The organism is Thalassoroseus pseudoceratinae (assembly GCF_011634775.1).
GTDB classification, from domain to species: domain Bacteria; phylum Planctomycetota; class Planctomycetia; order Planctomycetales; family Planctomycetaceae; genus Thalassoroseus; species Thalassoroseus pseudoceratinae.
The window spans coordinates 1-51,780 of the sequence record NZ_JAALXT010000012.1 but is presented as its reverse complement, the minus strand read 5'-3'; the positions used below and the strand labels follow the sequence as shown (position 1 = coordinate 51,780).

The window sequence follows — 51,780 nt, the reverse complement described above, 5'->3', positions numbered from 1 at the left end:
TTGAATGGTCACGGTGGCAGGACTTGAGTTCAACGTTCCGTCGTTGACGAGGTAGGTAAAGCTATCCGTACCGTCAAAGTCTGCGTTTGGCGTGTAGTCAAACGAACCATTCGCGTTCAGCGTGAGCGAGCCATTGGTTACATCGGAGACAAGTGATGCGACGAGCGTATCGCCATCGACATCAACGTCATTTGCGATAATACCATTAGCCGTGACTGTCAGCGTGCCGTCCTCAGCAACGCTGTAAGCATCATCGTTTGCAACCGGGGCATCATTCACCGGGTTAACGGTGATGGTTACGGTGGCCAAGTCGCTTCCACCATTTCCATCGCTCAGCAAATAGGTGAAGGAATCCGTACCGAAGAAATCATTTAACGGCGAATAAATGAATCCATTTGTCGTCACTGCTGGAACAAGAATGCCATGCGAGGGACCGTTCTGAGGATCGACCGTCAGCGAATCCCCGTCGATGTCGAAATCATTTGACGTCAGATCGCCGATTTGGATCACCAACGATTGGTCTTCGTTCGTCACGACCGCATCGTCAGCGGCAACGGGCGCGTCATTCACTGGTAAGACCGTAATCGTGACGCTGGTGCGAGACTGCGAACCACCCGGGTCTTCAATATTGTAACTGAACGTCGCGTTGCCGTTGAAGTTCGCTGCTGGCGAGAACGTGACGGTGTTGTCGGGATTGACGATGACCGTTCCGCCGACAACCGATGTGATCCGTTCGATGATCAGCGGTTCGCCGTCGGGCTCGAAATCGTTGGCCAGGATGTCGATAACAATTGGTGTATCTTCGTCGGTCTCGGCACTGTCGGGATTCGCGATTGGACCGTCGTCAACAGGTATCACGGTGATCGTGACATTAGCGGGGGCAGACTGTAGCGTGCCGTCACTGGCGCGATAAGTGAAGCTGTCTGTCCCATTGAAGTCCGCATTCGGCGTGTAGACGAACGACCCGTCCGTGTCGAGCGTGAGCGAACCATGCGACGGTCCACCGACCAGAATCGCACTCAACGCATCGCCATCTGCATCGCTGTCGTTTGCAAGCACGCCTGCGGCGGGTATGGAAAGCGAATTGTCTTCAGCCACGGAATACTGGTCGTCGTTCGCTACTGGCGTGTTATCGTTTGTGTTCGTCGCTTGAATAATGACGGTGGCCGTGTCCGAGAGGTTCGGCGTGCCGTCGTCGGTCACGGTCACGGTGAGTACGTATTGAGGATTCGTCTCGAAGTCGAGCGACATTCCATCTGCGACGGTGATCGCACCGTCCGTGCTGATTTCAAAAACCCCATCTTCATTTCCTGCGGTGATCGCGTACGTCAAATTATCGCCGTCTGGGTCGCTGGCCGGCACGCTGCCAATATTTGTGCTGTTTTCCGTCACGGTAAACGATTGGTTATCGGCAGAGGGAGCGTGATTGTCGTAAGGCAATGGATCGGTGAAGGCCACGAAAAAGCTCGAAAAACTTGTATTCCGTGGGTTCGCATCGAAGCTTGTGAATGACTGCAGGCTGTCGTCGGTCAAGAAGACGTCGCCATCCCACGAGCCGACAACGATGGCTCCGTCAGTGCGGATGTCGATATCCGTCAGGTTGCCGCCCAGCGTGAGCGACATGATTGGAGTGCCATCGGGGGCAAAGTGGTAGAGTTTCCCATCCCAGGCGGCCGTGAAGATTTCACCATCCGCGTTTGCGGTCACCGCGCGGTGACCGCCGGAAGCTGAAGGCAACACGACTTGCCGGACTTGTTCCATTGAAACCGGATTCAACACGTAAACGGCGTTGTTGTCGCCGAAGCCATAAAGATAACCGTCCAGTCCAATCGTTAAATCGTAGAAGTTGCTGAATTCCGCGAAGCGGTTTGCGGTTCCGGTTGCACTGTCAAAGCGGACGATGCCACGTGGACTTCCACCGGGATTCCCCGTGCTCGTATCGCTTGCGAAGACGAAGTCTCCGTACGCCGCGATCCCGCCGTAGCTCACGTTGTTAACCGTGCTCCAGCCGTCAAAAGCTTGATGACTGAAAACGGCGGTCGCTGGGTCAAGAGTGCTTAATCGTGGATCGAACGTGCCGTTATAGATCTGGGCGTTGCCGTTCCGGTCCACGATGACATCGCGAGGACTAGTGTCGCCCGGTGACGGGACGGTGAATTCCTGTAATCTGCTTCCCGTTGTTGTGTACTGCGTGAGTCGCGGCGCGCGGCTGGACTCGTCCGCGCTGACGAGAATGTTCCCCGCCAGAAATGGCGCTGCATCGTTGTCTACGATGTCGATCGGAGCGATGAACCCGGCGTAGCCGGAGGCATCGGCGAACACGCGGGCCGATTCTTGTGGCTCAACGACGAGATCATCGAACGCCGTGATTGAGAACGTCGTCGATGATTGGCCGGCCGGAATCGTGACCGTGGACGGCACATTGATATCCAGTGGATTGTCCAGTTCATCCAATTGGACCGTGATTGGGTCGTCTATATCCGTGTTATTGCGGGTCACTGTGGCAGTGACGGCCGGTCCACCCTCAGTGACCGTACTTGGGACGATGCTCAAACTCAGGGTTTCGAAGTCCACGACGTAGATCGTGTCACTCGTGTCTACATAGCCGTCTGCGGATGCCGTGACGGTCACTTGAAAGATACCGTCCAGCAGGGTGTCGTCAACGGCGTCCAGGGGGAATGTGATCTGCGATTGGCCAGCGGCGAATACGACCGTCGCAGGAACGGCCAATTCGCTGGCGTCGTCACTGCTGAGGTTGACAGTCAACGGGTCGGTGGTACTTCCACCGCGTACAAGCGTCGCGGTCGTTGCCCCGGCCCCATCGGCTTCCGAAATAACTGCTGCCGCAATGGTCAAAGTTAATTCTTGTGCCGGATTCGCCGGGGCGTATTGTCGAGCCATCACATCGAGATAGCCTTGACTGGTGTAGGACTCCCAAGCAAAAACCGTGTTGCCCACCGGGTCGATCGCGATCGCCGGATCGTTCTGCGTGTACTGCGTTGTTTCGTTGACTTGTCGTTCTCCGTCGATCGCCAACCCGGATGAATCGTAATACTGGAAGAAGATCTCGTAATCGCCCGTCCCACTTTGCCAAGCGACCGTGAAGTTGCCCACGTTGTCCATCTCGACAACCGGTTCCCATTGATTGCCGTAGGTCGTGGTATTGACGCGAAACTCACCGCCAACCTTCGAACCGAATGAATTAAATCGTTGTGCGTAGACACCCCAGCCACTTCCGTCACGGCCGTTGCTCTGGCCAAAGTTTCCTCCGTCTCGCCAAACGACGACAAAGTTGCCGTTTTCGTCGATGGCCACGTCCGGCGAATGTTGTTGACCCGTTGCGAAGCCATTGACCTGAATCTCACTGCCGATCTTGCTGCCGGATGCACTGAATCGCTGTGCTCGAATTCCAAAGTCATCCGCATCGGGGCTGCCGTAGGTGACCACAAAATCACCATCGGATTCCATGTCGATGGCGGCGGCGGATTGATGCCCAGACGTGGCCGTGTTGACTCGGAACTCTCCGCTCAGAGGTGTGGCGGCCGCATCATATCGCCGGGCATAAACATCGTACGCGGTACTGCCGCTGTAGCTGGTCCAGGTCACGACGAAGTTGCCCCCGTCGTCCATGCCGACCTGCCCATCGAATTGATCGTCCGCAGTCGTTTGATTCACTCGAAATTCGTTGCTGATCCGACTGCCATCGGCGGCAAAGAGTTGGCCATAAACCGCGCTCCCGCTGCCGTCTCGGCCGTTTTCTTGGTAAACGTCGCTACGTCCGTCATCCCATAACACGACGAAATTACCATTGGGGGCCATCGCGACAGACGGCCGCCATTGATTTCCAATGGTGTAGTTGTTGACTTGGAACTCTGAGCCTAGCGGTGTGCCATCTGCAGCGAAGCGCTGGGCATACACATCAAGGCCGGAACCCGTTTGATGCCAGTCCTGCCACACAACGACGTAGTTGCCCTGTCCATCCATTGCCACGTCAGGAGCGTCTTGGGCTTGACTAGTGAATGTGTTGACCAGAAATTCCCCACCCACCGGGTCGATCGAGAGGAGGGTTCGGTCCTCAAGGCGTTCCGACGCTATCCATGGCCGTAAACGGTGAAGCCGGGTCTGACGACGTCGCTGCCTGTTGTGGGACGATTGCCGAAAATGCGAATTAATCCACTGGCGCAACGAGAACAGCAGCATGGCGAGGCTCCATACGTTTGGATGAAGGGGGATCGATTGGGTTGAGTATTCCGAAATCTAATTGGCCACACGAATTAATATGGCAATGGCGATCGCCGAAGAAGATTGAGTTTGAACGTATCAGAACATCAATAGGCATTCAATCAATACTTTTGACCCGTAGTCACCCCCGATACATGGTCGCCATAGTGATAGTCCATGGGGAGGGCGAGAAAACCATCGTTCATGTTGCCGACTGGCACTTCGTTTCCCGCGGTCTGTTCGCTGCCGAGTTACCCGCCGATGCAACCGAGGCGGAAATCGACGAGTTGTATCGGGAATTCCTGAAGTCGGTTGCGGCCGTCCAGATGGAGCAGTGCGTTGTGTTGCGAGAATTGGCCCCTGGACGTGTTTGACTTGAACCCCTGACCGATGTGCAGGTCGATGGCTTCCATGGGTTGTGCGGCGAGATGCGGGCCGCCAAATCGAATCCCGCAACGCATGCTTGGAACAGACACCAGCGAATTGTTGGGCAGAAGCGATAAAGGAGGTTATTCGCGGATCGTCGTGTCTGGCGCATCACAGCCAACGAGCGTCATAATCGCCTGACGAATGCTGTCCGACAGATGCGGCCAGCGGGCCGCGATGTGAGAGAGTTCAGCCGCCAGAACTTTGGAATTTGGCGTTTGTATGTAGCCTGAACAGTCACCAGGCTTGTTCGCGAAACGTAAACCAATGACTTCAATAGGGTTTACGTCGTCGCGGTCACGCATTCGTAATGCGTAGGTCGGGAGTTCGAATCTCCCCAGCGGCTTTTGGTCATTCGAGGTTATCGAGTGGCAATTAGCGTCAAACCCTGGTTTTACCGGGGTTTTTTCATGCGCGGTTTGATGGGTGGGGGAGACTGGCGGTGGCTTGACGGGGATTTGGGGTGGCAGACGGGGGTTGCGGAGTTGCGGTTGGCTGTTTTAGGGGTTCAGCCGTTGTTGTGTGCGGATAGCTAGTCTAGAGAGGCGTGGTGATGGCGATTTTGCCGCGACTTCGAGGGCGGCGAGCACGTCTTCGGTGACGATGCTGATTTGATCGAGAGCCCAGACGGTGCGTTCTTGGACGTTGGTGGCGTCAGAAGTTTTCAAAACCTGCACCAGAGTCGGCACGGCGGGGGCGGCGGTGTTTTTGAGGCGTCCGAGCAGTGTGACCGACCACCATGCGATATCGGAGTTGGCGTCCGTTGCGAGTTGTTCGAGAGATGAGATTTCGTCTGCCGGGGGCGGGCCGAGTTCTTCGAGAGCACCAACGGCCCATTCCCGTACTTGTTCGTCGTCATCCCCTGCACATCGCACCAGCGGTACGGCGGCGGCTTGGGCATCCGGCCCATTTTGGGCGAGTTGCTTGGCAGCCGAGCGGCGCGTGGTGACATCGTCACTTGATAACGCTTGAATCCACTGTGAAACGTCGGACATTGTCTCTTCCTCGATCCATTGCCATCGGTTTCGGTGGAGGGCGGTGGCACCGATCGGCGGCCGCGAGATGTCGTGCTGTTACTTCACTTCACGGAGTTCGACGATGAAGTGCAGCGTGGCGTTTGGTGGGATTCCCGGAGGAGGATCGGCTCCGTAACCAAGTTCGGAGGGGATTTCCAATTCGATCTTGCCGCCTTCACGAACGTGTTGCAGACCTTCCGTCCAACCTTTGACGACTCCGCTCAACGGGAACGCAATTGGTTCGGCGCGTCGGTAGGAACTGTCGAAGACGGTGCCATCGTCGAGCCACCCTTTGTAGTCGGCGAGGACGGTGTCTTGTGCGGTTGGTGTGCGTCCATCGCCTTTGCGGAGCACGCGGTATTTCAGCCCGGTGGGGGTCTTGGTGAACTCTTTTTGGGCATCGGGGCCGTCAGGACCTAATCGCGAGGGCGTGGTGCGGCTCGCGGGATCGGCGTTGTCTGCCGTTTGCCGAGAATCCGGCTTGGCACAACCGAGTTGAGCGAAACATCCCACCGCAACAGCAACAACCATTAACGTTCGCAAAAGCATTGTGTTTCCCTAAATTGCAATTTTGTGAGCGTCGTGATTGTAGCTGGATCGGGCGTGTGGTGGTAGACATTCATCGAAGCCTCATCAGATGAATCTCGTTTGCACTCGCGTTCGTAAAGAAGAATCTGATCGGACATCCAATGTGAAAAGAAATCGGATGGCATCGGCGAAATCGCACTCGTTCGATTCTTGGCTTGCCGCGACCGCAGCGGATTCCTCTTTCCCAGATTTCCCGAACCACGTAACATCTCGATGATTCAATGCCTCAGGATGCGAATGGAGTCGCACCGATGTCCCGAATGATTTCCTTGCTCACGCTCGTCTTGGTGGGATATTTCCTCACACTGGAAACGCAGGCGGCTCCGCCGGTGTTTGGTGCCAGTCGCGGGGCGAGTCCGTTGCAAGACGACGCCGCACTGCGGGACGTGCAATTTGTGGGCTCGAAGATCGGCTGGTGCGTCGGCGATCAGAGCACGATTTGGCAGACATCCGACGGTGGACGGTTCTGGTCATTGGTGTCGGCTCCGGTGCGGGCGAATTTTCGAAGCGTGTGTTTCCTGACCGACCGTGTCGGGTGGATCGCCGGTGGCGGATTTCGTCCGCACACTCGGCAGAGTTTCGGTGTGATTCTCGCGACGAACGACGGTGGAGCGTCTTGGCAGGTTCACGAACGGGACGGTTGGCCGAACTTTCAATACGTGCGGTTCTTCAGCTTGCAAGACGGCATCGCGGTTGGCGAAGCGACCAGCAAATGCCCGACCGGAATCCTGACCACACAGGACGGTGGAGAATCTTGGCAACCGATGTCGGGGGAATCGCGTCCTGGTTGGCGGGCGGCGGAATTCTTGCAACCCGAGATCGGCATTGTCGCCGGGATGCGTGGGCAAGTTTCGTTGGTGGGCGGGGACCGACTTCTTGCCACTCAGGTCGGGAACCTGGGCCTGCGGACGGTGCGTCAAGTTCGACTCACGCCCGAGAACACCGGCTGGTTGGTCGGCGACGGTGGATTGGTTCGGACAACCGACAATGGTGGGGTTTCTTGGGGACCGCCGACGAAGTCGTTGCCGCGTGAAGTGCGGGACTGTCTCGATTTCCATGCCGTCGCTGTTCGCGGTGCGAAGGTCTGGATTGCCGGGCGACCGGGGGGCGTGGTGTGGCATTCTCCGGACGGCGGTGCGAGTTGGCAAAAACAACCGACCGGGCAAACCGTGCCGATTCACGATCTGGAATTTGTTGACGACAACTTCGGCTGGGCGATCGGTGATCTGGGCATGATGCTCGCAACCGGGGATGGCGGCAAAAATTGGGTGCCGGTTCGTGGGGCCAATCGCCGGGCAGCGGTGCTCACGTTGGTGCCGCGACCGGAGCGGATTTCCTTTCCGTTGCTGACAACGCTCGCGGCGGAGCAGGGGTATCGAAGCGTTGTCCATCTTCCGGCCAGAGATGATGTGGGGACCGATGGAGAATCACGGATCGATTTTGATCTCCGCACAACCGATGCCGTCACGGCCGTCGGAGCAAACACGGTAGAAACCGGTTGGCGTTTTCCGCTTGCCGTTCCGGAACTGGAAGCCCAAATGACGCGACTCATCGCGGATTGGAACAATCGAGCGGAAGGAAAGTTTCCCGATGTGTTTCTCGGTTCGTTGGTGTTGAGTTTGCGAACTTGGCAACCGGATGTCGTCATCGTGGATATGTCTGGTGAGGATGACGCAGTGGGACGGTTGTTGTTCGATGCCATTCAACAAGCGATCACGCAGGCAGCCGACCCGACACGTTATCCGTCCCAACAAGATTTGGCGGGTGTATCGCAGCATCAAGTCCGGCGATTGTTCTTTCGGCAACCCAGTGGCAGCGTCGGTGATGTGGAACTCGATCCGCATGCGTACTTGCCGCAATTGGGAACGTCGGCTCATACCGCGGCGGTGGCGGCACAGGCTCGATTGATGCCAATTCAACATCACGCTGAGCAACGGGAGCCGTATCGGTTGCTACTCAATGATGGACTCAGCAACCAGGAACCCCACGGTGGCGATTTCTTTGCCGGGTTGGACATCGCTCCCGGGTCGGCGTCGCGGCGGTCGTTGAAGTTGGTCGATCCCAGTGAAGATATGCGTCGCGAAGAACTGTTCAAGAAACAACGCAACTTCCAAGCCTACGCCGCCCGCATGTTGGACGACCCCCGACACGCTGCCCAGGTGATTGCTCAACTTTCGGAAATCACAAGGGGCATGACCGATCAGGAAGCCGCCTTGCAATTGACGCGGTTGGCCGATCAATACCGTCAACAATCGCGGTGGGACTTGGTCGAGGCGACGTCGTTGGAACTCGTCGAACGATTTCCGCATCAACCGGCGGCCATCGACGCGATGCGGTGGCTCTTTCAACTCTGGAGCGGAAGCGAACCGGCTTGGCAACGGGCTCGGGAGACGCAAGTGAGTACGACCTCGATCAATACGAATGTGTACGATGTCCGCAGCCGCATCGAGCAGGCTTTGATTGCATCCGAACAGACGCCGATTGATCAAATCGGTTACACTGTCGATCGCGGTCCGGATCCGGTCAAGCTGATGACACAAGCCGGCACTCTCCGTGCTGGAAAGTCGGATAGTTGGCGAAACGGTGCGGTTAAGAATTGGCACGACCAAGCCATTCGCATGGCGGCATTGATGCGGCAACTGGCTCCCGCGTTGTATGCCGAACCGGAGGTGCAATTTCAACTTGCGGCGATGATGCGAGCACGCGGATCGTTGGCGGTGTCCGATCCGATTTACGGACGCTTCGCCGCGTTGCCCGAAGGCTCCGATTGGCAAGCGTCCGCCGCGACGGAAATTTGGCTCAATGCTCCGGGTGGTCAACCGCCGAAAGAGTTGGTTCCGGTGCAGAAAGTCCGGCAGCGACCATTGCTCGATGCGTTGCTCTCCGACGATTGTTGGCAAGCCGCGTCGATTCTCACATTGCGAGACACGACCAATCCGAACGCACAAATTCCACACGGCGGGGCGGCATTTGCGATGTTGGCCTACGATACGGAGTTCCTCTACATCGCTGCCAGCATCCCGAAAGTCACCGAGTTGGAGTACGACTCTGTGCAACTTGCCGGTCGCGAACACGATGCCGACCTGTCCGGTCACGACCGCATCCGATTGATGATCGACACCGATCGCGACTACGCAACATGGTACACTATGGAAGTCGATCAGCGTGGTTGGACCCGAGATGCGTGCTGGGACGATCAGGGATTCAATCCGAAGTGGCACGTCGCCGCTGAAGCCGACGAGAAACATTGGCGAATCGAATGTGCGATTCCACTAACCGAACTGCTTCCGAAGCCTCCGCAACCGGGGCAAACGTGGTCGGTTGGCATTGATCGCATCATTCCTGGTGTCGGTCTGCAAAGTTGGACATTACCCGCAGGTGAAACCCCCAAACCGCACGCCTTCGGCTTGGTTCAGTTTCAGTAGCCATACAAGAAAATATGTAAAACCATTGATCCGTCGCGATGCGTGACCTAAACTGATCGTTTGCACTCTGAAACCTTTTTCGGGTTGCAAACAAGTATCAGTGGAGGACATGAGCCAATGACGGTGAGACGGTGGATCTCAGGTTTCATTCTGATCGCTTCGCTGACGGGAATGACGCTTCCCGAGCAACTCAGTGCCGGTCCGTTCCAGGTTTCGCCGTCCGAAATTGAACTGCACGGCCCGGAAACGTCGCTGCAAGTCTTGGTGACAGAGACGCTCACGAACAGTCGCCACATTGACCGAACAAACGCGGCCAAATACCAAATCGACGATCCCGCAGTTGCGACCGTCGATCAACACGGACGCATCGAACCGCGTGCGGAAGGAACGACAAAGCTGACCATCCGTGTGGGTTCGCACGTCCTCACGAAGTCGGTGAGCGTGACGGGAATCGACGAACCCAGGGCTGTTTCGTTTCGGAACGAAGTGATCCCAGCGTTGACGAAGTCCGGTTGTAATTCCGGGGGGTGTCATGGGAAAGCCGAGGGGCAAAACGGGTTCCGCTTGAGCATCTTCGGCTTCGATGCCGACGCCGACTACGCCGCATTGGTGAAGGAATCTCGCGGACGGCGGGTGTTGCTGGCGGCTCCGGAGAGAAGTTTGCTGCTGCGGAAAGGTTCCGGACAGACCCCCCACGGCGGCGGACCGGCCATGCCTGCGGATTCGTTTGGCTACCGACGGGTCCGGCGGTGGATCGAAGAAGGGGCCCGACTCGATGACGGCATGGCCTCCAAAATCGTGCGGATTGAGATCGAGCCGTCGGAGCAAGTTCTGTCCCTGAGAAACGCCAACGATGATAACACAGGCACCGAGCAGCAACTCCGCGTGATTGCCTACGAAGCAAACGGGCAAACGCGAGACGTCACCGCGGAATCGGCCTTTGAAACCAACGCCCCAACGATTGCCGAGGTCGACGAACGCGGTTTCATCGAAGGCTTCGATGTGCCCGGCGAGGCCGCCATTCTTGTGCGGTACATGGGGCATGTCGGTGTGTGTCGCGTGCGGATTCCGCGTCCGAATGTGTCGTTTCCGCGTCCGCCCGAAAACAACTTTATCGACGGTTTGGTTTGGAACAAACTCACCGCGATGGGCATCGAACCCAGCGAACTTTGCACCGATGCGGAATTTCTAAGGCGAGCATCGTTGGACGTCATCGGCACACTCCCCACCGCCGAGGAATCGCGTCGCTTCCTGAACGACCCCGCTCCCGACAAACGCAGCCGACTGGTCGACGAGTTGCTCAGCCGTCCCGAGTATGCGACGTATTGGGCGCTTCGATGGTGTGATTTGTTGAAAGTCGATGCCAACGCTCTGGGTGCGACAGGGTCGGTGGGGATTCATCGTTGGTTGCGAAATCAGTTCCGCGACAATCGACCGTATGACGAGATGGTCCGCGACATTTTGACCGCACGTGGCCATCTGCAAGCAATCGGCCCGACGCCGTTTTACACCACATTGAACAAACCCAATCAACTCGCTAGCGCTACGAGTCAATTATTTCTCGGTGTGCGGATCGAGTGTGCGGAGTGTCATCATCACCCCTTTGAACGCTGGTCCCAAGCCGACTTCACCGCGTTCGCGGGATTCTTCACGGGTGTGAAAACCAAGTCACTACCGGATGGCAGCAAATCGCTGATTAGCGGACCAGGGCAAGCCCTGAAACATCCCCGCACCGGCGAAACCGTGCTACCGGCTGGATTAGGGCAAGCAGTGTCGGAATCGGATGTGTTGCCGCCCGATCGCCGACTCGCCTTGGCCAATTGGATGACCGAACCAGAGAATCCGTTTTTTGCGAAGTCGATCGCGAATCGGATCTGGGCCCATTATTTCGGTCGCGGTCTGGTTGAACCACTCGACGACATTCGCGCCACCAACCCCGCAACCAACGAACCCCTGCTGACTGCGTTGGCGGAATCACTTGTTAAGCACGACTACGATTTGAAGAAGTTCACCAAAACGATTTTAACGTCGCGCGTGTATCAACTGAGTCATCACACGACCGAAACCAACGCCAACGATCAACAAAACTTCTCGCATGCGACGTACCGCCCGCTTCCGGCGGAGGTTTTGTTAGATGCAGTCTGCCAAGCCACCGATGTCCCGGAGAAATTCAACGGTTGGCCGGTCGGGGCTCGTGCGATCGAAGTCTGGGACAACCGCATGCCGAATTATTTCTTCCGCATCTTCGGACGCCCGCAACGCACCACCGTGTGTGCCTGCGAACGCGTCGACGACCCCACAATTACGCAAGCCCTGCATGTGATGAACTCGCCTGAGATCGGTGGCAAAGTCGGACATCGACGCGGTCGCGCTCGGCGACTCGCCAACTCCGAACACACGCCGGATGAAATCATTTCAGAACTCTATCTGACCACCCTCAACCGTGAGCCAACGCCGGATGAACTCCAACTCATGCGGTCCGCGTTCTCGGATCAAAATACCGATCGCCGAACTGCCGTTGAAGATGTGTTGTGGACACTGCTGAATACCAAAGAATTCTTGTTCAATCATTAGTGCCATGTTCGAATCGAGAATCAGGAATGTGTGGCACACCAAAATGATGACATGATCGACCATCAACTCGGTTTGTGATTGCAACCGGAAAAAAGGATTGTTTTCATGCTACGAATTCCCATCGGACGCCGCTTGCGAACACATCGAAACTGTGAACGGCTGACGCGTCGTCAGGCCATTCAGGTCGGGAGTTTAGGGGCGATCGGCGGATTGAGTTTGCCAACGCTGCTTCAGCAAGAAGCGACCGCCGCCACGATCGCTCCGAAAGCAAAATCGGTCATTCTGCTGTTCTTGGAGGGCGGACCGAGCACGATTGATATGTGGGACACGAAGCCGGAAGCACCGGCGGAAATTCGCGGCCCGTTCGAGACCATCCCAACGAATGTCCCCGGGACATTCTTCGGCGAATACTGTGGTCACTGTGCGAAAGTGGCGGACAAGTTTACTGTTGTTCGCAGTCACACTCATAACGACAACGGTCATGTCACCGGTTACTACTACGTCATGACCGGCCAGAAGCCACGGTTCCGCGACGGTCAGAACAGCCGCATTCCGGCGAACACGCTGTTCCCGTCTATTGGTTCGAAGGTGGCTCGCGAACTTGGTTTGGGCGGAACGGTGCCGTCGTACATCAATTTGCCCGCACCGATGGACGCCGGTGGTCCCGGTTTTTATGGACCGGAGTATGCACCGTTCGTCATCGACAGCGATCCCGTCCAACCTGACTTTGAAGTGAAGGATTTGCGACTGGCTCCCGGTGTCACGGAATCGCGAATGGCTCGGCGTCAACGATTGCTCAAGGGTGTCGAAAGCATCACCGGTGAGACACGTGGAAAAGCCGAGGAAATGTCGACGTACTACCAGAAAGCCCACGAACTCATCATGTCACCGGCCGCCCAAAAAGCCTTCGATATCCAAAGCGAACCGGAGTCGACCCGTCGCCAATACGGTTATTCCACCATCGGGCAGTGTGCACTGCTCTCGCGACGATTAGTCGAAGCGGGATGCCGATTCATCGGCGTTGATAATCCCGGTTGGGACACACACGCCGACTGTTTTCCGACGCTCAAAGACAACCTCATCCCTCAAGCCGATCAAGCGTTCGCCGCCTTGGTGACGGACTTGGAAGATCGCGGTCTGCTTGATAGCACGCTGGTCATTATGATGGGCGAGATGGGCCGCACGCCGCGTGTCAACAATGGAGCGGGGCGTGACCATTGGAGCAAAGCTCAAAGCATTTTGATTGCCGGTGGTGGCATTCGCAGCGGGCAAGTTATCGGATCGACCGACGAACACGCTTCCGCACCGACATCCGTGCCCGTTTCCATCGACGATGTGCACCGCACGATTTATACGCTCATGGGAATCGACACCCACAAGTCGTACCTGACACCGCTCGGCCGACCGATGCCGATTCTTGATGGCGGAACCATGATTCCGGGGTTGGTCTGATGCGTGGAATTCCCGTTGCACTGACGATTCTGTTGATGTTGACGTTTGGTAACGGACCGACCGCGACCGCTCAGCAACGTCCGGAAGTTGGTTACGTCTTTCCGCCGGGAGCGGCTCCGGGAACAACAGTTGAGGTCAAACTTGGCGGCTACGATTTCACGCCGGATACGCAGTTTTTCGTGTTGGATGAGCGGATTCAACTCGAAGTTCTCGGCCCGCCCAGCGAGCAACTTCATCCCGGTCCACCACACTGGTTCGGACCCAAGGCGGTCAACTCGAACAAACCATTCCTGGTTCCTCGCGAGGTTCCCGCCCGTCTCACAATTCCCGCCAACTACCCACCGAGCGTGATTCACTGGCAAGCGGCGAACGCGAACGGAGCAAGTGAAGTCGGACAGTTCGTCGTCGGAAACGGTTTGCCGGAACGGTTAGAATCAGAGTGTAATTTCGTTTCCAATTCGCGGCCGAGATGTCGCAAAATTTCGGAACTGCCGATCGTCATCTCTGGCTGTTTGCAGAAGAAAGAGGAAATCGACTGCTACGAATGGACCGCCCCGGAAACCGGTTTGATCAGCGTGGTTCTGCCTGCGTGTCCGGTTGGGTCGCCGATTTATCCGGTCGTAGAAATTCAAGATCGCGACGGCAATCGTATCGCGGATGTCACGGCGACCACGCATCGGGAAGTTTCCCTCACGATTCCCGTCACGGCAGAACAGACCTACCGCGTTCAGTTGCATGATGCGGATTATCGGGGCGACCGTTCGATGGTCTACCGACTGCATCTCCGACACGGTCCGCACGTAACGGCAACGGTTCCAGTCGCGGGAACACGCGGGCAAACGCAAACCGTACGGTTCTACGGAACGGGTCTTCAGACCGGTGCCGACAAAATGGAATCCATCGAACGAACCGTTCGGTTTCCCGAAACATCGGAATCCGAGTTTTGGCATCCGCCAATCAAAACTGAAGTCGGTCTGACACAGCCAGTTCGTTTTGAACTCAGTGATTCTCCCGAACACACGGAGACCAAATCTTCGACCAGTCAACGACGACCGATTCCCAGTGCGATCACCGGGCAAATTCTTGAACCCTATGAGGTGGATGAATACCGATTCCAAGCCGCCCCGGAGCAACCGCTGTCGATTCTGGCCGAAGCCGAACGGTTTGGCTCGCCCTGTGATTTGTCGTTGGAAATTGTGGACGCTACCGGCAACGTGGTCGCGACGAATGATGATCTTCCAAGCCGAACCGATGCGGGGTTAGTGTTTCAACCGAAATCGGAAGACGAGTATCGAGTTCGCGTGTGGGATCTGTCCGGCACGTCGACTCAGCGGGAGCGATGCGTTTACCGATTGTCGATAACGACCGTCGAACACGACTTAACACTCCATGTGCCGATTCGGGCCGAAACGGTTCTTGGTGCTGACCCCGTGGCCACTCCGAAGCGAACCAATCCGAAAGCGCGGGAAAAAGCCGGCCTCATGGTCGTTTCCATTGAACGACTCGGCGGGTTTTCCGGTAATGTCACTTTGACGGTCAGCGACCTTCCTGACGGTGTTCAGACGGCGGAATCGACGACGATCCCGGCAAAAGAATCGGCCGTCAGTATTCCGATTTGGTGCGATGCCAACGCAACTTCGTTCGCAAAACTCGCCACCGTTCGGGCGATCGGCAATCGCGAGGACGGAACGCGTGTGGAGCGAACGGCCAAGGTGTTGGTTGCACCGGTGATGAAACCACGGGCTGTGGTGAAGCCGAAATATCCGGATGGCGGTCGGACGGTCTATCGCGGGGCCACGTATCCGGCTCCGGTCGTCTTGGAGCGGTTGGAAGACTACACCGGCGAAATCGAACTCCAAATGGCGGCCCGTCCCGACCGTGTCCGGCAAGGAATCATCGGTGGTGATCTCACGGTTCCCGCGGGCGTGAGCGCGATTGATTTCCCATTGTTCATCCCCGAGTGGGTGCAGATCGACCGTACATCGCGGATCGTCCTCAACACGGTGGTACAGGTTCCCGATCCCCAAGGCAATGTGCGGTCATTGGTCAATCGGATGGTTCGGCGGATCACAATGAACGTGGAGGGTGCGTTGCTGAAGATCGCCGTCGATGAGGAACAAGTTCATTGGAGGCGTCTCGATGACCGCGAGGACCTTCTCGAAGTTCCCATCCAAATTCGTCGCACACCCAAACTCACCGGTCCTGTGCAAATCGCACTTGCCAACGATTCCGCCGGGGAATTTCAAGCCGAGCCGGTTATCGTGACAGATGATCAAACGACGGTGATACTTCGAATCCAACACGTGGGGCAAAAAACCATGCCCCGTGATGGTGCGTTGACCATCGAAGCCGTCGGTGAGCGTGGCGGACTTCCAGTTCGCTCGCGGACGGTCTTCACACTTCCCCAACGCGATGACGATTGACGCAGGCCTGTCAATCGTTGGATTCGACTCGCAATTCCAAGCTTTGTTGGCGTTTTCTCCGCGTGAGTCTTGCCTGCACCGGGTATGGTAGACTGATTTCACCACGCCTCATGGGATCGCAGATCGCCTCCTGCAAGCGGGTGTAGTGTTGAAAACTCATCTTTTGTTGCGGCCACCCCATTTCGGTCCAAACGAGTCGTAAACACGTTCGGACCATCGCAACGGGGCAGTCGGTCAGTGGTTCGCAATCCAGGACCCAGGACGTTCCCGTGCGATCAATCGTCGCGGTTTGCAGGAGTTCGTTCGCGGCGAAATCCTCCACGATTTGTGTCTGTTCGGCTTGCTCGGCCAAACGACACAGAGCCGACTTGACTTGCGGGTTGAATTGCTCTTCGAGCAGCGGCAGAAGATCGTGACGGATGCGGTTGCGAGTGAAATCGCGGTCGGTATTTGTTGAGTCCTCGCGGAAGTCCTGGCCGATTTCCCGCAGCCATTGTCGCAGGGATTGCCGACGCAATCCGAGTAACGGACGCACCAAGTTGACTCCTGAATCGAGTCGGCGAACTTGCGGAATGCCGATCAGCCCGGTCAATCCCGTTCCACGAAGAATACGATGTAGAACCGTTTCGGCTTGGTCATCCGCCGTGTGCGCGACGGCAATCGATTGGCAATCATTCGTGGTCGCAACTCGTTCGAGGAACTGATAACGCAAGCGACGGGCGTCTCCCTCGCGACTGCCTGTTGACTGCGGAAGCGTCTCGTGATCAGCCACACCGAGATCGCACACGACACCGAGACGCTCACACAAATCAGCGACCCAACGGGCGTCTTCGTCGGATTCCGCTCCGCGAAGTCCGTGGTTGAAATGGGCGACTCGCAATTGGAGTGAGCACTCACTTTGTACTGCAAGCAATGCCCGCAACATCGCGACGCTGTCGGCTCCGCCGGAAACCGCGACAACCACCGATTGGCCGACAACGTTCAATCGGTGGAGGATGGACGGGAGATTTCCGGGCGGTTCAGTCATCACGATCAATGACGGAAATGGCGGCGACCGGTGAAGATCATCGCCATGCCGTGTTCGTTGCAGGCGGCGATGGTGTCCGCGTCGTTGCGGGACCCGCCGGGTTGGATAACCGCGGTCACACCGGCTTCGGCGGCTTGGTCGACACCGTCACGGAATGGGAAGAAGGCATCGGAGGCAAGCACGCAGCCCTTCGCCTTTTCACCGGATTTGTAAGCCGCAATGTAGGAGGAATCCAACCGGCTCATTTGCCCGGCTCCGACACCGGTGATTGCACCGTCTTTGGCGAAAACGATCGCGTTGGATTTCACATGCTTGGCGACTTTCCAGGCGAAATGCAGGTCGCGTTTCTCTTCGTCCGACGGTGCCCGATCGGTGACGGTTTGCCAATCGGCTTCGGGATCGGGTAGTTCATCGCGGTCTTGCACCAACAGCCCGCCGGTGACGCGGCGGTATTCGCGGGTTGGTTCGCTGGAGTCCGATGAGTCGAGATCAACCTGCATCAGCCGAACGTTGTTTTTCCACTTTGGACGGGTCGTGAGGATTTCCAAGGCGTCGGCGTCGTAAGCCGGTGCGATGATGGCTTCGACAAACCGACCGCCCTCACACAGGAATTCCGCGACGGCTGCATCCACGGAGCGGTTGAATCCGAGAATCGAACCGAACGCACTGATCGGGTCGCCATCCCAAGCGGCGACGATGGCCTTGCCGACGTTCTCGGCGATAGCGCAGCCACAGGGGTTGTTGTGTTTGAGCACAGCGGCGGCGGGATCGTCGAACTCCCGTGCGATTGCCCAGGCGGCGTCCAAGTCGAGCAGATTGTTGTAGGAAAGTTCTTTGCCGTTCAATTGGCGAGCCGATGCCAAAGTCCCCTCTGGCGGATGTGGCTCCACATACCAAGCGGCCGACTGATGCGGGTTCTCGCCATAACGCAGCCCGAGGCGTTTGCGGAACGTGAGGTTCAACGTCTCCGGCAAACCGTTGGTCGATTCGTCTTCGGATTCGCTGCAGATCGTCGCCATGTAATCGGCAATGGCCCGGTCGTATTGGGCGGTCATTTCAAATGCGGCGGCGGCGAGTTGTCTTCGCAGGGATTCCGAAAGCGGTCCCGCGGCCAACGCGTCGGCCACAGTTTCATACTGATCGGATCGTGTCACAACGCCGATATATGCGTGATTCTTAGCTGCCGAACGGATCATGCTCGGGCCACCGATGTCGATTTGCTCAATCGCATCGGGAATCGTAACGCCCGCTTTGGCAATGGTTTGCTGAAACGGATACAAGTTGCAAACAACCAGCGTGAACGGAGCAATTCCGTGTTCCTGAATCGCTGCGGCATCTTCGGTTTGGTCAGGGCGACCCAGAATCGCGCCGTGAACTTTGGGATGCAACGTTTTCACGCGGCCGCCCATAATCTCGGGGAAACCGGTGACGCTGGCGACGTCGGTTACGGTGATGCCGGCGTCTTCGAGGTGTCGTCGTGTTCCGCCGGTCGAAACGATTTCAAATCCCATGTCGACCAAACGCTGAACGAACGGTGTCAGATCGGTTTTGTCACTGACACTTACTAAAGCACGTTGCGGACTAGAATCTGACATGCGGCTTACTCGAATTCACGCTGAACGAAATTGGCGGGCGGTGGTTCTCACCGTTGGAACGGCCCGATCGTAGCCACCAAACCCGAAGTCGTCAAACCGCCACCGATCCCAGCCGAATCCGGCACGAGAATTCGTCTCTACATCTGACGTTCCACCAAATTGACTGTGCAAAAGTCCGGTGGTGGCGTTAGAATGGTCACAACCTCAAATTGCCGTAATGATCGCACAGGTTCTCCGTTTTCATAAAGTCTTGGGCCATGGCTAGTTGTCCGTATTGCAGTGCTGCATTGAGCGAAGATGCCACTCAGTGTCCGAAATGTCGTGCCGAGTTGTTAAACGAACAGACCTACCAACCGACGCGACGTGCACCGGAACGGTCGACCAAGAAACCGAAGGAAGATGGCGAAGATTCCGCATTGGCGTTTCGCCCGATCAATCGCCCGCCGACGTTGTTGTTATGTGCAATCGACGACGGTTCACGTGACGACGGCGAATGGTTTCGCGTCCGCAAACCAAAGTTTCAGATCGGACGGATCGAAGGCGATATTGTCATCGGGCACGATAACGGCATTTCCGGGCGGCATTTGGAGATCGTGCAGAAACACGAAGACGGACGGTTTCGCTTCCACATGCGTGACCTTGGCAGTCGAAACGGGACGTTCGTGCGAGTGTCGAAGGCCGTTCTCAAGAACAAACAGGAATTACTGATCGGTGCCAAGCGTTACTACTTCAGCGGGGCCAGTCGGGAAAAACGAAATTGGGAAAGTGGTCGCGATGCAGCATTGGCCGACGTTCCCGCCACACTCGTGGAAATGACGCCCCGCGGCGACGGCGATCGATACGTCTTGAATGATGGTGACAACTACCTCGGGACCAATCCTGACAAGTGTTCGGTGGCTATCATGGATGACCCGTTCGTGAGCACGGTCCATGCCCGCGTCTTCTGTGACGATCGTGGTCGTTGGCTGATCGAGAATCGAAACTCGCTCAACGGCGTCTGGATTCGCATCACGGATATGCCACTCGATACCGGCGGGGAATTCCAAATCGGCGAGCAACGGTTTCTCGTGCGGATTCCGTAGTCTTCGATTTTCGCGGAACTTTCCGCACGATGGTTGCATCGTGATCGGTGGGAAGTTGTGCGAAGCGAACGGAGAAGACGCATGGGACAATTGGCTCGAATGCTCATCGGCTTTGCGTTCGTGATCGCCTCACCAAAGGTGTTCGCCGAGGAACCGAGCGAAGTGCTTCGGCAAATTGGCGGAGCGAATCAACCGTCGGAATCGCGTCCGCAAAGTGTGCGTGGGCTGGCGATTTCTGAAGTGGCGGGGATCGTAGCGACCTACGGCGAGCCATCTGATCCAAACCAGCCGCGTGTGATTCAACTGTGGAATACGCAGACTGGTCGCTTGCAGGCAACGTTGCCTGGTCCCGACGAACCAATTCGTGCCATGGCGGTGACATCGGATGGAAAGACGTTGGTGACAACGAGTTTCGATGTCACGACGCAAACCGGTCTCACGCAAATATGGGACACCGACGCGGGACAGTTGCGACACCTGATTCCCGAAGGAGCCGAACGGTTACGCCTGCACGACGATGGCACGGTCACGTTAGCCGTACCAGGGCAGTTGCGGGTGTATCGATTGCAAACCGGCGAGGAGATTCGACGGTTCTTGGCACCGAATTTGGTCCGTGATATCTCCGTCGACGGAACGCAAGTTCTCACCGTGACATCGACACGTGACCCGGTGCTGCGGATTTTCAACGTCACCAATCAAACCGAAACCGCAAAACTCACCGGATGCACCCGAGGCCCACGAACGGCCCGGTTCTCGTCCGACGGTCGCACGGTGGCGGCGATCGACGGCGGTCGGCTTCTCATCTGGGAAGTGGAAACCGGGCGAATCGCTCATGAATTGATAGCGGGAAACACTCGGCTCGTTTCGATGGAGTTTTCCTCCGACGACCGTTTTCTCTTGGCTGGCGGACTCGACCGGCGATTACACGTGTGGGAGGTTGCGACGGGCGAGAAGATTTTCTCAGCGGCGGCACACACCGGTCAGCGGACCGCCGTGAGTGCGGTCGCAGTGGGTTCGCGGAACAATCGTGTGGTCACCGGCGGCACCGATCGAAAACTGATCGTTTGGGATGCCGGTCGGTTTCTGGAATCTCGGTTGGCAAGTTCGGTACTCACGGATGCGGACCTGACGGAACTTTGGCAATCGCTGGCGGGTGGTTCCGGTTCCGCGATGCAAGCGATGGGGCAGATTCGGGAAACGCCGGAGCAATGTCTGGGGTTTCTGCGAGACCGTGTGGCCGAAGTCACGTTGCCGGCGCAGAAAGCTCATATTCGAGAATTGCTGGTGCAGTTGGGGCATTCCAAATCAGCGATCCGGCATCAAGCCATGCAAGAGTTGATCCAGTTGCGAGCGGTGGCCCGACCGCTATTGTTGGAAACTTACGAAACCACCGATTCGGCGGAAGTCCGTTACCGCCTGAGTCGTGTGTTGTCGTATAGTGAAGATGCACCGCGATTCACCAACGACGACATTTTGAGAATGAAACGCCTAGTGACGGCGTTGGCACCGATTGATGCTCAGATGCGGTCGGAGATTTTGCAAGCGTTAGCCGCGGATTTCCCAGATGAGGCGGTGAAATCCGCGGCCGAAACATTGTTGAAGTGAAAGCAGACGGAACTGGCAACTCACGCACCGGGATGAACCCATTCCGTGGTGCCGTCGGCCCAATTCTCTTTTTTCCACACGGGCACGGTGACTTTCAGTGTATCGATCAACCACTTCCCGGCGGCAAACGCATCACCTCGATGCGGGCAACTGACGGCCACAATCACGCTGACATCACCCAATTCCAAGTGCCCTAAACGATGCACGATCGCCAATTGGTCGATCGGCCATTTCTCGCGGGCTTCTTGTTCGAGTTCGTTCATTTTGGCGGTGGCCATTTCCGGGTAGGCGTCGTAATCCAACGCGATGGTCTGCCGATCGCCGGTCATCTCGCGAACCGTTCCCAAAAACACCAACACCGCTCCCGATTGCGTCGATCGCACGCTTTCGGTGACTGCGGTGATGTCGATGGGATCGTGAGTGAGTTCAATCATGGTCGTTCGAAATTCTGTCTCGTGAAGGCTCGGAAACCCGAAAGCGGTTCAGCCGCCACTGACCGGCGGGAAGACGGCGATGTCGTCTGAGGCGGTCAGCGTGTGATCGTCGGTAGCGTAGTCATTGCCGATGGCGACATGCAGATTAGCCGCGAGTGGTTCCAACCCAGGATGTTGCTGGGCGAGGGCGGTTTTGAGATCGGTGACGGTACTCGAATCCGGGAGTTCGACCGAAATCGTGTCGGCACCGACGATGTCACGAGCGCGGGCGAACACGCGAACGGATAAATTCATGACAACACTAACCGATTCTTCGAGGGCGACAGTTTCTTTTCCAACTCCGGCATCAAGCCGTACGAGAGGGCCAACAACTTCAGTGGATGCAATGTGGGTTGGTCGGTTCCTTGTTCCATCTGCATTTTACAAGTGCTGCATTCGGTCGCTCCGAGCGTGAATTGCCCGGATCGCATTTCGGAAATCAATCCCCATCCGAGTCGGAGTGATGTGCGAAAGTTCTTCGCGGACACTCCCCACGCACCAGCCATTCCCGAACATCCTCGATTGATTTTAGCGACCGTCAGACCGGGGATCAAAGCGAGCAATTCCGCCATCGGCGCTCGATCCGTGAGAGCCCGTACATGGCAAGGGGTGTGATAGCCGATCGTTTGATTCAATTCAGTGAAGTCCGTGCGGAGTTGGTTGTTCTTGTGAAGTCCGAGCAGGTACGAACCGGCGTCGATGGTTTGATTGGCCACGACATGCACATCCGGATGATCGAGAACCTTCGGGTATTCGTCTCGCAAACAGAGAGCCGATGTCGGTTCCGTGCAGACGATTTGGAATCCCTCACGAGCCAACCCGCCGAGCGTTCGCACGTTTTCCGCCGCGACTTCCTTGGCGGCTTCGATATCGCCCGCTGAAATCAACGCCATGCCCGAGGAAGTTTGTGTCTTGGGGACGATGATTGGCACATTGTGGTGTCGCAGAATTGCTACGAACGACGCGGCCAACTCCGGATCGAAGTAGTTCGCGAAGTCGTCGACAAAGTAGACAATCGGCTGGGGTTGCCCCGGTTTCGGTTGCGGTTTTTCACTGTACCGACTGCCCAGACTCCGCAAGAACGACCGTCTGGCGAATAGCGGCAACTTCCGGTGTTGCGAGATCCCCGTCAACTTTTCGATCGCCCAACGTGTGGTTCCGTTCGATACCAACCAATTCGCCGCCAACGAAAGTGTGCTTCCCAACGCCCCAACGGTGTGAGCCCGTGAGAGCAGCCAGTCGGCTCGATGCAAACCGTTCGCAGCCACATACGCCGCTTTGGCTTCGATCATGATTTGGGGGATGTTGACATTCGATGGACACTCAAGCTGACATTGCTTGCAGTTGAAGCACAAATTCGCCACTCGTTGCATCTCTTCGGAAACCAGCATGTCCGCGGGGATGGTTTCCGCCAACACACCTCGCACCAAATTGGCTTTCGCACGGGGGCTGGCTTCCTCGATGGGGTCTTGACGAAAGAACGGGCACATCCGCAGGTCCGGCGATTGCGTACGGCATTCCCCGCAACCGTTGCAGCGATCGGCGGCAGCCGCGAATGTTTGAGGCGACCATTGAAGTTGCAGCGGAACTAACTCCGGCTCCGCATTCAATTGCGATTCGGCCACCGGACGAAAGTTCTTGGCCGTCGTGTGTTGATCGTTGCTGATGATCTTCCCAGGGTTCAGCAAGTTGTGCGGATCGAAGATATCTTTGATCTGCTGAAACACGCGGTACAACGCTCCGTATTGCGACCGGATGAACGCCGTCCGGGACAAACCGTCGCCGTGCTCTCCGCTGATCGAACCACCGAGCGAGAACACCAATTGATAGAGATCGCGAGCCAACCCTTCCAGACGCGGGCCGTCACCGGGTTGCGGTGGTTGCAAGAACGGCCGCATGTGCAATTGACCGGCGGCGGCGTGCGCATACAGCGAAGCCGTGACTTGATGACGTTGTAAGATTCGTTGAGCCGAAAGCAAAAACTCCGAGACGGCTTCCGGCGGAACGGCCATATCTTCGACAAACGGCAGCGGTCGCGTGGCACCTTTGAGTTTCGTCAGCAATGGCACCACTCGCGATGGCAGCGTCCAAAGAAACTCGACATCCGCATCGGTTTCCGCTTCAAATGCCACGACGGATCGCAAGTTGACATCGCGAACCGTCTGCAAGATGGCTCGCATCCGGTCCTGCACGTCTTTCGCGTGCATGCCGGTCTGCTCGACGATCAATGCAACCTCGGCGGCGGGAGAAATCAGCTCGTGAAATCGCGGATCGGCTTCCCTCGCCAACGACAACAATCGCCGATCCAACAAATCACAGGCGCTGAGTTGATGCTTCTCCAACGCCCGGACACTTCGGAGCGCACCTTCAAGTTGACCGAACAAAATCAACGCGGCTGACCGGTGGGCGGGCAGGGGCGTGGTGTATAACCGGGCCGACGTAAACACGCCCAGCGTGCCTTCCGAGCCGATCAGCATTCGCGGCAAGTGGATGACATGGTCTTTGAGTACACTCCGCAAGAAGTAGCCCGCTGTGTTGCGGACTCCGGGGGGTTGGCGGTCGCGGATTAACTCGGCGTGATCGTCCAGCAATCGACTCAATCGGCTCACAAGGTTTCGTTTGGCAAGGAACGATTGCGTACGCTCGGCCTCGACAATCGACCCCATGTCCGGCATGGTTTGCAGGATGTCCAACGATTCCGGACCGGCTTCGATAACGCATCCATTCGCCAACACGACTTCCATGCTGTGCACGTGATTACGGGTCGAACCGACGCGGACGGAATGCGAACCGGCTGCATCGACACCAAGCATTCCGCCAATCGTGGTCACAGCGGAGTTAGCCGGATCGGGAGCGAAGTACCGGCCCTGCGGTCGAAGAAATCGGTTCAATTCGCTCCACGTCACACCGGCTTGGACGTGCACCGTTTCGTCGTCGAACGATTCGATCCGGTTCAATCGACGGGAAAAGTCGATGACAATGCCAGGACCGAGCGGCCCACCCGTCACACTGCTACCCGCCCCACGCGGAATGATCGGCAAACCCGCATCGGCGGCGTATTTGACGATGGCAACCACATCGTCGCGATTCTCCGGATACGCAATCACCAACGGTGCCACTTGGTACAGGCTGGCATCGCTGGAATACATCGCAATTGTCAGCGCATCCGAACGCACCTCTCCCTCAAGGAGACCGGCGAGGTCTTCGGCGATTCGTCTTCGGTGTTCATCCACGGATCAAGTATAGGGAGAGAACGGCGACAGGTGTAGGTTAGACACAGCTCGATCTCCGGATGCGGATTTACGCCCCCCAATCTTCCCAGTCACCGGCGGGTTCGCCACAGAACGGGCAGCACTCCGCCGATGTGTCCAAGAGTTCGCCGCATTCCTCACATGCGGGAGGAGACGGTTGGGGAGACCAACGCGTGCGACTGGATCGCAGTCGGCTGCGGAGAAACAACGCCATCATCGCTGCGCCGCCACAGCTCCCGTAAATCGCATATCGAAACGCCAGCGTTGACGCATCGGTGACGACCGTGACCAGCACAATCACCGGCACGAACGCTGTGAATGTGAGTGAAAACAGGAGGACGCTGTGAAGCAAGGACTCCACGAGCTTCCACAACCAAGTGATCAATACGCATCACCGCTTTATCGGGTCAACTCGATTTCTGGGACGCTTCTTCCATTCGGATGGCTTGCTGACGGTATCGCTCGGCGACTTCGAGATCGAATTTCGGGTGTTCTTCGCCGAAATTTCCATGCCGATGCCGAGCTTCACAACGATAACAAACTAACACGTCTGGCATCACCGCGTACAACACTAAGTCGATCAATGCGAAGACCATCAGAATGCCGATTGCCCACAGTGGGCGGTATTGACTCCAGGCGATTGTGCTGAGAATGGCTCCCAACCCAACCATCAACAACCCCAACTGAGCAGGGAAGTCTTTCTGTCGCCAAAGATCTTCACATCCGCAAACCAAGCAGCGATTCGGCATGAGTTCATCGCTGTTGGAATCACTTGGCGATGTTTCCACATCCTCCTCGGCGAACGTTCGAGACCAATCACAGTTCTCGCAGGCCACTGTTCGATTCGTTGCCGATATGTTCGTCCGGTTAAGCGTCTCGCACCGCGAGCATTGAAATGCCAGTTGCATTGTTGAATCCAGTAGGGTGCGTCGTGACGCACCATGATTCCGCGTGAATTTGCGGTGCGTCACGACGCACCCTACATCTCTTCTACTTCACGAACCCTATCGACGTCTACGGTGCCACCTGGCTCCATTGTTGATCGAGTCGTTTTGGCGAAATGGGGATCGCCGTTCCCAATTTCTGGGCAAACACCGAGACGCGGTACTCCTCAATCATCCACCGAAACGCATTCAATTGCGGATCGTAAATATTCCGCTGAGCATGTGACTGACGACGTTCGAGATACATCTCCCAATATCGTCGTACGTTAGCTTGCTTCTTCTGATCGGCCTGCCAATCACTGTCAGAAAGACGTTCTCGGCGGAACAACATCGCTCGCAGATAACGCGGATATTGACACAACCACGGCCACGGTGTGGAAGTCCAAAACCCTTCGCGGAGAAGTTCCTCGTGTTGTTCGTGCATGTCGAGGAGGGAGAATTCCCACGCACTAGGAACGGAATCTTCCAGCATCGCCTTTACATTCTGAGCTTGTTCCAGGATCGGTTTGACGAGCGAGGCGAGATCCTGCACGGCCACGCTGATCCGATTGCGACCGGCTTTCTCGCGTTTTTGAAACTCCGCTTCCGCACGCGGCAACACTGCTTCATCACCGAAAAACGCCCGATCCGCGAGCAGATCGACCAAAGAGTGCGTGAGCTTCGCTTCCCCCGGCAGCGTCGAGGCGAGCATACGGAGACGACCCAGATCTGGGAGATAATCGACTTGTTGCTTGAGTTTCTTCGCATTCTGCAAAGCGAACAATCGTCGCAAACCGCCGCGGAGTTGCCGAGCCGCTTTCTGTGGGGTGTCGACCAGACGCAGTGACACGGTCTGCCCGCGATCAATCAACGTGGGATACGCCCGCATCGCCACACCACCGCGACGCACATCGAGATGAGCGGGAATGTCGCCGAAATTCCATTCGGTCAAATCGTCGCGACTCCACACCGCATCGTCAGTGGCACTCATCGCCGCGGACGCATCGGCGGACACTTCCCGACGGATCGTTTGCAAATCCCGTCCGCTGGCGACAGATTGACCGTCATCATCGACCACACGCACATTCATTTTCAGGTGCGACGGCAACCGATTTTCGTCGAACAAATCGCGTCGAATCGGTTCTCCGGCGATGCGACTCAGCTTTGTCGCCACCGCATCCACGAAATCGCCCTGACCGAATTGAAGTTCTTTCAGAACCGCTCGGGCGGTATCGGGAGCGGGCACGAACTCGCGACGAATGTTCTTTGGTAGCGATTTGATCAACGCCACGATCTTTTCTTGGAGCAACCCCGGCACCAACCAACCGAGCCGATGCGGATCGAGTTGATTCACCCCCGCTTGCGGCACCGTTAGCGTGATGCCGTCGTCATCGGTGCCGGGTTCGAGGTGGTACTCCAACGGCAACCGCATCCGCCCGACTTCGATGGCGTTCGGAAACTCGTCTTCATCGACACCTTCAGCACCCGCTCGCAGCAAGTCGGACTTGGCCATGAACAACAATCGCGGTTGCTTCTTGACTTCCTTGCGATACCACTTGTCGAAAGACGGAGCATCCACCACACGGTTCGGCACCCGTTGATCGAAGAACTCGAACCGCTCTTCCGGCAACAACAGCAAATCACCTTGCCGACTCTTGGCCTGCATCTTCTCGACTTCGGTGAGCAACTCCTGATTATGCTTGAAGAAGGGGTGTTTGGTCTCCCAATCGAACTCCGCCAGAGCGTGTTGCAAGAAGAGTTCGCGGGAGAGTTTGGCATCGATCCGGCCATAGCGGACTCGTCGTCGCGGCACCAACGTCAGCCCGAACAGCAGCACTTTCTCAAAAGCCATCGCCGAGCCGGATTTCGCGGACCAATGCGGTTCGCTGTATGTCTTCTTGACGAGATGCCCCGCGAGCGGTTCGATCCAATCGGGATTGATCCGAGCAACCGTGCGAAGATACCGCTGGCTGGTTTCGACCAGCTCTGCCGCCATCACCCACTTCGGTTTCTTGCCGAACACACCGGACCCCGGCCACAGAAAAAACTTGGTCCCGCCCGAACCGGTGTACTCGTGCCCTTCCTCGCCTCGGTAGGCCACATTCGAGAGTAAACCGGTCAGCAATGCCCGATGAATCGCGTCGGCGTCTTTTGCTTCCAACCGCAATTCGGTGCCGGTCTCGTCGTCGTTCTTTCGTTTCTCTGAACCGACTTTGTTCTTCTTGCGGAAGTCCTTCCGTCCGCCAACTTTCATGCCCGCGTCTTCGACGAGTCGCCGGAGTTGTTGATAGGTCTCGCTCCACTCCCGCAGCCGATTGAAGTTCAAGAAGTTTTGCACGCACGCTTTCCGCAACCGACTTTTCGAGAGATCATCTCGCAGCTTGTGGTAGAACTGCCAGAGTTTCAGCAGGCTGAGAAAGTCCGATTCCTCGTGCTGAAACTTCTCGTGGGCTTGGTCGGCGGCTTGTTGTTTCTCGACGGGGCGATCACGCGGGTCTTGAATTTCCAGAGCCGCCGCGATGATGAGCACGTTCTGCAAACAGCGTTCTTCATGACCGGCCAAAATCATCCGCCCGATTCGCGGATCGACCGGCAACCGCGCGAGTTGTTGTCCGATCGGCGTGAGTCGGTTTTCCTCGTCGATCGCCCCCAACTCGAACAGCGTTTTGTAGCCATCGCGGATGGCACCGGGTTTGGGCGGATCGAGAAACGGAAATTCCTCGATCGCTCCCAACTTGAGTGCCTGCGTCTGCAGAATGACCGACGCCAAGTTCGTGCGTTGAATTTCCGGCGCGGTAAACCGATCGCGGGTGAGGTAGTCTTCCTCAGAATACAATCGGATGCAAACGCCAGGGCCAACCCGACCACACCGACCAGCCCGTTGATCGGCGGAGGCTTGCGAGACCGGTTCGATGGGAAGTCGCTGCACTTGCGAACGGGACGAATACCGACTGATCCGAGCCGTGCCGGTGTCGACCACATATCTGACGTTCGGCACCGTCAATGAGGACTCAGCGACGTTTGTGGCGATGACGATCCGTCGCCAATCGGACTTTTGGAAGACGCGGTTTTGTTCGGCGGTCGAGAGCCGACCGTAGAGCGGCAGAATTTCCGTTTTGCGGTTGGACGAATCACCGGCAACATGATGTCCACGAAGTTGCTTGGCGGCATCGCGGATATCCCGTTCGGTCGGCATGAACACGAGAATGTCGCCGACGGGTTGTTCGCGGGCGACTTCGTCGATGGCGGTCGCGAGATGTTGGAGCGGATCGGGTTCATCACGGTTGTCGGTGTCTTCGTCAGTGATCAACGGACGATACCGCGTCTCGACCGGATAGGTTCGCCCCTCGACATTGATGATCGGAGCCGGCCCACGTGAGTCGGCGAAGTGTTCGGCGTAGCGGTCCGCGTCGATGGTGGCCGAGGTGATAATGAGTTTCAAATCTCGCCGACGCGGCAACAATCCCTTCACGTAGCCGAGCAGGAAATCAATGTTCAAACTGCGTTCGTGGGCTTCGTCGATGATCAGCGTATCGTACCGATCAAGAAACCGATCCCCCTGCGTCTCAGCGAGCAGGATACCGTCGGTCATGAGTTTGATGTACGTCTCCGGACTGGTCGAGTCGGCAAATCGAATCTTGAAACCGACTTCCTTGCCGAGCGGTTTGCCGAGTTCCTCCGCAACGCGAGCAGCGACCGAACGGGCGGCGATTCGGCGGGGTTGCGTGTGCCCAATCATTCCGCCGACACCGCGACCGAGATCCAAACACAACTTCGGCAACTGCGTCGATTTCCCCGACCCCGTCTCACCACACACGACGATGACCTGATGCTCTTTCAAGGCATTCGCGATCGTCTCCCGCATGCCGCTGATCGGCAAATCTTCGGGGTAAGTGACCTTCGGAACCCGCTCCGCCCGTCGCTTGTAGAGTTCCGATGATTTCTCAATCTCACCCGCCAATCGACGCAAATTGCGGTCGAACGGTTTGCCGGCGGCCTGGGCTTTCTTGATCGAATCCAACCGCCGCCGCAGCCGAAACCGCTCGGACTGCATCACGGAACGCAATCCGGTTTCCAATTCGTCAATTGAGGGCAGGGTATCGGGCATGGATGATTAGTGAGGAAGAAGTTGACGGCGGATCAATGCGAAGGTGCTCCCCATTCTATACGCTTTTGCGTGAGAGAGAATTCACTCAAGCTGATAACCGCCCGAATCATAAGTTCAAATACGAGCAATGATCAGGTCGATAAACCGGTTAACACGTGATTGTTCGTTGCAATCAGTCCAATCGGCCACCAATCGAAGTTGGAACTATGCGAGGCTCTCTTGTTTGCCTATTCCTTCTGGTTTTTGCATGTTCCGGCTGTGCGGCGATCACTGCGGCGATTAGCGAAACCTGTCTCCAGGGTACGCTCGATGCAGCCTATCGCGAGACAGAACAGGAAAAAACCGATCGGCGGGAGTTGGAACGCTATTGTGAGATCTACGCGTTCCCCGGTCGCACGCAGTCGGAGGTCGAAACCGCTGCCCGCCGGGCGTTTCATCTGGAGCATGGTCGCGAACCCAATCTGAATTGGCACATCCGTGAGAATTACCCGAGTCAAGTGACCGTCAAGCCGACGTGCGATGATGATTATTCCATCGAGATTGAAAGTTGGCGCGATGCGATGATCGAGGATTGAACGGCCGGGTGGCGTGCTCGTCGCTTTGGATGAGCATGATTGGACGCACGATCGCCGTGGAATGCATGCTCATGCAAAGCCGTGAACATGGCACCCAGATTCCTGTTTCCTGCCCCCTAATTCCCGGCCTCACCCGGCGAGTGAGTCGCGACGGAAGCGGGTTTCGAGGTGGTGAGCGAGGGCGAGGAGGGTGCGTTCGTTGCGTCGGCGTCCCACGAACTGCAAGGACAACGGGAGTTCGTCGTTGGTCAGGGCCACGGGGAGCGAAACGGTTGGTAGGCCGAGGAAACTCCACGGGGCGTTCATGCTGGAATCGCCGGTGGTCGAGCGATCGGGAGCCGGTCCGGTGGTCGCGGGGCAGACGAGCACATCGTACCGGGCGAATTCGGCCTTCATGCGTTGTCGCCATCGACGTTGCTGGTGACGAGCGGCTTGGTACTCGGTCGGTGTGGTTTCCAATCCCTCACGGATCAGGGATGTCATGTTCGGCAAGTAATCCTCGGGGTGTTGCTCGAATCGCCACCGATGCCAAGCGGCGGCTTCGTAACTCATGAGGGTGCGATGGTAGGACAAGATTTCATCGAAGTCGATCGGCAGTGATATTTGGTTCGTGCTGCATAGGTTTTTTCCCAGACGGCGTTGGAGTCGTCGCAAGAGTCGTTGGGAATCGGGGTCGCAGGATTGCATCGTTGGCCGATCCGCGAACAATTCCTCCGTCACACCAATCCGAAGATGTTGCAACCGTTCGAGAGAGTTGGCCTCAATCGCTTGGGCGTAACGCTTGCGACCATCGAGGGCATCTTGCATCAATGCCAAATCCGCGATGCAACGAGTGAGCGGACCCGCGTGATCGAGACTTTCCGCCACGGGAACGCAACCGGAGAGGGGGAGCTGTCGATACGTTGGTTTCAGCCCACACACGCCACAATAAGCGGCGGGTCTTGTAATCGAACCGCCGGTCTGACTGCCAAGGGCGGCGTAACACATCTCAGTCGAAACCGCAGCCGCGGACCCGCTCGACGAACCGCCGGGCGTACGATCAGGGTTCCATGGGTTCCGGGTGTGGGGCGGATCGAAACAGGCGAACTGCGTCGTCACCGTTTTGCCAAGGATGACCGCTCCCGCGTCTCGCAGTCGTGACACAAGCACGGCATCGTGCTCGGCCACGGTATTCCGACGGCGTGACGAACCCGCCATCGTGGGCAATCCGGCGACATCGAAAATGTCTTTCACACCGACCGGAACGCCATGCAACGGGCCTCGCCATTGACCTTGTTCGAGTTCGGCGTCGAGTTGTCGAGCGGCTTCCTTTGCACGGTCGGCGTCAACAACCACCCAGGCTTTCAGATGACTTTCTTGCTGCTCGATTTGTTCCAAACATCGGACGAGAACATCCCCACACGAGATTCGACGGTTGCGAATCTCGTTGGAGACGTCGATCAGGCGGTTGGATGTTGGAGTCGGGAATGGTTGCATAGCCCGATCAGTATACAAAAACCGCCCACCGGTCACACCCGGAAGGCGGCTTTTCAGACGATGGTCTAATGAGGATGTCGAGTGATGTGACGCGAGCGGACGCTTCGGTCACATCACGCCCACCTACCGAATTTGCGTGTCGGATTCGCCGGTGGCCATCACTTCCGGCTTTTTGTTCCAGCCCATGCGATCGCGGTAGATTGTCAGGGCATTGAGGGCATGATACATCCCGCCGACGCCTTTGCCACCGATCGGTTCGTTCTGGTTGTCCACAAGATCACGACCGATGCGGTTGACGGATTTGCGAATCCACGGTTGATTGATTTCGCTTTGCGGCAGCACGACCATCAGGAATTCCAGGCAGTGTCCGGTGGTCGAGAGTCGACGAGCGATGTCATCGGAGTGAGCGGACGACTTGTACCACTGCGAGGAGAACGAGCCGTCGGAGTTCTGCCACTGTTTCGCGATTTGGACGTATTTCTGCAAGAACATATGCCCTTCCAGCCACGCACCGCGGAGCGGGTTCCCAGCTTGGAGGTAAGCATTGCGAGCACAGGCGATCGCGAACAGCAAGTGGTTGCCACCGCAGGCCGACTTGGTGACGGGCGTCTGCATTTGATCGCGGATCAGGCGTTCCATGCTCCACTTTTCGCCGTCTTTGTTATACCACTCGGCATCGGGCTCAATGTAGAAGGCCAGCGACCACAACGTCCAGGTCATTTCTTCGTGGTTGTTGCATTCCATCTTGGCATTGTGAATCCAGTCGGCGACGGTGAAGGTTCGACCGTTGTCCGCAGTGAATTTGAACTCGCGAGGCAATCGTGCGAGGGTGAACAATGCCAAGAATTGATTCGGGTGTCCTTCGAAGTGGTACGGTTCCGTGAACGGATGACCTTTCCCACCGTACGGAGTCATCACGAACCACGGTTTGCCGGCGAAGCTCGGGCCGGTTGAAATCCAATCGAGCGCGTTTACGGTCTTGCCGTCAGTCGTTTTCAGATAGTACTGATCCCGCAAGGCAAGCACACCGTGAGCGATTTGCCACGGGGTATTGACGTCGGCAGTCAGCATGCGTCGGCTGGTGACATCGATGGCGTCTTCAACCAACGCTTGAAGCGGATCGACCGTCTCAGCAGCGACGGGCACGATTTCGGTTTCCGACGCATCGGATTCCAAAACGTGTTCAACGTACAGAGTTTGCAGAAGAGCGGCACCCGTGGAGGGTTCGCTTCTCTCACTGATTTCTGGTCGGGTTGGCCGCCATTCACCGGCAATGGTGACGGTGTTGATGACCAGTGTACTGACCATGATCGCCGGGAGAATCCTCGCGGCGATGGGAAGTTGGGGGAGGGGCCGGCGGAACGAAATCATGGGGGCGTCCTTTTCCATCGCCGTCCGGTGCGAGTGTTCCTCTCACTACGAACGACAGCCGAACTGGGCGTCATGCCTGGATAATGGCCGATCACAACACGGTAATGGCCGTTCGGTCGGGTAACCGAGCGGACACCGGATTGAGAGGCTAGCCAAGATCATCGACGCAAGCATTCCGCAGGCGTGATCGTCGGTGCGGTAAGATGCACACACTGATGGCAACTCGGTCCGGTCGGTCCGGATATGACGATCAGTCTGCCGGCGTCTCCGGCACGACTCGAAGAAAAGGATCGCCAGGAGCAACCGGCAAAATCGGAAAAGTCTGCCAAGCGACTGCTATGAGTTCGTCTGGCAACGATTGGACGTCAAACGATCTGCGAAGACGTCAACGCCACCCGCAGTTCGCTCCAGTGTTTTTCCGATTCCGCAGCGGAAAGTACGGGTTTGAGACCCGCAACTGGGAGTTCTTCCGGCAAGTCGACCCAGCTTCGGCAACCCGCAAAGTGTGGAGAGTCGGGCAACGCAATCGGTTCCGCGAGAGTGAATACACTCACAAGCAATGCGAATAGGCCAGGGTGACGGTAGTGAAAGCGTTGAGACAACGTCTGATCCGACCAGACATGCAAACCCGTCAGATAGGGCAATCGCGATTCGTCCTGCAAACGAATGATATCGGTGACGACGACATAATGTTGGAAGTGAACGGTGTCGGCCGGTGCTGTGAGTGATTGCGAACGCGGAATGAGATCACCATGTTCATCCGATAATTCCGTCGGATCTTGATGAAACTTCGTCGGAAACAACCAGAATTCTGGATGATCGACGGTGAATTCACCTTGGGACTCGTGGATGCCACCTTTGCGAAAAATTACGCTCTGCCGACCCTCCGCGAGCGCAATACACACAGAAGCCCATTCCTTGAATGCAAAACGATTGGCAGCGAGCATAGGCGGGATCCTTCAGAAAAGTGTCGACCGTCGCGGTTGCGTTCGCCACGCGGTCTCGTTGCAATGACAGTTTTGTTATGACTAATTCCCGGCGATTTCGCGAGTGTCGCCGTCGGCTTGATTGAGGAGAATGCGTCGAATGTCTTGGGAAACGACCACCATCGGCGGACGTCCGGCGGATATTTTCGAGCCAACAAACCCGAATCCGCGAGGCTCGGTGGTTCTGTTCCTACACGGACACGGCGGGGAAACACTCCTCGACAAACCCGCGTATACAGCGGAGTTGGACCGTCACGGTTTGCGGTGCGTGTGTCCGCATGGAGGGCAAAGCTGGTGGCTCGATGTGCCATCGCCGGAGTTCGAAGGCAGCACGCCGTTGAAGTTCGTCAGCGAGCAAGTCATGGGTTGGATTGAGCAACATTGGCAGGTCCAACCGACGCAGATCGGATTGCTGGGCGTAAGTATGGGCGGGCAGGGCGTGTTGCAGGTGGCGTATCGCCAACCGACGGTGTTCCCGGTGATTGTCGCTGTCTCGCCGACAATCGACTTTCATCTCGTGCATGGCGAAGGTCTAGTGCTCGACCAGTTATTCCCCGACGCCGAAACCGCCCGCCAAGCGACGGCGATTCTGCAAATCCAAATGCTGAATTGGCCGCGACATCAACTCATTACCTGTGATCCCGCCGACGCTCACTGGTACGACGGAGCCGCTCGCATGGTGATGAAACTCCGCTCGTCTGGGATGCCTGTCGAAACGGATTTTGAAACCACGGTTGACGGTCATAGCTGGAACTACTTCAACACCGTCGCCCCGAACGTGGTGCAGTTTCTTGCCGAGAAACTCGAAAAAGAAAGCCGCCGTTTGGTGTGATCACTCGGCCGGATTGTTGGGCCTGTGCTTGTAGCCAGACCATCTGTTCGGCCAAGAATCGTCCTTGCGTGACTAGTTTTCCTACTCAACCGGCCCCGCATTTAGTGCCGATCGAAATCCGCGAAATTCGCGTGGAAATTCTTTTTGAGTTGCCATTCGTCTCGTCAATCTATAATTTAACGAGTATTGATAGGTTTCTATGAACGAATCAGTTCACACCTGGTAAGATCGATAACAATCCATTCTTCAGCGGTTCGTTATCACTATTGTCGTTCTTTCTTGGAAGACAATTCATGCGCTCTCTTTTCGCCTCGCGCTCACGAGTTCTTGCTCCTCTGGCAGTTCCCTTGTTGTTTCTGGTCGGTTGTGGTGACGGCGTCGAGTATGCGCCAGTCAAAGGCAGCGTGACCAACGGCACTGAGAAACTAACGACCGGCACCGTTCGATTTGTACCTGACAAAGATCAGGGGAACGAAAGCACTTTGATCCCTGAATCCCCGATTGCCGACGATGGCACTTATGCCTTGTTTACTAAGGGCGTCGAAGGGGCACCCGTTGGGGCTTACAAAGTCGTAGTGACTGCCCAAGAAGCCAACAACGCCGAATCCGATAGCGCCGATGCTTACGCGGTCCCGGTTTATTTGGTGAAAGAAGAGTACACGAACAAAGAATCAACTCCATTGCAGGTGGAAGTGAAATCAGACGGCGGGAGCGGTGATTACGATCTGACGCTCGAAGCCGACTAATATAGTCTGCACAGGTTGCTAAATCGGTTCTGTTCCTGCTGGCAGTTCATGCCACATTAGCTCGGGGTGCGCTTGCTGAACAGTCACCCTCAAGAATGACTCACGTCGTTCGTCCAAGGCAATCATTCAGAGAGGTTACATCACAGTATTCCTCTAATCCTTTCTTTGAACTCACGTTGTTTTCTGTTTCTTCATTTTCTCGAAGAGGGCTTTCTCATGCCGCAACGCCATCGTCGCTCTGGTTTCACGCTGATTGAACTCTTGGTCGTGATCGCGATTATCGCGATCTTGATTGCACTGTTATTGCCTGCGGTGCAGCAAGCTCGAGAGGCCGCACGTCGTACGGAATGTAAGAACAAACTCAAGCAACTCGCACTCGCTTGTCACAACTTTCACGACGTCCACGACAAATTTCCCTACTCCATTCATGACGGCCAATACAATACTAGTAGCCGAGGTTGGAGTTGGATCACTCAAGCATTGCCTTACCTCGAGCAAGATAACTTGCATCAGGAAATCAAGCCCGGCCAAGGCAACACAACAATGCAGATGAGTGCTACCCTGAATGGGCAATCGGTGCGATACACGATACTGACGGCTGTTCGCTGTCCGAGTGATACCGCCGACGAGATTTCGAACAGCATCGCGAATGTCGGCAATGGAGCCCCAACAAGTTACAAAGGCGTTTCTGGTAGTAATTGGGCTTGGGGAGACTTCAACATTTCTCAACCAGGTGGTTCCAATCACGGTCTGAACCGCGGCAACGGTATGTTCGATCGTCGGATGGAAGAACACAACGGAACGATCAATGGTGACACAAACTATACCAAGTTCCGCGATATCGTGGATGGAACCAGCAATACGTTCATGATTGGTGAATCTTCCAACGAACTTTCGAGTCACACCGGTTTCTGGGGGCACTTCAATCATACGACCGCAACCTGTGCCATTCCGCCAAACTACAAACAATCCAACGGCGACCCGTGGACACGAGGGGACTGGCCTCGCAACTACTCGTTCCACAGTTTCCATCCCGGTATTGTGCAATTCGCTATGGCTGATGGAACGGTCTTCGGTATCAGCGAGAATATCGATATTGATGTCTATCGGGCACTCGCAACGATCAAAGGGAAAGAGGTCGCTGCCATTCCATAATCAATCGGTGCTAGACACCGTCTAGTCAATGACGTCTTCTTGCATAGCCGTGTTTGCTCTCTCCACACGTTTGGAGGGCAGCAATCCGGCTAAGCGATGACCACATTTGGTGAGGCGAACTGAATCTACTTGCTAACCACTTCGTTTCGCTGTCTTCTTGCTTCATACAGCAGAATGCCTGCGGCGACCGCGGCGTTGAGCGAACCGACTTGACCGCACTGTGGGATCGCAATGAGTCCGTTGCAAAGTTCTTGCAGTTCCGGTCGGATTCCTTCGCCCTCGTTCCCGATGATGAGCGTGGTCGCCGGTTGAAAATTGCAATCCGATGGCGAACGGTCGGCTTTTTCACTCGCGCCGACGATTTGGTGTCCGCTTTGGCGAAGACTTTGGGTCCATTCGACAAGGTCAGGGACTTGGGCGATCTTCAAATGATTGACTGCGCCTCCGGATGTGCGAGCGACCAAGCTGTTCACTTCCGCTTGGTGCATGTCCCCAATGAAGACCCCATCCACGCCCAACACCTCTGCCGACCGCAAAATGGCACCGAAGTTGTAGGAGTCTTGAATCCGATCGAGCATCACGAACAGCGGCTGATCGGCAGCGGCTTGGAGAACCTCTTTCGCCACATCGTAAGGAAACGGCGGCATCTTCGCGATGACGCCTTGATGGTTCTTTACACCACAGAGTTGGCTTAGCCGTTTCGGCGATTCGGCAGAGACGTCAACTGCTCGGGTATTGGCGAGCGTTCGGAAATCCGCATCGAGTTCATCGGTCAGCGTATCCGCTAACAACAGTTCCATGACCGGCCAACGACCGGCTTGAAGAATCTCGCGAACTGCGTGCCGACCCCACACCCAACAACGTTGGTGTCCGCCCATCAATTGATTCCGGGACTTGCGTGTAGCGCGTCGAGACATGGGATTTCGCAAAGTTGTTTGACGACACTGTAGCCGTGTTGAGCATGGATTCAAAACGCGCGGCTCGCCGAACGTTGGCATCCATCAAAACCGAAATCCTAGAGTGCCGGTCGCAAGGAAATCAATGCCGCAGCACTTTGAATAGCACTCGCAGTCCCACGACTCCCAGAAGCAAGTTGCCCGCCCACATCGCGTATGATGGGTCGACGCTACCTTGCTTGGAGAGGTTCATCATCAACAACGCAATGGGATAGTACCCCAACAAGATCGGCAGGAAACACAGGAAGAAACTGGTCAGGAATTGGCGACGACCTTGCAAAATCGCGAACGGTCCGCCGACAAGCACGAAGAAGAAGCAACTTGTGGCCATCGAAATTCGGCTGAAAGTCTCCGTCCGGAGCTTGTTGAATTCTTCGATTGTGAAGTCTTGATGCTTCTCGAACATCACGAATTCGTTTTCGATCATGCGGTCGAAATCGCCGATCGCCATCAGCATGGCGGCGTCGAGGTCTTGCCGAGTGCGTTGCTCGGAAATTTGTTGTTCCAAACCGTTGAGCTGACCATGAATGCGGTTCAGGCTCATATGTCGGGCGTTGGGCTTGCGGATTTCCTGCGGCAATGGAAATGCGTATTCATCCTCGGTGAGGAATAGCTGCTCGTCGCCGGCGGTGTCGATGTGCGCGTTCCGCAGATGCAGCACGACTTCTTGCCGATCGAGATCGAACTTCAGTGTCGCTTCCGCTGCTTGCACCGTCGCCGTGCTGCCACCACGCGGGGCATATTGAAAGACCGGTTTGATCAACGTTTTGCCTTGCACATCCATCACATTGATCGAGAACCCGCGTTGCTCATCCTTGACCTGATGATTCGAGCGGAGCATATCCAGGAAGATGTCTTCCATGGCTTCGGTGACGGTGCGTTGAATGTTCGCAACCGCCCATGGAATGACTTGGTCGGTGAGCACGAGTGAGACCAAACTCATCACCGTGCCCAGCAAGAACGCGGGAAGAAGCAGAGACATCACATTGATACCCGCCGCTTTTGCCGCCGTGATTTCCTGGTCACCGGCAACACGCCCATACACCACACACACGGCCAACAGCAGCGTTGCGGGAATGGTAAACGGAAGCAAACTGGGCACAATGAACGGCAAGATCTGTAGCACCTGCCACGGACCAAGCCCGCTTTCACTGATTTCCTTGAACACACCCACAAATACCAACAGGATTGTGAGGAGGCTCAACAAAAACAGGAAGACTTTTGTCAATTCCCAGAGGATGTACCGCTGCAACAATCGCATCGGTCGGACTGACTCCATCGTGAGTTGTTTCGTTCTTGGCGATGGGGGAAATACTTCAAATCTCGCTTGGAGGTCAATGCCGATTCGGGACGGCCAATGCGGGAAACGAAGAACAATCGGGAACGCACATTGGTCATCTGCCTTTGACAACACCATCGCGGCAACCGATGATTCGCTGCCAGAGTTCCCTCATCCGTACCCAGAATACGAATGCCGAAGATGACGCAACCTTTGATTGTGATGAACGTTGTGGGGTTGACGCACGAGATGCTTGGCCCGGACACGCCCCATCTCTCGCGACTGGCAGCCGACGGGTTTGCCCAGCCGATGGGCACGGTATTGCCCGCGGTCACGTGTTCGGCTCAATCCACGATTTTGACGGGAACGATGCCCCGCGAGCATGGCATCGTGGCGAATGGTTGGTACTTCCGCGACTTGTCCGAAGTGTACTTGTGGCGTCAGTCAAATCGGCTGGTTCAAGGCGAGAAAATTTGGCACACCGCGAAAAAACGGGACTCCAAATATACGACCGCTCAGATGTTCTGGTGGTACAACATGTACGCGGATGTGGAGTATTCGGTCACACCGCGACCGAGTTACCCCGCCGATGGTCGGAAAGTATTCGATTCCTACAGCCATCCGGCAGGTCTCAAAGATCAACTGCAAGCGGATCTGGGTGTGTTCCCGTTGCTGCGTTTTTGGGGGCCGGGGGCGGACATCACGAGTTCCGCCTGGATTGCAGATGCTTCGATCCAGGTGATGAAGCAACACGACCCCACTTTGACACTCGTGTATCTCCCGCACCTCGATTACAACCTTCAGCGTCTGGGCCCCGATGATCCCGAAGTTCGCGAGGACATTCGCCAGATTGACGCGGTGGCCGGCAAGTTGATCGACGCCGCTCGCGAACTCGGTCGGGAAGTCGTGGTGCTTTCGGAGTATGCGATCACGTCCGCCACGCAGCCGGTTCATATCAACCGTGTCTTGCGGGAAGCCGGTTTTCTGACGGTGCGGCAGGAACCGCTCGGTTGGGAGACGCTCGATTACGGGGCATCGCGGGCCTTCGCGGTTTCCGATCATCAAATTGCTCATGTCTACATCTCCGACCCCGCGGACATTCCGAAAGTCGCGGAGGTGTTGAAGCAGACGGACGGAATCGAAATGGTGTTGGATCGGGCCTCGCAAGCCGAGTTCGGTCTCGATCACGAACGGTCTGGGGAATTGATCGCCGTTGCTGCACCGGGGGCGTGGATGACGTACTACTTCTGGTTGGATGACGAAAAGGCCCCTGACTACGCTCGCACGGTCGATATCCATCGCAAACCTGGTTACGATCCGGCGGAACTGTTCATCGATCCGCAAATCCGGTTTCCCAAAATGCGAATCGCATCGCGGTTGGCTCGTAAGCTACTTGGGTTTCGCTACTACATGGATTTGACGCCATTGGATGCAAGTCTCGTTCGTGGAACGCATGGTCGATTGCCAACCCCCGGAAAAGAAACCAGTGAGGCTCCGGTATTTATTTCCTCGTCGCGTCGGATTGCCCGTGACAATATCCCGATGACAAGCGTCAAAGAGTTGCTGTTGGAACTTCAATTCGCATCGCAACCGAGCGCCTCTTGACGCACCCCACCGAAATTTCATCGCCATGCCGAAGACGAAAACTGATTCCCAACCCGAGGCGACTCCTCACCCGACCCGCCGCAACCTGTATTGGTTGACGATCCAATTCATCCTTCGCATGTTCTTCACGCTTCGGTTTCGATATCGGGCCCGTGGGCTGGAGAACATTCCGGACTCCGGTGGCGGTTTGGTGTTGAGCAACCATCAAAGTTCGCTCGATCCACTGTTGATCGGTTTGCCGTTGTCCCGCCCGGTGAGTTTCCTGGCCCGCGACACATTATTCCCGATCCCGGTCATGGGGCACATTCTGCGGAAGACGTACGTGATGCCGATCAATCGGGATGCCGCCAGTACCGCAACAATTCGCACCGCCGTCGGACGGATGAAGCACGGGTTTCTCGTCGGCATCTTCCCCGAGGGCACACGCAGTCGGGACGGGAAAATCGGTAAGATCAAACCCGGGTTCATCGCGTTGGCACGACGCAGCGGTTTGCCGGTCTTTCCCGTCGGCATCGCTGGTGCAAATGGTTGCATGCCGTCCGGTTCGATCTGGCCGCGGCAAGGGCACATCCATGTCGTTTTTGGCGAACCACTCTCGCAAGACGATCTCGCCGACCATCTCAAAAAAGGGCGAGAAGAAGAATTGACTGCCCTCATCCACGAGCGTTTGACGGCTTGTCAGCAAGCAGCCGAGGATTGGCGAAGTCGCGAGATGTCCGGCAGTTGAATCCGGAAAGAGAATTCTGCGTTGCAACTCGTACCCACGTCAGGACGAATCGAATGTCGATTTCCACCGAGAACCGGCAACGTCTGATCGACGCCGCCATTCGTGTCCGCAAGTTGGCGTATGCTCCTTACTCCGAATTCCAGGTGGGAGCGAGTCTGTTGAGCACATCGGGGGAATTGTTTACCGGCTGCAACGTCGAAAACGTCTCCTACGGTCTGACGATCTGTGCCGAACGAGTGGCAATTGCCAATGCGGTGAGTCAGGGAGAACGAGCGTTTCAAGGGATGGCCTTGTGCACGTCATCCGCCGGCACACCATGTGGAGCTTGCAGTCAGGTACTCGCGGAATTCGTGTCGGGTGAATTTCCCGTCCTGATCCTCGATCCCACGGGCATCGTGCGTCAAGAACTCACTCTTAACGATCTACTCCCAATCCGTTTCGCGCTGCCCAAAGTGCCGTCCGACCAAGAGGGGGCCAACTAGCACTTTCTTGATCTATGCTGTGCGTGAGATTCAAAGCCACGTCACGCAGGATGACTCTCCGAGCCCGATTCTTGACAGTCACACTGGTGCTGGCTGACAATTAAGAACGAGTCGGTCCCATTCTTGTTCGTGAATCTCTAACACGTCAGAAACGTTAGTCATGCCTTTCACTACAGACGCTCCCGCCGCCGGTTCCGAAACAATGTCGTTTCTTGATCAGGATCATCAGTTGTTGATCGATGGTCAGTGGATTCCCGCAGAATCCGGAAAGACGTTCGAAGTCAAGAATCCTGCGGACGGCAGCACATTGACTTCGGTCGCGGAAGGTGACCGGGCCGACATCGATAAAGCCGTGGCTGCCGCACGGAAGGCGTTTGAGGACGGCCCTTGGTCTCGGATGACAGCATCGGAACGGGGCAAACTGATCTGGAAACTCGCCGACTTGATGGATCAACACGTCGAGCAATTTGCCGAAATTGAAGCCCTCGACAACGGCAAACCGAAGTCCGTCGCCGCAGTCGCCGATGTTCCGCTGGCGATCGATCTGTTCCGATACATGGCAGGCTGGGCCACGAAAATCGAAGGGAACACGATTCCGATTTCGGTTCCCTATCTTCCCGGAGCTGAGTTTCACTCCTATACACTCCGAGAACCTGTCGGCGTGGTCGGACAAATCATTCCTTGGAACTTCCCACTGTTGATGGCGGCTTGGAAACTCGGACCGGCGTTGGCAACCGGCTGTACGATCGTGCTGAAAGTCGCTGAAGAAACCCCCATGAGTGCCCTGCGATTAGGGCAATTGATTCAAGAGGCCGGCTTTCCGCCAGGCGTCGTCAATATCGTGACAGGATTTGGTGAGACGGCCGGGGCAGCATTGGCCGCGCATCCAGATGTCGACAAGATCGCCTTCACAGGTTCCACCGAAGTCGGCAAACTCATCGTCAAAGCCGCTGGGGAAACCAATCTGAAGAAAGTCACGCTCGAGCTGGGAGGCAAAAGCCCAAACATCATTTTGCCCGATGCCGATCTTCCCGCCGCGATTGCCGGTGCAGCCAACGCGATCTTCTTCAATCATGGTCAGTGCTGTTGTGCCGGGTCTCGACTGTTCGTCCATCGCACGCAATTCGATGAAGTGGTGGAAGGAGTCGCGGCTCAGGCCAAAGAGATCAAACTCGGACCGGGCATGCATCCTGAGACCGGAATGGGGCCGATGGTCTCGCAAATTCAACAGGATCGCGTTTGCAGTTATCTGGAATCGGGTTTCCGAGAGGGAGCCCAGGCCGTCGTGGGCGGGAAACGAGATGCCTGTTCGGGCTACTTTGTTGAACCGACGATCCTCGTCGATACCAAACCCAATATGCAGGTAATTCAAGAAGAAATCTTCGGTCCCGTCGTCGCCGCCGTACCGTTTGATGATCCCGATGAACTCATCGCCACCGCCAACGATAGCATTTACGGCCTCGCCGCCGCCGTCTGGACCAAAGACATCAGCAAAGGCCATCGCATCGCCCGACAACTGAAAGCGGGTACTGTCTGGGTCAATTGCTACAACATCTTTGACGCGTCCCTGCCATTTGGTGGTTATAAACAGTCCGGTTGGGGGCGAGAAATGGGACACGAAGCTGTTGATCTCTATACACAAACCAAGGCGGTGACTGTCCAACTCCACTAACACGTTTGGCATTGGCGTGATGTGAGCAAGAAAACGTGGTCAGACCTCGTCTGACCACATGCCGCCTACTCTTGTGAGGAGTGTGTGCAGCGGGAAAGCAAGCTCCTCTTGCTAGACGAAATCGCAGAGCGGTCACTATTAATACTAGTGACATTTGCAACGTCACCGATGACGGTCTCAAAACATTCGCCGAAGAACTTTGCATCAAGACTAGTAGCAAATCACCATCACATCGTTGCACGCGATCCTAGACACAGTCTAGTCGATGCCACTGAGACAGTTTACTTGTCATGGGCTCAATTGCGATTTCAACGACTCGAGCAAAGGACGTGATACTCGTGAAACATTCTTGGTACACCACTATATTCGCCTATGTCATTATTGGTTGTCGCCTCGCGATGGCGGCTCCACCTGATTACGCTTGGCTGCCGCAAGCGCCTCGTCTTTCGGCTCCGACCGGCGAAGTGATTCATGCGACGAATGTCCAAGAGTTGTTTGCCGCCGCCAATACGATCAAACCTGGAGGCACGATTCTGCTTGCTGATGGACAATACGAATTGCCTTCGGTACTCACACTAGCAACGGACAACGTGACGCTTCGCAGTCGCTCGGGGAATCGACACGATGTTATTCTTGACGGCACCAATAGCCGGCATGGTGAATTAGTGCTAATCAGTGGTGAAGGCATTACGGTTGCCGATCTAACCATTCAGAACATCAAGTGGAACGGGTTTAAGATCGCCTCGGAACATGGAGCACAGCGGGCACGGATCTATAACTGCGTCGTTCACAATATTTGGCAGCGTGGTGTCAAAGCCTCTCATATTCCACCAGCACAAGCGGAGCTATATCCCCGCGATTGTCGAGTGCAATTCTGTCTGTTCTACAACGATCGGCCGAAACGTTTTGAAGATGATCCCACCGATACAACGAAGACTTACAACGGAAACTATATCGGTGGAATTGATGTCAAGAACACTCATGGTTGGACGATCAGTGACAATGTGTTCGTAGGCATTCAAGGCCGGACTCGCGAAGGACGGGCGTGTGTCTACATTTCCGAAGAGGGTCACGATTGTGTTATCGAACGGAATGCGATTGTTGACTGCGATGTTGGTATCGCCCTGGGCAACCCATCACGAGTGGGGGATTGGCTGCACGCCATCGACTGTGTGGTGCGGAACAACTTTATTACCGGTTGCCCCGAGACCGGAATTCTTGCGTGCTACACAAAGAACTGCCAGGTTATGCACAACACCATTCATGAACCCAGTAGCCGTTTTGGGCGACTCATTTGGGTGCAGAATGTCAATAAGGACTTAGTCGTCGAGAATAATTTGCTCAGCGGAGCGGCGTTGCTAGTCACGAGCGACGACGTGGTTGAATCTCGTTTGAACTATTCCGCCGAAGATCTCTCGCAATTGTTTGCCGATGCTGACACGGGGGATTTGCATTTAGTCAAACCTGTCAAAGACATCGTCAATACCGCAGCCCGACTGCCACTCGTGTCTCATGATATCGATAGTCAACCCCGCTTAGATCAGCCCGATATCGGAGCTGACGAGTTCGTCTTCAATCAGGATGCTGAATCAACACCGTCTCAAGAGACGATCACTCAATCTCGTCCAGCCAAGGAGCCGAGTTGGGTTCAGCCAATGCAAAAAGTTCATGCGAAATTCCAAGGCCAATTCGGGTATATTGCACAGTTCGGCGATTCAATTACCTTCAGCATGGCGTTTTGGACGCCTATGGGTTGGGACGATCCACAACAATATCTCACGCAGAATGATGGTCTCCCTAAAACACCCGCTGGCAAGCGATGGCGGGATGTGATCCAAGGCGAACGCGACAAAGGTCCCAAGCATGGCAACTATTCTGGATGGACGGTCAAGAATGTGTTGGGCGTGGTGGACGACGTTCTTGAAAATCAGTCCCCAGAAGTGGCAATTATCATGGTTGGGACCAATGATATTGCTAGTGGCAACGTACCGAAGTCCTATAAGACGGATCTTGAGCAAGTCGTCAAGAAGTGCCTAGCAGCTCACTGCATCCCGATCCTCAATACAATCCCACCGCGTCGAAATCGCGAGACGAGTGTTCGCGAGATCAACCAAATCATCAAGGATGTCGCCAAGACCTATCAGGTTCCGTTGGTTGACTACCACGCGGAGATTCTCAAAAGACGCCCCAACGGTTCCTGGCAAGACACGCTGATCTCTAAGGACGGCGTCCATCCCACCGGTGGCAAGACAAATATCTACACAACCGAAAATCTCAAGAACAGCGGCTACGCCTTACGCAATTGGCTCAATTTTCAAGCAGTCCGCGACGTCTACTTCCACGTCTTGCATGCTAAGAATCCGGGTGAACCTAGCGATTAGATATTAGACCTAGTGGCGACTACATCACCTGAAATTCATCACGTTCGCAAAGCTGTTCGCGTCTCGGAATCGTTGGTTGTTCTAGGAACTCGACCGGCGTCGCGGTACCGAGCGACGCTTGTGTTCAGCGGTTGCGTGCTTTCTTTCTCTAACCATGGTTATCCTGGGATATTCGAGCGTTTCGGGACAACAGACGCTCCCTCCACGAATTGCCGCTGCACTGGCGAAATACGAAGCAGCAGAGCAAGCCGCCCCGAAAGACTTCCCGCTGTTGCGAAAGCGTCTTGATGGGACCAAATGGTCGTGGGAGCGGTACGGGCGGAAAACGGGGATAACGCTGGATTTTTACGAAAATGGAACTTACTCGTGGCACGAGCGAGGCAACGAACGAGGCATCGAGTATCGAACCGTCAGCCCGCACTCCGTCCTGCACGGCGACGGACAAGGACAATTCATCTTCGACTATGAATTGACGAAGTTCATCTACATTGACCTCAAAAAGGACACCGTCCGAACAGGCAAACGCATTCCTTAGGAAAGCGAAAGGTTTGCTTGCGTTTCCCCCAATTTGCGGCAGGCTGAACGGTAGATCGCTTTCGCCGGACAACTCACCGACGCCATCGCATCCCGCGAAGTACCAGCCTTCTTTGCGGGTCGTACCACAAGTAGAAGCGTAAATGAATACTTGTTGAATGCGATCAAAGAGAAAAACGCCGTAACCCATTGCGGTTACAGCGTTTCTAGAGTGCCCCCGCAAGGACTTGAACCTTGAACCTACTGATTAAGAGGGAGTTTGCATTTACAAAAAAGTGCATTATTTGCAGGGTTTTGAGGTTTCTTCGTATCCGATTACGTGGTGATTATTGCCAGTATCGGATACACTGGTATCCGATGGAGAATCTCACCAACCCCACCCTTGCAAGAGCAACTGTTGAAGATGAGTTACTCAAAACGATGCAAGAAGAATGGAATCAAGATCGAACTCACTTGGTTTGCACCCCGTAAAAAATGGAAGTCATCAAAAGGTGTTTCAGATGGCTTCCCCGTCTGGTACTCGAAAGGCGATGATACTCGGCACGACACAAAAGCAGGCTACGAGGCCGCTCTTCACGAGTGGATTATTGAGAAGGCGAAACGAGATGCCGAGCGTCCAAATGCCTCGGTCTGGCATCTTCATAAGGCTTTGTTCGAGCAGGTGCGAGATTGCTGCCACGAGCCACAACTCAGCAAAGATGTGTCGAAATTTCTGGACAGTATCGAGAACGTTCTTTCTCGCCCGGAACTTCCTGATCGTATCGGTATAGGCGGGCTAAGTGATCGGTTCAGGGCCGAGTTCGTTGGAGTGAAGGCTGAGAAGAAGTCCGGCGTCGAGGCAATGCTCCCCACGACCTTGGGAGGAACAAGCTTTGGTACGCTCAACTACCAACTTCCTGAGAAGTGGCAGCACATTCTCGAATTGCACGCCACCACAGGAGTAAATCGCCCACAGACGGTGAAATACTGGGCTGAGCGATATCTTGACTCCCTTCAAGAGAAAGCGGCGGTCAATCAACGATCCCCAAAAACCTACACATCCGCCAAGTCCCATTTGGCAAAGTTCCGAAGCTACATCGGCGATGAATCACACATCACATCAATTACCGGCGTTCGCTGGCAGGATTTCTACTCGATGCTACTGAACGACCGAGAGTTAAAAGTCGGCTCTAAAATGTCGTATCGGCGTGCTGCCATCACGTTTACCGAGTGGGCATGGCGGCAGGACGAGTGCGAACTCGAAACGCTCCCCAAGAACTTGAAAGATCGCTCGATGACCTTCGTGAACATCGAGATCGACGATAATGATGAAGTGGACGCCGAAGACGACTTCGATCCGAGGATGTTTTGGGAAAAGGACGACTTCACAGCGACACTCGCCAGCGATGAGCTTAACAACCACTGGAAGTGCTGGTTGTTGCTGTTCCTGAATTGTGGCTTCACACAGACGGATGTGAACGATATCCGCCATCGACAGTTGAACCTGAAAGACGGGCGGTTGATTCACAAGCGGACAAAGACAAAGCGGACGCCGAATCCACCAAGAGTGAACTATAAATTGTGGCCATCCACCATTGCCGCTATCAAAAAGGTCATCTGCAAGGACAACAAGTTTGCCTTTCTTACAGTTCGTGGCGGACGACTCACGCCGAAGAAGACAGAGACAACAAAGGACGGCGAGTTGAAAACAATCCAATATGACAACGTTTCGAGAATGTGGGGGCAGATGAAAAGTCGGGGTGTTGATCTGCCAGACAGGGTGTTGAAAGGTCTTCGCAAAACGGGTGCTGCGACGATCAAGGAATACGACCTGAGCATGAGAAAGCTTTATCTCGGGCACTCGGGAGATATCGCAGATAAGAACTACGACCCAACGTCTGGCAGACCGTATCAGCCACTCGATGACGCCATCGACTATCTTGGGTCTCGCTACGGCCAATGCGATCCACCAGCACAGAAGGTGACGCTCACCGCTGAGATGGTGAAGACGTTGCAGGAAGCTGGTCACATGATTTGACCCACCTCGACTTCGCAGTTTTCCTGAATCAGTTTTCATACTCGGCCTGTGGTGGGCACCCCCTGCAACTTTCAGTTTTCATCCTCGAACTGGAAGTTGCTCATGCCTCAACGCACATCGGCCTATGAAATCCTCGCCCGCTACTGGGTGTTCGCTTTCATTCTCTCATTGCCAATCGGCATCCCTGCGATTCTTGTCGGAGCAATCAGCCTTCCAATTTTGTCGCTGATAACCTTGGCCACTATCTTGTTCTTCAACTTCGTTCAATGGATCGGAGGGCATCTGTTTTCCGCAGTCTTCTTCAGCGACGACGAAGAATACCGGACGTTCCGAGAATGTGGCGGCGACCCTTGGTTTCACCTTGGCTGTCCACCGCCGTTTAACTGCGATTCCGAGCGAGTCAGGATGACCGGCAGTGACGCACCTGCGCCCCAATGGGTCTGCCGCAACTGCGGATCAGGCATGTCTGATCCCAATAAGTCCTGCCGAGTTTGCGGCTTTGGTCGGTGGCGGTGTGGTCAGTGTGGTTCGGTTGTCCTCGGCCAGTTCACTCGCTGCGCTGAGTGCGGCAACCATCCCCGACAAAAGAGAGGCACCCCTTAGTAGAGAAGGTTTTCAACTTTCCAAGAGCAAAGGGGGGGCAACTCATGAAAATGCCTGTCACTTACTGCGAAATCCTTTCGCTGGATTCTGGGGTCGCCGACTGTCCAACAACTAATGACGAAAAGGCGGTATTGTTTCTGACCATCCGTGTTACCGGACAGGGCGTCGTCAATCTGGCGATCAGAAATCCGCACCGACTGGCCGAGGACTTACCAAGAGTCATCGAGCGATCCGCTGTTCTCAACGGTGGTGAGTTTATACCAGAGCATCCCGAAGGAGATCAGGAATGAGCGAGAACCCAACCCCACCAATTCTGTCGCTCGTCAAAATTGGAAGTGACGAGTTTCCTCGCTACCGGATCGTTAAAGGCGATGCCCTTCGGAATCCAGTGTATTGGAACTGCGAGTCCGAAACATGGACGGAGAATGAAATCGAGGCCACGGTGTATGCCGACATGAACCAAGCTCTTTGGGATCAACATGACCTGCTGATGGAAAGCGTCAGCGATAGCCCTTGCCACCGCTACGTCGCTCCACTTCGCATCGAACTCTACGGTAAGAAGCCTCATCTGGCTCAGTTTCAAGAGTGGTTGGAGAGGGCCATTCGGATCGTCGTGAACACACCGGACTTCGGCTATGGCCCTGACGGAGCGGTCGGCCTCATCGTGGCGCACTTTGGGGAGTTGGTCGAAGAGGAGTGAGCGACTGCTTGCTCAAACTCCGGTTCAGACACGTTCAGTGGCAACCTTAATAAGCTCGTCGGCCCGAGCGAACCTTTTCCGTGTGGCGGTGTCTACGAAAGGAACAACTAAAGAGAATGGAGGTGCGCTATGTCAAATACGAGCCATGAACATTTTAACGAACAGCCATTTTTTTCGAGACGATGAGCAAGCGTCGTCGAGGATTCCCGTCCGAAACGCAGGTGAAGAGTGGGGTGCGGGTCGTCCACGGTGACAAACTGCTGGAGGAAAAGCTCGGCAGAAACGATCTCTGCCCTTGCGGTTCCGGCAAACGCTTTAAGAAGTGTTGTCTCAAGAAAGGCTGCTTTTGATGGTGTGAACCGGGACCTGTACTTTTAGGGATTGAATCACTAAGCCCACTCGGTTCAGAAATACCGAGTGGGCATTTTGTATTTAGGAGAAAGTAATGGAGGCGGTGGTCTTCATCGGTCTGCAAGCGTCGGGGAAATCTTCCTTCTACAAGGAACGGTTTTTCTCAACGCACGTTCGCATCAGCCTCGACCTGTTGCGAACTCGGAATCGAGAACGGCGACTACTGACTGCCTGTCTGGAAACTCAACAGTCGTTTGTGATCGACAACACAAACCCGACTCGTGAGGGGCGAAAAAAGTACATCGATGCTGCGAAGTCGGCCAAGTATTCCGTCTTCGGATACTACTTCCGGTCCAAGGCCGAGGAGTGTCTCGCTCGGAACCGACAGCGAACGGACCAAGTGCCCGATGTCGGCATCCTGTCCACGGCCAAAAAACTGGAACTCCCAACACTGGAAGAAGGGTTCGATACCCTGAAATACGTCCGACTGACGGAAACTGGTTTCGTCGTCGAGGAGTGGAAAGATGAAGTTTGATGATCTCGACAAGAAAATGCGGGTCTTCGAGACCGCTGCCGACCTGTGCGTGTTGCCTAACATGTATATGGTTGCCCGTCTGGATGGTCGGAGCTTCACCCGGCTGACTAAAGAGGCGTGCCAGTTCGAGGCTCCCTTCGACGAGCGTTTCCGTGACCTGATGGTGGCCACCACGGAGTCGCTGATGACCTGCGGCTTCCGGGTGCTGTACGCCTACACGGAGAGCGACGAGATTTCACTGTTGTTCGATAACGAGGAGCAACTCTTCGGCAGGAAACTGCGGAAGTACAACTCGACACTTGCCGGTGAAGCCAGCGCCCAGTTCTCGCTCAAGCTCGGACAACCGGCCTGCTTTGATTGCCGGATTTCCCAGTTGCCCTCGGCAGAACTGGTTGTCGATTATTTCCGTTGGCGGAATGAAGACGCCGCACGCAACGCCCTGAACTCATGGTGCTATTGGACGCTTCGCAAAGAAGGTCAGAACGAACAACAAGCCACGAAAGGACTGCTCGGCTTGTCTGTGAGTCAGAAGAACGAATTGCTGTTTAAGTATGGAATTAACTTCAATGATCTTCCTAACTGGCAAAAGCGTGGTGTCGGACTGTATT

General features: G+C 55.8%; 42 protein-coding genes. 23 read left to right on the top strand and 19 right to left on the bottom strand.

The window, feature by feature from the left end; genetic code table 11:
• Positions 1-4,047: Ig-like domain-containing protein (locus G6R38_RS27380; RefSeq protein WP_166832001.1), on the bottom strand; the 4,047-nt coding region annotated here is incomplete at its 3' end.
• Positions 4,048-4,388: 341 nt separating this feature from the next.
• Here G6R38_RS27380 and G6R38_RS27375 point away from each other — a divergent pair.
• On the top strand, positions 4,389-4,595 hold the full coding sequence (locus tag G6R38_RS27375; protein ID WP_166831999.1) for a hypothetical protein: 207 nt from the start codon (positions 4,389-4,391) through the stop codon (positions 4,593-4,595).
• Positions 4,596-4,730: 135 nt separating this feature from the next.
• Here the strand turns inward: G6R38_RS27375 and G6R38_RS27370 are convergent, their stop codons facing one another.
• The 3 genes from G6R38_RS27370 to G6R38_RS27360 all read right to left on the bottom strand — a co-directional run bounded on the left by G6R38_RS27370 (position 4,731) and on the right by G6R38_RS27360 (position 6,212).
• On the bottom strand, positions 4,731-4,952 hold the full coding sequence (locus G6R38_RS27370) for a hypothetical protein (RefSeq protein WP_166831997.1): 222 nt from the start codon (positions 4,950-4,952) through the stop codon (positions 4,731-4,733).
• A gap of 195 nt (positions 4,953-5,147) precedes the next feature.
• The gene (locus tag G6R38_RS27365; protein WP_166831995.1) at positions 5,148-5,642 is read right to left on the bottom strand and encodes a HEAT repeat domain-containing protein; all 495 of its coding nucleotides are present in this window, start codon (positions 5,640-5,642) and stop codon (positions 5,148-5,150) included.
• A 78-nt stretch (positions 5,643-5,720) separates the two neighbouring features.
• Entirely contained in the window at positions 5,721-6,212 is a 492-nt protein-coding gene (locus G6R38_RS27360) for an FKBP-type peptidyl-prolyl cis-trans isomerase (RefSeq protein WP_166831993.1), read from the bottom strand.
• A gap of 290 nt (positions 6,213-6,502) precedes the next feature.
• Here G6R38_RS27360 and G6R38_RS27355 point away from each other — a divergent pair, with 290 nt between their 5' ends.
• Positions 6,503-9,676, top strand: a complete 3,174-nt coding sequence (locus tag G6R38_RS27355) for a YCF48-related protein (protein WP_166831991.1) — start codon at positions 6,503-6,505, stop codon at positions 9,674-9,676.
• Positions 9,677-9,814: 138 nt separating this feature from the next.
• On the opposite strand, the gene G6R38_RS28570 is transcribed toward G6R38_RS27355, so the two are convergent.
• Together G6R38_RS28570 and G6R38_RS28565 are read right to left on the bottom strand one after the other, a co-directional pair.
• Positions 9,815-10,096, bottom strand: coding sequence for a hypothetical protein (locus G6R38_RS28570; protein WP_390881485.1), 282 nt, complete (start codon positions 10,094-10,096; stop codon positions 9,815-9,817).
• 4 nt (positions 10,097-10,100) lie between these two features.
• Entirely contained in the window at positions 10,101-10,580 is a 480-nt protein-coding gene (locus tag G6R38_RS28565; RefSeq protein ID WP_390881484.1) for a DUF3459 domain-containing protein, read from the bottom strand.
• Between the two features lie 131 nt (positions 10,581-10,711).
• Between G6R38_RS28565 and G6R38_RS28560 the strand changes: the two genes are divergently transcribed.
• The 3 genes from G6R38_RS28560 (at position 10,712) to G6R38_RS27340 (ending at position 16,125) form a co-directional block, all read left to right on the top strand.
• A complete protein-coding gene (locus tag G6R38_RS28560; protein ID WP_390881486.1) occupies positions 10,712-12,250 on the top strand; it encodes a DUF1549 and DUF1553 domain-containing protein in 1,539 nt (512 codons plus the stop codon).
• 105 nt (positions 12,251-12,355) lie between these two features.
• On the top strand, positions 12,356-13,702 hold the full coding sequence (locus tag G6R38_RS27345) for a DUF1501 domain-containing protein (RefSeq protein ID WP_166831985.1): 1,347 nt from the start codon (positions 12,356-12,358) through the stop codon (positions 13,700-13,702).
• Entirely contained in the window at positions 13,702-16,125 is a 2,424-nt protein-coding gene (locus G6R38_RS27340; RefSeq protein WP_166831983.1) for a hypothetical protein, read from the top strand. Before G6R38_RS27345 ends, G6R38_RS27340 begins: the two co-directional genes overlap by 1 nt.
• 10 nt (positions 16,126-16,135) lie before the next feature.
• Here G6R38_RS27340 and tilS read toward each other — a convergent pair whose 3' ends face one another.
• Both tilS and purH read right to left on the bottom strand, forming a co-directional pair.
• Entirely contained in the window at positions 16,136-17,152 is a 1,017-nt protein-coding gene (gene tilS, locus G6R38_RS27335) for a tRNA lysidine(34) synthetase TilS (RefSeq protein WP_166831981.1), read from the bottom strand.
• Positions 17,153-17,157: 5 nt separating this feature from the next.
• Positions 17,158-18,747: a bifunctional phosphoribosylaminoimidazolecarboxamide formyltransferase/IMP cyclohydrolase gene (gene purH, locus G6R38_RS27330; RefSeq protein ID WP_166831979.1), complete on the bottom strand. Its 1,590-nt coding sequence runs from the start codon at positions 18,745-18,747 to the stop codon at positions 17,158-17,160.
• A 257-nt stretch (positions 18,748-19,004) separates the two neighbouring features.
• On the opposite strand from purH, the gene G6R38_RS27325 reads away from it, so the two are divergent.
• Together G6R38_RS27325 and G6R38_RS27320 are read left to right on the top strand one after the other, a co-directional pair.
• On the top strand, positions 19,005-19,829 hold the full coding sequence (locus tag G6R38_RS27325; protein WP_166831977.1) for an FHA domain-containing protein: 825 nt from the start codon (positions 19,005-19,007) through the stop codon (positions 19,827-19,829).
• Positions 19,830-19,910: 81 nt separating this feature from the next.
• Complete coding sequence (locus G6R38_RS27320) at positions 19,911-21,434, top strand: WD40 repeat domain-containing protein (protein WP_166831975.1); 1,524 nt, start codon at positions 19,911-19,913, stop codon at positions 21,432-21,434.
• A gap of 20 nt (positions 21,435-21,454) precedes the next feature.
• Here the strand turns inward: G6R38_RS27320 and G6R38_RS27315 are convergent, their stop codons facing one another.
• From G6R38_RS27315 to hrpA, 6 genes are all read right to left on the bottom strand, one after another.
• Positions 21,455-21,868: a molybdenum cofactor biosynthesis protein MoaE gene (locus tag G6R38_RS27315; protein WP_166831973.1), complete on the bottom strand. Its 414-nt coding sequence runs from the start codon at positions 21,866-21,868 to the stop codon at positions 21,455-21,457.
• 48 nt (positions 21,869-21,916) lie between these two features.
• Positions 21,917-22,162, bottom strand: a complete 246-nt coding sequence (locus tag G6R38_RS27310) for a MoaD/ThiS family protein (protein WP_166831971.1) — start codon at positions 22,160-22,162, stop codon at positions 21,917-21,919.
• Positions 22,159-25,083: an FAD-binding and (Fe-S)-binding domain-containing protein gene (locus G6R38_RS27305; protein ID WP_240928411.1), complete on the bottom strand. Its 2,925-nt coding sequence runs from the start codon at positions 25,081-25,083 to the stop codon at positions 22,159-22,161. The genes G6R38_RS27310 and G6R38_RS27305 overlap by 4 nt, the downstream gene beginning before the upstream one ends.
• Positions 25,084-25,207: 124 nt before the next feature.
• On the bottom strand, positions 25,208-25,519 hold the full coding sequence (locus tag G6R38_RS27300; RefSeq protein ID WP_166831967.1) for a hypothetical protein: 312 nt from the start codon (positions 25,517-25,519) through the stop codon (positions 25,208-25,210).
• A 46-nt stretch (positions 25,520-25,565) separates the two neighbouring features.
• The gene (locus G6R38_RS27295) at positions 25,566-25,994 is read right to left on the bottom strand and encodes a hypothetical protein (protein WP_166831965.1); all 429 of its coding nucleotides are present in this window, start codon (positions 25,992-25,994) and stop codon (positions 25,566-25,568) included.
• Positions 25,995-26,172: 178 nt separating this feature from the next.
• Positions 26,173-30,189: an ATP-dependent RNA helicase HrpA gene (gene hrpA / locus G6R38_RS27290; RefSeq protein ID WP_240928410.1), complete on the bottom strand. Its 4,017-nt coding sequence runs from the start codon at positions 30,187-30,189 to the stop codon at positions 26,173-26,175.
• 206 nt (positions 30,190-30,395) lie between these two features.
• Between hrpA and G6R38_RS27285 the strand changes: the two genes are divergently transcribed.
• Positions 30,396-30,764 (top strand): hypothetical protein, encoded by a 369-nt coding sequence (locus G6R38_RS27285; RefSeq protein ID WP_166831963.1) that lies wholly within the window; start codon positions 30,396-30,398, stop codon positions 30,762-30,764.
• Positions 30,765-30,893: 129 nt separating this feature from the next.
• Here G6R38_RS27285 and G6R38_RS27280 read toward each other — a convergent pair whose 3' ends face one another.
• From G6R38_RS27280 to G6R38_RS27270, 3 genes are all read right to left on the bottom strand, one after another.
• A complete protein-coding gene (locus G6R38_RS27280; RefSeq protein WP_166831961.1) occupies positions 30,894-32,240 on the bottom strand; it encodes an amidase in 1,347 nt (448 codons plus the stop codon).
• 123 nt (positions 32,241-32,363) lie between these two features.
• Positions 32,364-33,611, bottom strand: a complete 1,248-nt coding sequence (locus G6R38_RS27275) for a hypothetical protein (protein WP_166831959.1) — start codon at positions 33,609-33,611, stop codon at positions 32,364-32,366.
• 365 nt (positions 33,612-33,976) lie between these two features.
• The gene (locus G6R38_RS27270) at positions 33,977-34,558 is read right to left on the bottom strand and encodes a DUF1802 family protein (RefSeq protein WP_166831957.1); all 582 of its coding nucleotides are present in this window, start codon (positions 34,556-34,558) and stop codon (positions 33,977-33,979) included.
• Between the two features lie 139 nt (positions 34,559-34,697).
• Between G6R38_RS27270 and G6R38_RS27265 the strand changes: the two genes are divergently transcribed.
• The 3 genes from G6R38_RS27265 to G6R38_RS27255 all read left to right on the top strand — a co-directional run bounded on the left by G6R38_RS27265 (position 34,698) and on the right by G6R38_RS27255 (position 37,330).
• Positions 34,698-35,429, top strand: coding sequence for an alpha/beta hydrolase-fold protein (locus G6R38_RS27265; RefSeq protein ID WP_166831955.1), 732 nt, complete (start codon positions 34,698-34,700; stop codon positions 35,427-35,429).
• A gap of 293 nt (positions 35,430-35,722) precedes the next feature.
• The gene (locus tag G6R38_RS27260) at positions 35,723-36,175 is read left to right on the top strand and encodes a hypothetical protein (RefSeq protein ID WP_166831954.1); all 453 of its coding nucleotides are present in this window, start codon (positions 35,723-35,725) and stop codon (positions 36,173-36,175) included.
• Between the two features lie 216 nt (positions 36,176-36,391).
• Positions 36,392-37,330 (top strand): DUF1559 domain-containing protein, encoded by a 939-nt coding sequence (locus G6R38_RS27255; RefSeq protein ID WP_166831952.1) that lies wholly within the window; start codon positions 36,392-36,394, stop codon positions 37,328-37,330.
• A 125-nt stretch (positions 37,331-37,455) separates the two neighbouring features.
• On the opposite strand, the gene rlmB is transcribed toward G6R38_RS27255, so the two are convergent.
• Entirely contained in the window at positions 37,456-38,247 is a 792-nt protein-coding gene (gene rlmB / locus G6R38_RS27250; protein ID WP_166831950.1) for a 23S rRNA (guanosine(2251)-2'-O)-methyltransferase RlmB, read from the bottom strand.
• Between the two features lie 121 nt (positions 38,248-38,368).
• Positions 38,369-39,565: an LptF/LptG family permease gene (locus G6R38_RS27245; protein ID WP_166831948.1), complete on the bottom strand. Its 1,197-nt coding sequence runs from the start codon at positions 39,563-39,565 to the stop codon at positions 38,369-38,371.
• A 201-nt stretch (positions 39,566-39,766) separates the two neighbouring features.
• Between G6R38_RS27245 and G6R38_RS27240 the strand changes: the two genes are divergently transcribed.
• The 12 genes from G6R38_RS27240 to G6R38_RS27185 form a co-directional block, all read left to right on the top strand.
• Positions 39,767-41,170, top strand: coding sequence for an alkaline phosphatase family protein (locus G6R38_RS27240; RefSeq protein WP_166831946.1), 1,404 nt, complete (start codon positions 39,767-39,769; stop codon positions 41,168-41,170).
• A gap of 25 nt (positions 41,171-41,195) precedes the next feature.
• Positions 41,196-41,897 carry a lysophospholipid acyltransferase family protein gene (locus tag G6R38_RS27235; RefSeq protein WP_166831943.1) on the top strand — a complete coding sequence of 234 codons (702 nt, stop codon included), beginning with the start codon at positions 41,196-41,198 and terminating at the stop codon, positions 41,895-41,897.
• Between the two features lie 53 nt (positions 41,898-41,950).
• Positions 41,951-42,379: a cytidine deaminase gene (gene cdd / locus G6R38_RS27230; protein ID WP_166831941.1), complete on the top strand. Its 429-nt coding sequence runs from the start codon at positions 41,951-41,953 to the stop codon at positions 42,377-42,379.
• Between the two features lie 160 nt (positions 42,380-42,539).
• A complete protein-coding gene (locus tag G6R38_RS27225) occupies positions 42,540-44,051 on the top strand; it encodes an aldehyde dehydrogenase family protein (RefSeq protein WP_166831940.1) in 1,512 nt (503 codons plus the stop codon).
• Positions 44,052-44,389: 338 nt separating this feature from the next.
• Positions 44,390-46,432 (top strand): GDSL-type esterase/lipase family protein, encoded by a 2,043-nt coding sequence (locus G6R38_RS27220; RefSeq protein WP_166831939.1) that lies wholly within the window; start codon positions 44,390-44,392, stop codon positions 46,430-46,432.
• Between the two features lie 118 nt (positions 46,433-46,550).
• Complete coding sequence (locus G6R38_RS27215; protein ID WP_166831938.1) at positions 46,551-46,967, top strand: hypothetical protein; 417 nt, start codon at positions 46,551-46,553, stop codon at positions 46,965-46,967.
• A 402-nt stretch (positions 46,968-47,369) separates the two neighbouring features.
• A complete protein-coding gene (locus G6R38_RS27210) occupies positions 47,370-48,983 on the top strand; it encodes a hypothetical protein (protein ID WP_166831937.1) in 1,614 nt (537 codons plus the stop codon).
• A 647-nt stretch (positions 48,984-49,630) separates the two neighbouring features.
• Positions 49,631-49,876: a hypothetical protein gene (locus G6R38_RS27205; protein ID WP_166831936.1), complete on the top strand. Its 246-nt coding sequence runs from the start codon at positions 49,631-49,633 to the stop codon at positions 49,874-49,876.
• Positions 49,873-50,286, top strand: a complete 414-nt coding sequence (locus tag G6R38_RS27200; RefSeq protein ID WP_166831935.1) for a hypothetical protein — start codon at positions 49,873-49,875, stop codon at positions 50,284-50,286. Before G6R38_RS27205 ends, G6R38_RS27200 begins: the two co-directional genes overlap by 4 nt.
• Positions 50,287-50,468: 182 nt before the next feature.
• Complete coding sequence (locus tag G6R38_RS28555) at positions 50,469-50,636, top strand: SEC-C metal-binding domain-containing protein (RefSeq protein WP_166831934.1); 168 nt, start codon at positions 50,469-50,471, stop codon at positions 50,634-50,636.
• A gap of 95 nt (positions 50,637-50,731) precedes the next feature.
• Positions 50,732-51,172 (top strand): AAA family ATPase, encoded by a 441-nt coding sequence (locus tag G6R38_RS27190; protein ID WP_166831933.1) that lies wholly within the window; start codon positions 50,732-50,734, stop codon positions 51,170-51,172.
• Positions 51,162-51,780: tRNA(His) guanylyltransferase Thg1 family protein (locus G6R38_RS27185; RefSeq protein ID WP_166831932.1), on the top strand; the 619-nt coding region annotated here is incomplete at its 3' end. The genes G6R38_RS27190 and G6R38_RS27185, both read left to right, overlap by 11 nt.

What these genes read in the sequence shown, in the direction of transcription:
- G6R38_RS27370 (WP_166831997.1), bottom strand. Translation starts at nt 4,952, where the DNA reads ATGCGTGACCGCGACGACGTAAACCCTATTGAAGTCATTGGTTTACGT.
- G6R38_RS27365 (WP_166831995.1), bottom strand. Translation starts at nt 5,642, where the DNA reads ATGTCCGACGTTTCACAGTGGATTCAAGCGTTATCAAGTGACGATGTC.
- G6R38_RS27360 (WP_166831993.1), bottom strand. Translation starts at nt 6,212, where the DNA reads ATGCTTTTGCGAACGTTAATGGTTGTTGCTGTTGCGGTGGGATGTTTC.
- G6R38_RS27355 (WP_166831991.1), top strand. Translation starts at nt 6,503, where the DNA reads ATGTCCCGAATGATTTCCTTGCTCACGCTCGTCTTGGTGGGATATTTC.
- G6R38_RS28560 (WP_390881486.1), top strand. Translation starts at nt 10,712, where the DNA reads ATGGGGCATGTCGGTGTGTGTCGCGTGCGGATTCCGCGTCCGAATGTG.
- G6R38_RS27345 (WP_166831985.1), top strand. Translation starts at nt 12,356, where the DNA reads ATGCTACGAATTCCCATCGGACGCCGCTTGCGAACACATCGAAACTGT.
- G6R38_RS27340 (WP_166831983.1), top strand. Translation starts at nt 13,702, where the DNA reads ATGCGTGGAATTCCCGTTGCACTGACGATTCTGTTGATGTTGACGTTT.
- tilS (WP_166831981.1), bottom strand. Translation starts at nt 17,152, where the DNA reads ATGACTGAACCGCCCGGAAATCTCCCGTCCATCCTCCACCGATTGAAC.
- purH (WP_166831979.1), bottom strand. Translation starts at nt 18,747, where the DNA reads ATGTCAGATTCTAGTCCGCAACGTGCTTTAGTAAGTGTCAGTGACAAA.
- G6R38_RS27325 (WP_166831977.1), top strand. Translation starts at nt 19,005, where the DNA reads ATGGCTAGTTGTCCGTATTGCAGTGCTGCATTGAGCGAAGATGCCACT.
- G6R38_RS27320 (WP_166831975.1), top strand. Translation starts at nt 19,911, where the DNA reads ATGGGACAATTGGCTCGAATGCTCATCGGCTTTGCGTTCGTGATCGCC.
- G6R38_RS27315 (WP_166831973.1), bottom strand. Translation starts at nt 21,868, where the DNA reads ATGATTGAACTCACTCACGATCCCATCGACATCACCGCAGTCACCGAA.
- G6R38_RS27310 (WP_166831971.1), bottom strand. Translation starts at nt 22,162, where the DNA reads ATGAATTTATCCGTTCGCGTGTTCGCCCGCGCTCGTGACATCGTCGGT.
- hrpA (WP_240928410.1), bottom strand. Translation starts at nt 30,189, where the DNA reads ATGCCCGATACCCTGCCCTCAATTGACGAATTGGAAACCGGATTGCGT.
- G6R38_RS27285 (WP_166831963.1), top strand. Translation starts at nt 30,396, where the DNA reads ATGCGAGGCTCTCTTGTTTGCCTATTCCTTCTGGTTTTTGCATGTTCC.
- G6R38_RS27280 (WP_166831961.1), bottom strand. Translation starts at nt 32,240, where the DNA reads ATGCAACCATTCCCGACTCCAACATCCAACCGCCTGATCGACGTCTCC.
- G6R38_RS27275 (WP_166831959.1), bottom strand. Translation starts at nt 33,611, where the DNA reads ATGATTTCGTTCCGCCGGCCCCTCCCCCAACTTCCCATCGCCGCGAGG.
- G6R38_RS27270 (WP_166831957.1), bottom strand. Translation starts at nt 34,558, where the DNA reads ATGCTCGCTGCCAATCGTTTTGCATTCAAGGAATGGGCTTCTGTGTGT.
- G6R38_RS27265 (WP_166831955.1), top strand. Translation starts at nt 34,698, where the DNA reads ATGTCTTGGGAAACGACCACCATCGGCGGACGTCCGGCGGATATTTTC.
- G6R38_RS27260 (WP_166831954.1), top strand. Translation starts at nt 35,723, where the DNA reads ATGCGCTCTCTTTTCGCCTCGCGCTCACGAGTTCTTGCTCCTCTGGCA.
- G6R38_RS27255 (WP_166831952.1), top strand. Translation starts at nt 36,392, where the DNA reads ATGCCGCAACGCCATCGTCGCTCTGGTTTCACGCTGATTGAACTCTTG.
- rlmB (WP_166831950.1), bottom strand. Translation starts at nt 38,247, where the DNA reads ATGTCTCGACGCGCTACACGCAAGTCCCGGAATCAATTGATGGGCGGA.
- G6R38_RS27245 (WP_166831948.1), bottom strand. Translation starts at nt 39,565, where the DNA reads ATGGAGTCAGTCCGACCGATGCGATTGTTGCAGCGGTACATCCTCTGG.
- G6R38_RS27240 (WP_166831946.1), top strand. Translation starts at nt 39,767, where the DNA reads ATGACGCAACCTTTGATTGTGATGAACGTTGTGGGGTTGACGCACGAG.
- G6R38_RS27235 (WP_166831943.1), top strand. Translation starts at nt 41,196, where the DNA reads ATGCCGAAGACGAAAACTGATTCCCAACCCGAGGCGACTCCTCACCCG.
- cdd (WP_166831941.1), top strand. Translation starts at nt 41,951, where the DNA reads ATGTCGATTTCCACCGAGAACCGGCAACGTCTGATCGACGCCGCCATT.
- G6R38_RS27225 (WP_166831940.1), top strand. Translation starts at nt 42,540, where the DNA reads ATGCCTTTCACTACAGACGCTCCCGCCGCCGGTTCCGAAACAATGTCG.
- G6R38_RS27210 (WP_166831937.1), top strand. Translation starts at nt 47,370, where the DNA reads ATGAGTTACTCAAAACGATGCAAGAAGAATGGAATCAAGATCGAACTC.
- G6R38_RS27205 (WP_166831936.1), top strand. Translation starts at nt 49,631, where the DNA reads ATGAAAATGCCTGTCACTTACTGCGAAATCCTTTCGCTGGATTCTGGG.
- G6R38_RS27200 (WP_166831935.1), top strand. Translation starts at nt 49,873, where the DNA reads ATGAGCGAGAACCCAACCCCACCAATTCTGTCGCTCGTCAAAATTGGA.
- G6R38_RS28555 (WP_166831934.1), top strand. Translation starts at nt 50,469, where the DNA reads ATGAGCAAGCGTCGTCGAGGATTCCCGTCCGAAACGCAGGTGAAGAGT.
- G6R38_RS27190 (WP_166831933.1), top strand. Translation starts at nt 50,732, where the DNA reads ATGGAGGCGGTGGTCTTCATCGGTCTGCAAGCGTCGGGGAAATCTTCC.